Annotated in this window: 60 protein-coding genes, 1 tRNA gene and 1 pseudogene (2 of these 62 cut by a window edge); 41 read left to right on the top strand and 21 right to left on the bottom strand. The window is 55.5% G+C overall.

Features of this window, described 5'->3' with window-relative positions; all coding sequences use genetic code 11:
* A protein-coding gene (locus METLA_RS0111985) for a hypothetical protein (protein ID WP_024298780.1) crosses the window boundary here: on the top strand, positions 1–469 show its 3' portion. 2 nt of this gene lie to the left of the window's left edge; the window shows 469 of its 471 coding nt (coding positions 3–471); only part of the start codon is in view: it crosses the left edge, with 1 base visible at position 1; the stop codon is at positions 467–469.
* Positions 470–541: 72 nt separating this feature from the next.
* Here the strand turns inward: METLA_RS0111985 and METLA_RS0111980 are convergent, their stop codons facing one another.
* The 5 genes from METLA_RS0111980 to METLA_RS0111960 all read right to left on the bottom strand — a co-directional run bounded on the left by METLA_RS0111980 (position 542) and on the right by METLA_RS0111960 (position 4465).
* Positions 542–1303: an HAD family hydrolase gene (locus METLA_RS0111980; protein WP_024298779.1), complete on the bottom strand. Its 762-nt coding sequence runs from the start codon at positions 1301–1303 to the stop codon at positions 542–544.
* A 72-nt stretch (positions 1304–1375) separates the two neighbouring features.
* Entirely contained in the window at positions 1376–1864 is a 489-nt protein-coding gene (locus tag METLA_RS0111975) for a HugZ family pyridoxamine 5'-phosphate oxidase (RefSeq protein WP_024298778.1), read from the bottom strand.
* A 113-nt stretch (positions 1865–1977) separates the two neighbouring features.
* Positions 1978–2616: an endonuclease III gene (gene nth, locus METLA_RS0111970; RefSeq protein WP_024298777.1), complete on the bottom strand. Its 639-nt coding sequence runs from the start codon at positions 2614–2616 to the stop codon at positions 1978–1980.
* A 554-nt stretch (positions 2617–3170) separates the two neighbouring features.
* Positions 3171–3380, bottom strand: a complete 210-nt coding sequence (locus METLA_RS0111965; RefSeq protein WP_024298776.1) for a cold-shock protein — start codon at positions 3378–3380, stop codon at positions 3171–3173.
* 128 nt (positions 3381–3508) lie between these two features.
* Complete coding sequence (locus METLA_RS0111960) at positions 3509–4465, bottom strand: DMT family transporter (protein ID WP_024298775.1); 957 nt, start codon at positions 4463–4465, stop codon at positions 3509–3511.
* A gap of 154 nt (positions 4466–4619) precedes the next feature.
* Between METLA_RS0111960 and METLA_RS0111955 the strand changes: the two genes are divergently transcribed.
* Positions 4620–4982 carry a DUF4870 family protein gene (locus tag METLA_RS0111955; protein WP_024298774.1) on the top strand — a complete coding sequence of 121 codons (363 nt, stop codon included), beginning with the start codon at positions 4620–4622 and terminating at the stop codon, positions 4980–4982.
* Positions 4983–5001: 19 nt separating this feature from the next.
* Here the strand turns inward: METLA_RS0111955 and ampD are convergent, their stop codons facing one another.
* Entirely contained in the window at positions 5002–5556 is a 555-nt protein-coding gene (gene ampD / locus METLA_RS0111950) for a 1,6-anhydro-N-acetylmuramyl-L-alanine amidase AmpD (RefSeq protein ID WP_024298773.1), read from the bottom strand.
* A 362-nt stretch (positions 5557–5918) separates the two neighbouring features.
* On the opposite strand from ampD, the gene METLA_RS0111940 reads away from it, so the two are divergent.
* The 6 genes from METLA_RS0111940 to METLA_RS0111915 all read left to right on the top strand — a co-directional run bounded on the left by METLA_RS0111940 (position 5919) and on the right by METLA_RS0111915 (position 11099).
* On the top strand, positions 5919–6995 hold the full coding sequence (locus METLA_RS0111940; RefSeq protein WP_245598786.1) for a lytic murein transglycosylase: 1077 nt from the start codon (positions 5919–5921) through the stop codon (positions 6993–6995).
* Positions 6996–7140: 145 nt separating this feature from the next.
* On the top strand, positions 7141–7971 hold the full coding sequence (nadC, locus tag METLA_RS0111935; RefSeq protein WP_024298771.1) for a carboxylating nicotinate-nucleotide diphosphorylase: 831 nt from the start codon (positions 7141–7143) through the stop codon (positions 7969–7971).
* On the top strand, positions 7968–8450 hold the full coding sequence (locus tag METLA_RS0111930; RefSeq protein WP_024298770.1) for a flavin reductase family protein: 483 nt from the start codon (positions 7968–7970) through the stop codon (positions 8448–8450). The genes nadC and METLA_RS0111930 overlap by 4 nt, the downstream gene beginning before the upstream one ends.
* Before the next feature lie 104 nt (positions 8451–8554).
* Positions 8555–9151 carry a Uma2 family endonuclease gene (locus METLA_RS0111925; protein WP_024298769.1) on the top strand — a complete coding sequence of 199 codons (597 nt, stop codon included), beginning with the start codon at positions 8555–8557 and terminating at the stop codon, positions 9149–9151.
* A 26-nt stretch (positions 9152–9177) separates the two neighbouring features.
* Positions 9178–9762, top strand: coding sequence for an isochorismatase family protein (locus tag METLA_RS0111920; protein ID WP_024298768.1), 585 nt, complete (start codon positions 9178–9180; stop codon positions 9760–9762).
* A complete protein-coding gene (locus METLA_RS0111915; protein ID WP_024298767.1) occupies positions 9759–11099 on the top strand; it encodes a nicotinate phosphoribosyltransferase in 1341 nt (446 codons plus the stop codon). The genes METLA_RS0111920 and METLA_RS0111915 overlap by 4 nt, the downstream gene beginning before the upstream one ends.
* Before the next feature lie 20 nt (positions 11100–11119).
* Here the strand turns inward: METLA_RS0111915 and METLA_RS0111905 are convergent, their stop codons facing one another.
* Entirely contained in the window at positions 11120–11800 is a 681-nt protein-coding gene (locus METLA_RS0111905; protein WP_024298766.1) for an ERCC4 domain-containing protein, read from the bottom strand.
* Between the two features lie 211 nt (positions 11801–12011).
* Here METLA_RS0111905 and relB point away from each other — a divergent pair, with 211 nt between their 5' ends.
* The 11 genes from relB (at position 12012) to METLA_RS0111845 (ending at position 23693) form a co-directional block, all read left to right on the top strand.
* Positions 12012–12236, top strand: a complete 225-nt coding sequence (gene relB, locus METLA_RS0111895) for a type II toxin-antitoxin system RelB family antitoxin (RefSeq protein WP_024298765.1) — start codon at positions 12012–12014, stop codon at positions 12234–12236.
* Positions 12220–12495 carry a type II toxin-antitoxin system RelE family toxin gene (locus tag METLA_RS0111890; RefSeq protein ID WP_024298764.1) on the top strand — a complete coding sequence of 92 codons (276 nt, stop codon included), beginning with the start codon at positions 12220–12222 and terminating at the stop codon, positions 12493–12495. The genes relB and METLA_RS0111890 overlap by 17 nt, the downstream gene beginning before the upstream one ends.
* A 205-nt stretch (positions 12496–12700) precedes the next feature.
* Complete coding sequence (gyrA, locus tag METLA_RS0111885; RefSeq protein ID WP_024298763.1) at positions 12701–15355, top strand: DNA gyrase subunit A; 2655 nt, start codon at positions 12701–12703, stop codon at positions 15353–15355.
* Positions 15356–15357: 2 nt separating this feature from the next.
* The gene (gene serC / locus METLA_RS0111880) at positions 15358–16437 is read left to right on the top strand and encodes a 3-phosphoserine/phosphohydroxythreonine transaminase (RefSeq protein WP_024298762.1); all 1080 of its coding nucleotides are present in this window, start codon (positions 15358–15360) and stop codon (positions 16435–16437) included.
* 28 nt (positions 16438–16465) lie between these two features.
* Positions 16466–17551, top strand: coding sequence for a prephenate dehydratase (gene pheA, locus METLA_RS0111875; protein ID WP_024298761.1), 1086 nt, complete (start codon positions 16466–16468; stop codon positions 17549–17551).
* A gap of 39 nt (positions 17552–17590) precedes the next feature.
* Positions 17591–18703 (top strand): histidinol-phosphate transaminase, encoded by a 1113-nt coding sequence (hisC, locus tag METLA_RS0111870; protein ID WP_024298760.1) that lies wholly within the window; start codon positions 17591–17593, stop codon positions 18701–18703.
* A gap of 5 nt (positions 18704–18708) precedes the next feature.
* Positions 18709–19584: a prephenate dehydrogenase/arogenate dehydrogenase family protein gene (locus METLA_RS0111865; protein WP_024298759.1), complete on the top strand. Its 876-nt coding sequence runs from the start codon at positions 18709–18711 to the stop codon at positions 19582–19584.
* 1 nt (position 19585) lies between these two features.
* Complete coding sequence (gene aroA, locus METLA_RS0111860; RefSeq protein WP_024298758.1) at positions 19586–20908, top strand: 3-phosphoshikimate 1-carboxyvinyltransferase; 1323 nt, start codon at positions 19586–19588, stop codon at positions 20906–20908.
* Positions 20905–21567 carry a (d)CMP kinase gene (cmk, locus tag METLA_RS0111855; protein WP_024298757.1) on the top strand — a complete coding sequence of 221 codons (663 nt, stop codon included), beginning with the start codon at positions 20905–20907 and terminating at the stop codon, positions 21565–21567. The genes aroA and cmk overlap by 4 nt, the downstream gene beginning before the upstream one ends.
* A 92-nt stretch (positions 21568–21659) precedes the next feature.
* Positions 21660–23318, top strand: a complete 1659-nt coding sequence (gene rpsA, locus METLA_RS0111850) for a 30S ribosomal protein S1 (protein ID WP_024298756.1) — start codon at positions 21660–21662, stop codon at positions 23316–23318.
* Positions 23319–23387: 69 nt separating this feature from the next.
* Complete coding sequence (locus tag METLA_RS0111845; RefSeq protein ID WP_024298755.1) at positions 23388–23693, top strand: integration host factor subunit beta; 306 nt, start codon at positions 23388–23390, stop codon at positions 23691–23693.
* 334 nt (positions 23694–24027) lie between these two features.
* Here METLA_RS0111845 and METLA_RS0111840 read toward each other — a convergent pair whose 3' ends face one another.
* A complete protein-coding gene (locus METLA_RS0111840; RefSeq protein WP_024298754.1) occupies positions 24028–24507 on the bottom strand; it encodes an FKBP-type peptidyl-prolyl cis-trans isomerase in 480 nt (159 codons plus the stop codon).
* A gap of 102 nt (positions 24508–24609) precedes the next feature.
* Entirely contained in the window at positions 24610–26271 is a 1662-nt protein-coding gene (locus METLA_RS0111835; protein WP_024298753.1) for an ATP-binding protein, read from the bottom strand.
* 176 nt (positions 26272–26447) lie between these two features.
* On the opposite strand from METLA_RS0111835, the gene METLA_RS0111830 reads away from it, so the two are divergent.
* Together METLA_RS0111830 and METLA_RS0111820 are read left to right on the top strand one after the other, a co-directional pair.
* Positions 26448–26729 (top strand): type II toxin-antitoxin system TacA family antitoxin, encoded by a 282-nt coding sequence (locus METLA_RS0111830; protein WP_024298752.1) that lies wholly within the window; start codon positions 26448–26450, stop codon positions 26727–26729.
* Positions 26730–27460: 731 nt separating this feature from the next.
* A complete protein-coding gene (locus METLA_RS0111820) occupies positions 27461–28018 on the top strand; it encodes a hypothetical protein (RefSeq protein WP_024298751.1) in 558 nt (185 codons plus the stop codon).
* A gap of 57 nt (positions 28019–28075) precedes the next feature.
* Here the strand turns inward: METLA_RS0111820 and METLA_RS0111815 are convergent, their stop codons facing one another.
* From METLA_RS0111815 to METLA_RS0111805, 3 genes are read right to left on the bottom strand one after another with little or no spacing between them, the layout of a single operon-like run.
* Entirely contained in the window at positions 28076–28303 is a 228-nt protein-coding gene (locus tag METLA_RS0111815) for a FeoC-like transcriptional regulator (RefSeq protein ID WP_024298750.1), read from the bottom strand.
* Entirely contained in the window at positions 28290–30611 is a 2322-nt protein-coding gene (gene feoB, locus METLA_RS0111810; protein ID WP_024298749.1) for a Fe(2+) transporter permease subunit FeoB, read from the bottom strand. The genes METLA_RS0111815 and feoB overlap by 14 nt, the downstream gene beginning before the upstream one ends.
* Positions 30611–30844 carry a FeoA family protein gene (locus tag METLA_RS0111805; protein ID WP_024298748.1) on the bottom strand — a complete coding sequence of 78 codons (234 nt, stop codon included), beginning with the start codon at positions 30842–30844 and terminating at the stop codon, positions 30611–30613. The genes feoB and METLA_RS0111805 overlap by 1 nt, the downstream gene beginning before the upstream one ends.
* A 211-nt stretch (positions 30845–31055) precedes the next feature.
* Between METLA_RS0111805 and METLA_RS0111800 the strand changes: the two genes are divergently transcribed.
* Both METLA_RS0111800 and METLA_RS0111795 read left to right on the top strand, forming a co-directional pair.
* The gene (locus METLA_RS0111800) at positions 31056–32060 is read left to right on the top strand and encodes a class 1 fructose-bisphosphatase (RefSeq protein WP_024298747.1); all 1005 of its coding nucleotides are present in this window, start codon (positions 31056–31058) and stop codon (positions 32058–32060) included.
* 46 nt (positions 32061–32106) lie between these two features.
* Entirely contained in the window at positions 32107–32886 is a 780-nt protein-coding gene (locus METLA_RS0111795; RefSeq protein ID WP_024298746.1) for an ATP-binding protein, read from the top strand.
* A gap of 105 nt (positions 32887–32991) precedes the next feature.
* On the opposite strand, the gene METLA_RS0111790 is transcribed toward METLA_RS0111795, so the two are convergent.
* The gene (locus METLA_RS0111790) at positions 32992–33288 is read right to left on the bottom strand and encodes a DUF3175 domain-containing protein (RefSeq protein ID WP_024298745.1); all 297 of its coding nucleotides are present in this window, start codon (positions 33286–33288) and stop codon (positions 32992–32994) included.
* A gap of 84 nt (positions 33289–33372) precedes the next feature.
* Here METLA_RS0111790 and METLA_RS22960 point away from each other — a divergent pair, with 84 nt between their 5' ends.
* Together METLA_RS22960 and METLA_RS0111780 are read left to right on the top strand one after the other, a co-directional pair.
* Positions 33373–33528 (top strand): hypothetical protein, encoded by a 156-nt coding sequence (locus METLA_RS22960; protein ID WP_161635406.1) that lies wholly within the window; start codon positions 33373–33375, stop codon positions 33526–33528.
* Between the two features lie 373 nt (positions 33529–33901).
* Positions 33902–34486 (top strand): glycoside hydrolase family 19 protein, encoded by a 585-nt coding sequence (locus METLA_RS0111780; protein ID WP_024298744.1) that lies wholly within the window; start codon positions 33902–33904, stop codon positions 34484–34486.
* Positions 34487–34732: 246 nt separating this feature from the next.
* Here METLA_RS0111780 and ftsH read toward each other — a convergent pair whose 3' ends face one another.
* From ftsH to METLA_RS0111765, 3 genes are all read right to left on the bottom strand, one after another.
* Positions 34733–36676, bottom strand: a complete 1944-nt coding sequence (gene ftsH / locus METLA_RS0111775; protein WP_024298743.1) for an ATP-dependent zinc metalloprotease FtsH — start codon at positions 36674–36676, stop codon at positions 34733–34735.
* A 142-nt stretch (positions 36677–36818) separates the two neighbouring features.
* Positions 36819–37493 (bottom strand): hypothetical protein, encoded by a 675-nt coding sequence (locus METLA_RS0111770; RefSeq protein ID WP_024298742.1) that lies wholly within the window; start codon positions 37491–37493, stop codon positions 36819–36821.
* A 47-nt stretch (positions 37494–37540) separates the two neighbouring features.
* A complete protein-coding gene (locus tag METLA_RS0111765) occupies positions 37541–37747 on the bottom strand; it encodes a DUF2934 domain-containing protein (protein WP_024298741.1) in 207 nt (68 codons plus the stop codon).
* Positions 37748–38126: 379 nt separating this feature from the next.
* Here METLA_RS0111765 and METLA_RS0111760 point away from each other — a divergent pair, with 379 nt between their 5' ends.
* Both METLA_RS0111760 and METLA_RS0111755 read left to right on the top strand, forming a co-directional pair.
* On the top strand, positions 38127–39488 hold the full coding sequence (locus METLA_RS0111760) for a two-component system sensor histidine kinase NtrB (protein WP_024298740.1): 1362 nt from the start codon (positions 38127–38129) through the stop codon (positions 39486–39488).
* On the top strand, positions 39478–40098 hold the full coding sequence (locus METLA_RS0111755) for a response regulator transcription factor (protein ID WP_024298739.1): 621 nt from the start codon (positions 39478–39480) through the stop codon (positions 40096–40098). Before METLA_RS0111760 ends, METLA_RS0111755 begins: the two co-directional genes overlap by 11 nt.
* A 37-nt stretch (positions 40099–40135) precedes the next feature.
* Here METLA_RS0111755 and METLA_RS0111750 read toward each other — a convergent pair whose 3' ends face one another.
* Positions 40136–40864, bottom strand: coding sequence for a metallophosphoesterase (locus tag METLA_RS0111750; RefSeq protein ID WP_024298738.1), 729 nt, complete (start codon positions 40862–40864; stop codon positions 40136–40138).
* Between the two features lie 84 nt (positions 40865–40948).
* On the opposite strand from METLA_RS0111750, the gene ispG reads away from it, so the two are divergent.
* The 8 genes from ispG to METLA_RS0111710 all read left to right on the top strand — a co-directional run bounded on the left by ispG (position 40949) and on the right by METLA_RS0111710 (position 49979).
* A complete protein-coding gene (ispG, locus tag METLA_RS0111745) occupies positions 40949–42178 on the top strand; it encodes a flavodoxin-dependent (E)-4-hydroxy-3-methylbut-2-enyl-diphosphate synthase (RefSeq protein WP_024298737.1) in 1230 nt (409 codons plus the stop codon).
* A 111-nt stretch (positions 42179–42289) separates the two neighbouring features.
* Positions 42290–43555 carry a YcjF family protein gene (locus tag METLA_RS0111740; RefSeq protein WP_024298736.1) on the top strand — a complete coding sequence of 422 codons (1266 nt, stop codon included), beginning with the start codon at positions 42290–42292 and terminating at the stop codon, positions 43553–43555.
* A complete protein-coding gene (locus METLA_RS0111735; protein WP_024298735.1) occupies positions 43552–45015 on the top strand; it encodes a GTPase family protein in 1464 nt (487 codons plus the stop codon). The genes METLA_RS0111740 and METLA_RS0111735 overlap by 4 nt, the downstream gene beginning before the upstream one ends.
* A 28-nt stretch (positions 45016–45043) precedes the next feature.
* Positions 45044–45754: a retropepsin-like aspartic protease family protein gene (locus tag METLA_RS0111730; protein WP_024298734.1), complete on the top strand. Its 711-nt coding sequence runs from the start codon at positions 45044–45046 to the stop codon at positions 45752–45754.
* A gap of 144 nt (positions 45755–45898) precedes the next feature.
* Positions 45899–46990, top strand: a complete 1092-nt coding sequence (locus tag METLA_RS0111725) for a DUF2817 domain-containing protein (protein WP_024298733.1) — start codon at positions 45899–45901, stop codon at positions 46988–46990.
* A complete protein-coding gene (locus METLA_RS0111720) occupies positions 46987–48096 on the top strand; it encodes a GNAT family N-acetyltransferase/peptidase C39 family protein (protein WP_024298732.1) in 1110 nt (369 codons plus the stop codon). The genes METLA_RS0111725 and METLA_RS0111720 overlap by 4 nt, the downstream gene beginning before the upstream one ends.
* Positions 48097–48123: 27 nt before the next feature.
* Entirely contained in the window at positions 48124–48849 is a 726-nt protein-coding gene (locus tag METLA_RS0111715) for an SDR family NAD(P)-dependent oxidoreductase (protein WP_024298731.1), read from the top strand.
* Positions 48850–48992: 143 nt separating this feature from the next.
* A complete protein-coding gene (locus METLA_RS0111710) occupies positions 48993–49979 on the top strand; it encodes an alpha/beta hydrolase (protein ID WP_024298730.1) in 987 nt (328 codons plus the stop codon).
* A gap of 68 nt (positions 49980–50047) precedes the next feature.
* Here METLA_RS0111710 and METLA_RS0111705 read toward each other — a convergent pair whose 3' ends face one another.
* Positions 50048–50269: a hypothetical protein gene (locus METLA_RS0111705; RefSeq protein WP_024298729.1), complete on the bottom strand. Its 222-nt coding sequence runs from the start codon at positions 50267–50269 to the stop codon at positions 50048–50050.
* Positions 50270–50711: 442 nt separating this feature from the next.
* On the opposite strand from METLA_RS0111705, the pseudogene METLA_RS23745 reads away from it, so the two are divergent.
* Together METLA_RS23745 and METLA_RS0111695 are read left to right on the top strand one after the other, a co-directional pair.
* A pseudogene (locus METLA_RS23745) lies at positions 50712–50954 on the top strand (contractile injection system protein, VgrG/Pvc8 family); the annotation flags it as partial.
* 49 nt (positions 50955–51003) lie between these two features.
* Positions 51004–51201 (top strand): hypothetical protein, encoded by a 198-nt coding sequence (locus METLA_RS0111695; RefSeq protein ID WP_152539428.1) that lies wholly within the window; start codon positions 51004–51006, stop codon positions 51199–51201.
* 402 nt (positions 51202–51603) lie between these two features.
* Here METLA_RS0111695 and METLA_RS0111685 read toward each other — a convergent pair whose 3' ends face one another.
* Positions 51604–52215, bottom strand: a complete 612-nt coding sequence (locus METLA_RS0111685; RefSeq protein WP_024298726.1) for an SRPBCC family protein — start codon at positions 52213–52215, stop codon at positions 51604–51606.
* A gap of 475 nt (positions 52216–52690) precedes the next feature.
* Between METLA_RS0111685 and METLA_RS22625 the strand changes: the two genes are divergently transcribed.
* Positions 52691–53017 carry a hypothetical protein gene (locus tag METLA_RS22625; RefSeq protein WP_152539427.1) on the top strand — a complete coding sequence of 109 codons (327 nt, stop codon included), beginning with the start codon at positions 52691–52693 and terminating at the stop codon, positions 53015–53017.
* A 251-nt stretch (positions 53018–53268) separates the two neighbouring features.
* Here METLA_RS22625 and METLA_RS0111675 read toward each other — a convergent pair whose 3' ends face one another.
* Positions 53269–53541, bottom strand: coding sequence for an Arm DNA-binding domain-containing protein (locus tag METLA_RS0111675; RefSeq protein WP_024298724.1), 273 nt, complete (start codon positions 53539–53541; stop codon positions 53269–53271).
* Between the two features lie 178 nt (positions 53542–53719).
* Positions 53720–53806: transfer RNA gene (locus METLA_RS0111670), tRNA-Leu, on the bottom strand.
* Between the two features lie 182 nt (positions 53807–53988).
* On the opposite strand from METLA_RS0111670, the gene METLA_RS22620 reads away from it, so the two are divergent.
* The 3 genes in view from METLA_RS22620 to arsS are tightly spaced (at most 48 nt apart) and all read left to right on the top strand, a layout consistent with a single transcriptional unit that may run on beyond the window.
* On the top strand, positions 53989–54189 hold the full coding sequence (locus METLA_RS22620) for a hypothetical protein (RefSeq protein ID WP_152539426.1): 201 nt from the start codon (positions 53989–53991) through the stop codon (positions 54187–54189).
* A 48-nt stretch (positions 54190–54237) separates the two neighbouring features.
* Positions 54238–54900, top strand: coding sequence for a DUF3047 domain-containing protein (locus tag METLA_RS0111665; protein ID WP_024298723.1), 663 nt, complete (start codon positions 54238–54240; stop codon positions 54898–54900).
* A gap of 3 nt (positions 54901–54903) precedes the next feature.
* On the top strand, positions 54904–55822 hold the 5' portion of the coding sequence (gene arsS, locus METLA_RS0111660; RefSeq protein WP_024298722.1) for an arsenosugar biosynthesis radical SAM (seleno)protein ArsS. Its footprint extends 47 nt past the window's final position; the window shows 919 of its 966 coding nt (coding positions 1–919); its start codon is at positions 54904–54906; its stop codon lies off the right edge, out of view.

Below are 55822 nucleotides of genomic sequence, written 5' to 3'. Positions count from 1 at the left end.
GAAAAACTCAACACAGAATAAACCTGCCTGGATGGCCGCCTGCGCCGGCCTGGTGCTTGCCTTCACGCTGACGGCCTGCTCGGACGACGAGGACAAACAAGCACCGAGCGCGAGGGAAGCCGAAAATATACAGACGGCCGGCGATGTGCACAATCCGTTTGATCATACCCATGATGTGCCGGTCACCGATGTGCGGAAACACAAATTCGAACACGATTTTGCGGCGCAATGCGTCGATCGGGAATTGAAAAATTCGACCGACAAGGAAGCCGATAAAGCCCGCTGGGAGAGACCCTGCATGTGTATCGCGACCTTCATGATGAAAAGCCTGACCGCCGAGGAAGCCGAAAAATTTCTCGACGAGCATAAAAATACCCAGTCGCTGGTGATCAAATACGAAAATGCGGCATATCATTGCTTGCAGGCGAAGCAACAGCCTAAAGAGCCGCAGCTATTCGGAAGACCCTAAGGTTTTTAGAGACACAATGCTTCCATCGGAGGGGCTTGGGTATTTTTCAGCCCCTCCGATAAAAGGCTGCTCTTACGATTCCGATTCCAGGAAGTCCTCAAGCCCTTGCAGCATAAATGGCTGCGCCGCCGCGAGCGTTTTATCCTCGGGCGTGTTATAGCCCCATAACGCGAAAATCAGTTTGATGCTATCCAGTTCCGCATGTTTTTGTACGTTCAGCAGCGTCGGCAGGCGGTCTTCGGCGAAATAAAGCGTTTGGGCCGGATGGCTTTGTACCAAGCCCTTCAGCACCTCGGGCTTGCTCAGGTTGCGGTCCAGTCCGAAAATCTTCTCGTCTTCCAGTTCAATCGCATGGGCTTGCAGAATCTGTTTGACGAAACGTTCCTGCTTGGTGGTCACGACATACCAGGTGCTATGCTGGCCGAGTCTTTGCAATTTTTCCGCGATGCCGTCAAACAGCGGATTCATCGCTATCCATTCGGCCTGGTCGGCCGCAATCCAGTGGTCGCGAGTTGCGCCGAACAGCTTTTTCAATTCGTCGGTGCTGATCTGCCGCTCTTGCAGCAGGTTTTGGCTTTTGGCCGCGTAGTCGCTGTAAATGCCGGCAACGGTCTCGCCGAGAAATAACAGCCGCATCGCCAATATCGCCTCGAAGCCGGTCTCGATCAGCGGCCGAACCGCCCGGAAATGGTCGATGAGGATAGTCGGAGCCGCCTTCGGCATATCGTTCCAGATTTTACCGGCGGCTTTCCAGCCGGTCATCGCGGTTTCCACCGCGCTGTCGCAGAGTACGCCGTCAAAATCGAGCGCATAGACAATTGAATCGTCGTTCATTATGGTGTCAAAAATCAAAGGGATGAAATGGCCCGTTTGGGCGGGCATGGATAATAATGCGATGTATCGGCGCTAGCCGCCGAGGTGGCGTAGGGTAGCGGCTTGCAAATCGATGGCATAGGCCTTGCCGAAGCCGGCGACATACTGCCCGCTTTCGGGTGTCAGTTCGAGCAGATGAAAATCGGGCAGGGTGCGCAGCAGCGCCACCACATTGCCGAACTTGTCCTCCAGCGCCAGCAGTTGACGGTCATAGGCAGGCTCGCCCGGCGCAATCGTCCGGGCGCGGCAGTTGAACACGATACGGGCCCGCGCAAACAGATTGCGGCAGCCGGCTTCCGGCTCGATGAAGAGGACCGAAGCCTTCGGATTTTGCAGCAGGTTGCGGGTGTGCTTAGCCAATGCGCTGATGAAGATGTAAAAATGCCCCTGTTCGTCACGCACGAAAGGTGCATAGCTGATGTCCGGCTGCGAATCGGCGGAACAGGTCGACAGCAACAGCGTTTGCTGTGCGTCGAGCAATTGCCGGTAAGCGTCGGCGGCATCGTGCGGGTTTTCGTTCATAAGGGCGGCTGCAGGGATGGGCTGTGCAATTTTGCAATCATAACGGATCGGTCGCTGCTTGCCAATTTGATTCACAAGATGCGGCGAAGCCCTCTGCTTTAGCGTTGTTCGGCTCACAGGCTCGCGGTTTTATCCCGGTATTCGCACAGGTCTTCGATCACGCAGATAGGACATTTCGGTTTGCGGGCCGTGCAGGTATAACGGCCATGCAGAATCAGCAAATGATGCGCATCCTTCTTGTGTTTACCGGGCGTCCATTTATCCAGTTTTTGTTCGACTTCGCGCACGTTCTTGCCGGGCGCAAGGCCGGTCCGGTTCGCGACTCTAAAAATATGCGTGTCGACCGCGATCGTCGCGTGGCCGAAGGCGGTGTTCAGGATCACATTGGCGGTTTTGCGCCCGACGCCGGGCAGCGCTTCCAAGGCTTCGCGCGTGGTTGGCACTTCGCCGTGGTGCAGGTCGAGCAACTGGCGGCACAGCGCGATGATGTTGGCGGCCTTGGTGTTGAACAGGCCGATCGTTTTAATGTAGGCCTTCAGTCCGTCCAAGCCGAGCGCCAGAATGGCCTCTGGCGTGTTCGCAACCGGAAACAGTTTTGCTGTGGCCTTATTGACGCCTTTGTCGGTCGCCTGGGCGGACAGGACGACCGCGACCAATAACTCAAACGGCGTACGGTATTGCAGTTCGGTGGTCGGTTCGGGGATCGCCTCGGCCAGGCGGTCAAAAATCGCCAGTCGTTTGCTTGCATTCATCGGTTTCGATTCTTCCGTTCGCGGGTTTTCCGTGTACAAGGAGAGCCCAAAATGCGGCCATTCTACAACATATCCCAGCGCTTTCTCAGCATCTGCGGCATCGTTTTATGGCGCTGGAATGCGGGAATGCAGGAGGCGTACTAACATGTGGAATTTTCTGTCCATCATGAAATGCATTGGATGATGCATCCGCCGAACGTCTTATTGAGGCCATGCAATGCGCAAATGCGACGCAATCGAGAGGGTTCGTTTTTTCTGGGAAATAGGAATCCACACCGACAGTTTGCGCTGTCGATGAACGCGGGACGGCTATTGCGAAGCGCAATGCCATGGCGGAGGAGGTCGGGCAATCGCTGTTCGCGGAGAGCGCCGTGCCCGAGCCATCATCGTTCGATGACAGGACGATATGCGGGCGTAAAAAATCCTGACGGCATCGGCGGATTGGCCGATGCCGCAGGCGGCTAGCGAATTAGCGGCCTCGGCGCACGCACCGAGGCGGGTCAAACCATAATAAAAAACCCGCCTAAGACGCTCTTGGGCGGGTTTGATCTGGTTTAGACCGGTGTTACATTCTCGGCTTGCGGCCCTTTTTGGCCTTGAGTCACTTTCATCGTGACTTTTTGGCCTTCGCGTAACGTTTTCCGGCCAGTGCCGTTAATCGCGCTGTGGTGAACAAAAACATCCTTGCCACCTTCCTGGGCGATGAAGCCAAAGCCCTTTTCATCATTGAACCATTTAACGGTGCCTGTAACCAGATCTGACATAAAATACTCTTCTGAAAAACCGCCAATTGTTTTGGCGCAAAACATCCGGACGGATAAACCCTCCGGCTCACTCTTTAATAGAGTCTTCATAGTAGCATTAAATTTGGGAATTGGGCAGAACTATTTCACTAACGGTATCTACTAGGCCGCTTGAGCGCAGGCCGGCTGCGGCCGTTAGGGCTTGCGGAAGTCGCAGCGCGTGCCTTCCGGCGGCCTCCGGACGGGCGTTTTCCGGCGTATTCGTGCAGCAGCAGGGCGGAAAATATCGACAGTGCGCCGGCCAGCACGTTTGGCGTGATCGGTTCATCGTTGACCGCATGGCCGAGCAGCAGCGCCAGCACCGGCGAAATCAGCGTGATCAGCGCCACGCGCGTCGCCGCAAGCTGGGTCAGCAAATAATAATACAGCACGAAGCCCGCGGTCGTTGCAATCACGCCCAGGTAAACGATCGAAGCGACGCTGGTCGCTGTGAAATGCCTTGGCCATTCGCCGTCGAAAATGCCCCAGGTCAGCAAATAGGCGGGCAATGCGAAGAGCAGGCCACCGGCGACCTGCGTCAATGCCGGCAGCCCCGCGTCAATCCGTTTGATCCATAGCGCGCTGAACGACTGCAAACAGGCGCCCAAGATGACCGCCCCGATGCCGAGCACGGCGTCCCGGCCCAGCGTCAGGGCCGAGCCGAACATGAGCGCAAGGCCGCCGACGCCGAGCAGATAGCTGAGCAATTTGCTGAAATTCAGTTCGCGCTGCCCAAGCCAGAGGCGGGCCAGCAAGGCGGTGAGCAGCGGCGTCAGGCCGAACAACACCGAAATCCAGCCGGACGGAATGAATTGTGCGGCCCAATACACCACGATCATCGCACCGTATATCTGCACCGCGACCGCCAGATAAGTCTGCCTGGCCTTGCGCTGCCAGATCAGGCGCTGTTTCGTGAGCAGCAATACCATGCCGATGCAGACGATGCCGATCACCATGCGCCCGGTCACGCCGAACAGAAAACCGGGGCCTTCGCCGCTCCATTTGATGGCCAACGGGGTCGTGGCCCATAGTAAAACAACACTGAGGTAGGCGATCGCAATACGCATGACGACTGGATATGATGGACTGAATGGGTGGGTATTATGATGAACGGGAAACTTTTACCGGCATTTTACGACTAACCTAGTGTTGAAAGCACCCTGTTTGGACGTTGCTTCATTGCATGATCGACAGACTTTATCACTGACTCAGGAGTTCACCATGAGCGAATCGACGCAACCAGACGATGCCGAAAAAATGGCGTCCTTAAAAACGCTGACCGGAATCGTCTACCTATGCCAGGTGTTGGCGTTCGGTTTTGCCGGCGTGACCTTGCTGATAGGCATCGTGATCAATTTCATGAAGCGGGACGAGGTCAAGGGTACCTGGCTCGAATCGCATTTCGAATGGCAAATCAATACGGTGTGGATTACTTTGGCAGGATTTGCGGTGGCCGGCTTTTTGATGTTTTCCGGCATCGGCTATTTTCTTTTATTGCCTATTCTCTTGCTGCTGATTTACCGGATCGTGATCGGCTGGATGGCATGGACTGCCGAAAAACCGGTCGAGCATCTCTATAAATAGAGTGCGTTTCCGCCGCGGCTCAGCCGGCAGCCGCGTCCAGCAATTGCCGCAATTTTGCCCAATCAAATGCCGCGCCGGGATCGGTCTTGCGTCCCGGCGCTATATCGCTGTGGCCGGTGATACGCTGCTTCGATAGCTTCGGATAGGCCTTCAATAAGGCGGTTATCGCCGCCGCCAACATGCTATATTGCGCTTCGGTATAAGGCATCTCCTCGGCGCCTTCCAGTTCAATCCCGATCGAAAACTCATTGCAGCGTTCGCGTCCCTGATACGACGAGACCCCGGCGTGCCAGGCGCGTTTGTCGAACGGAACGTATTGCGTGACTTCACCGCCGCGTTTGATCAGCAAATGCGCCGAGACCTGCAAGCGATGAATGCTCTCGAAATACGGATGGGCCGCAGGGTCCAGTCGGTTGCAGAATAATTGGTCAATGTAGGCGTAGCCGAACTCTCCCGGCGGCAGGCTGATGCAATGAATCACGATCAGCGAAATATCGTCCGGGTCAGCTCTGTCATCAAAATTAGGTGATTCAATCCGGACCGCTCCGGTCAGCCAGTGCCGATCTATTCGCATGGGAAAGGAAAAGTGTGAAAAAAGTGAGTCGCCTGACGCAGCCATTGCCGATGGGCTCTTCTATTATTTCTCGAAAACCGTGTCGAAGCCAGTCATAAACAATGCCAAATGAACAAAGATGCTGCGATTTTGGCTTTAGAATCCCTAAAGCACGCAAGGAATAGGTCAAACGGTCTGAAAATAGGTTGTTGGCCGGCAAAAATGATGAAAAAATATCCACAATGATTACCGGCCAATTGGCCGGGAACGGGCTGGCTACGGATGACTATAACTTTGTGCGCTGAGCGAAGCAAGCTGAAAAAGTCAGAGGCTAAGCTTTTCGCTCGCCTACCGGAAAATAATTACACGAATTGAGGCTCAACTTGACTACCCGAATTTTTAAGCATTTCCCTATTGCGGCAATGTCCGCGCTGCTCGCCAGTTGCGCCGGCGAGGGGCCAAGACCGTACGAACAATACGGCTACCAAAGGCCGCAAGCGCCGGCCTCGAGGCCCGTCATGCAGCCGCCCGTCGCGCAATATCCGGGGGGGCATAGTCAGGCGTCGCCCTCTCGTGGCTATTCGTCAGGGGGGCTTGCCGGCACTTACGCCAATTACCCCGCCGTGCGCGGCTTTATTCAAGATATGGTGCGCAAGCACGGGTTTTCGGAAAGCTATCTGAACGGGCTGTTTTCCCGCGCCAACCGTCTCGATTCGGTGATCCGTCTGGAAAGCCCGGAACCTTCGCAGGGGCCTTCCAAGCCCGGCAGTTGGACGCGCTATCGGAACAAGTTTCTGACCGCGCAGCATATCGAAAACGGGGCGAACTTCTGGCTCGAGAATGCGGACGTGTTGCGCAAGGCCAGCGCTTCATACGGCGTCGATCAGGAATACATCGTCGCGATCATCGGCGTCGAAACCTATTTCGGCCGCAATTTCGGAAAAACGAATATCTTCGATTCATTGACGACGCTGTCGTTCGACACCCACCGGCGTTCGCAATTTTTCATGTCCGAACTCGAAAGCTTCTTGCTGATGGCGCGCGAGGAAGATTTCGATCCGCGCGAACCGGAAGGCTCCTGGGCCGGCGCGATGGGCTACGGACAATTCATGCCGAGCAGCTTCCGCCGTCTGGCGATCGATTTCAATCACGATGGAAAGCGCAATCTTTGGCATCCGCATGATGCGATCGGCAGCGTCGCGCATTATTTTTCGAAGAGCGGCTGGCATTATAATGGCCAGGTCGCCAGGCCGAGCAACGGCGAGCGAAATGCTGATGGCGTAATCGAATTGAGCGCCTACGAAGGCAACGAATACTGGCGCATCTTTCCCAATTTCAAGGTGATCAAACGCTATAACAACAGCAACAAATATGCGATGGCCGTGCATCAACTGGCGCAGGCGATCAAGCAGCGCGTGGCGAGTTCGGGGGCTTTGATGCGTGCCTCCAGTGCGAGATAATCACCTTAACCTACTTATGCTTGACGCCACTGCCATTAAGTGAAAGATGGCCAGTCCCTTCTCCCCCCGGGAGAAGGAGAAAGCGGCCTTAACTTAATGGTATTGGTGCGTGGCGTGGGAATGCACTAAATTCTAAAAGCTCTCAATGACATCACTAAAAGCGTTAGATATAAAACCCTATCTCGAAGAAGACATCGGCTCCGGCGACATCACCGCCGCGATCATTCCGGAGACCGTCACCGCCGAAGCGGAGGTTTTGACCCGAGAGGCGATGGTGCTGTGCGGACAGGCCTGGTTCGATACGGTCTTCAAGGAACTGGACCCGCGCGTCCGGATCGATTGGCTGTGCGCGGAAGGCGAGGCGGTCGATGCCGGCGTCACCTTATGCCGGCTCGGAGGTCCGGCCCGCGCGCTGCTGACCGGCGAACGCACCGCGCTGAACCTACTGCAAACTTTGTCGGCGACCGCGACCGTTGCGCGGCGCTATGCCGAGGCGGTGGCCGGAACCGGCTGCAAGGTGCTCGATACCCGTAAAACGATCCCGGGGCTCAGGCAGGCGCAAAAATACGCGGTCGCGGTCGGCGGCTGCCATAATCACCGCATCGGCTTGTACGACGGCGTATTGATCAAGGAAAACCATGTCATGACGGCGGGCTCGATCAGCGCGGCGATCCGGATCGCGCGCGAGCTGACCGCGGTGCCGGTCGAAGTCGAGGTCGAAACCCTGGAGCAATTGCAGGAAGCGCTCGCGGCCAAACCCGACCGCATCATGCTGGATAATTTCAGCCTCGACGACCTGCGCAGCGCGGTCAACATCACGGCCGGCCGGGTCGAGCTCGAAGCCTCCGGCAACATCGGCCTGGATAACATTCGCACGATCGCCGAAACCGGCGTCGATTTCATCTCGATCGGCGCGCTGACCAAGCATGTGAAGGCGGTCGATTTGTCGATGCGGATCAAGCTGGCGCACGGATGATCGACAATCCCGACCAGCTTGCAAAACTGATCAGCCACGGCGTCTATGTGATCGGCGTCAGCGACGGCGAGCGTCAAAACGCCTTCACCGCCGCCTGGGTGATGCAGGTCTCCTTCGATCCTTTTCTGTTGGCGGTCAGCATCAATCCCGAGCATTATTCCTATCAATTGCTCAAGGCCGGCGGCATTTGCACGGTCAACGTGCTGGGGCGGGATCAATATGCCGTCGCGGAGCATTTCGGCCGCTCGGTCAAGGACAAGATGGCCGGTTTCGACTGGCGTACCGGAGTAACCGGCGCGCCTGCACTCAGTTGCGGTCTGGCCTATTTCGATTGTCGGGTCAGTCATTATGCCGAGGCCGGCGATCACCAGATCGCGGTCTGCGAGGTGCTGGCCGGCGCTATGCTGCATGCGGGGCAGCCGCTGCTTTACAACCAGACCGGCGACCTGGACGGCAGCAGCGAGTTTTATAAGACATAATACAGCGCGCTGCCGGTTTAAAGTTCGTCCCGTCAGTATTCTTTCGAGTTAGCCGGAGGATTATAATGGCGGACGCAACTCAGTCGAGCCCAGGAGATCGAGTCATGGCCTTACAGAAGGTACACGAAGAAATTGATCTGACCGAGGAAGAGTATCTCAAATCCGAGCTGACTTCCGACATCAAGCACGAATTCATCGACGGCCAGGTTTATGCGATGGCCGGCGCTGGGTATAACCATAACTGCATTGCCGGCAATGTCTTCCGGAAATTCGGCAACCACCTCGAAGGCAATCCCTGTACGCCTTTCATGGCCGACATGAAGGTCCGGCTCGGCAAGGATTACGTGTACCCGGACGTGGTCGTCGATTGCAGCAAGATGAGCGGTGCCGACACCTATTCAGAAAATCCGCTGCTGATCGTCGAAGTCTTGTCCCGGTCGACCCGCAAGACCGATGCAACCATAAAACTGCTGCGCTATATCAACCTGCCGTCCGTGCAGGAATATGTGATGATTGAATCGGACTTCGTGTCGGTGCAAGTGCTGCGCAGGCATAAACATTGGCTGTCCGAATATTATTTCCTGGGCGATTCGGTAACGTTCGAATCGATCGGACTGACGCTGACGGTCGAAGAAATCTATGACCGCGTGGACAATGCCGATATGAATGAATTCCGGCAGGAAATGCAGTCTAAAGAGTAGATGACATTTCCAACGGTTTTCGCATCATGAAATCAGAAGCTATCGAGACCCGCGATGCCTTGCTGATCATCGATATTCAGAACGACTTCCTGCCCGGCGGCAGCCTTGCGGTATCCGGAAGCGAGCAAATCATTCCTGCCATCAATCGCTGCATCGAGAAATTCAACACGCTCGGCCATCCTATCTTTCTGACGCGCGACTGGCATCCGGTCGATCATTGGTCTTTTGCCGGGCAGGGCGGGCCGTGGCCGCCGCATTGCGTCGCGGAGACATTCGGCGCCGAATTTTCGGCGAGTCTGTTGCAACCGAAGACGGTGCAAGTGATTTCCAAAGGCGTGCGGCGTGAAAGCGAGGGGTACTCGGATTTCGAGGTCCCGGATTTACGGGCGAAACTCGAACGCGCCGGCATAAGTCGGCTCTTCGTCGCCGGTTTGGCGTCCGATTATTGCGTCTTGCGCACCGTGCTCGACGCACTGAAACTGGGCTATCAGGTTTTTTTATTGCAGGATGCTGTGCGCGCGGTCAATGTGAAGCCCGATGACGGCGACAGGGCCTTGCAGACGATGCGGCAAAACGGCGCCCAATTGATCAGCTCGGACCAAATTTCATGATCGCAAGCGGCGCGTTGTTGACCGATCTTTACCAGTTGACGATGCTGCAAGGCTATTATCGGCAGCACATGCAGGACACCGCCGTATTCGAATTGTTCGTGCGGAGGCTTCCGGCCAGCCGTGGATTTTTGGTCGCGGCGGGGCTCGAACAGGCGGTCGATTATCTGCGAAATTTGCGATTTACGTCCGCCGAGTTGGGCTGGCTAGAAAGTACGCGATTTTTCAAAACGGATTTCTTGCGGCATCTCGAACAATTTCGTTTTACCGGCGACGTGCATGCGATGCCGGAAGGCACCATGTTTTTTCCGAACGAGCCGATCCTGCGCATCACCGCGCCGATCGCCGAAGCGCAATTCGTCGAAAGCCGGCTGATCAATATCCTGCATTTCCAGACCCTGATCGCCTCGAAAGCGGCGCGTTCGGTGCTGCTCGCGCCGGATAAAAAGCTGGTCGAATTCGGTTTTCGCCGCGCGCATGGTGGCGAGGCCGGGCTGTTGGCGGCCCGGGCCTCCTATCTGGCCGGTTTCAGCGGCACCGCGACGGTCGCCGGCGGCCGGCATTTCGGCATTCCGGTGGTCGGCACGATGGCGCATTCTTTTATCCAGGCGCATCAAAACGAAAGCGAGGCTTTCGAGCATTTCGCTCTCGCCAATCCCGGCAATGTGGTGCTGCTGATCGATACCTACGATACCGAAGCCGGCGCGCAGAAAGTCGTCGAACTCGCGCCGAAACTGGCGGCCCTGGGCATTCCGATCAAGGGCGTGCGGCTCGACAGCGGCGATCTGGCCGCGCATGCGCGCCATGTGCGCGCCATACTCGATGCGGCCGGTCTCGATGAAACGACCATTTTTGCCAGCGGCAATATCGACGAATACAGTCTTGAACAATTGATCCTGGAACGCGCGCCGATCGACGGCTTCGGCATCGGCACCCATCTCGACACCTCCGAGGATGCGCCGTATCTGGACTGCGCCTACAAACTGCAGGAATATGCAGGCATCCCGCGCCGCAAGCGTTCCGAAGGCAAGGCGACCTGGCCCGGAACCAAACAGGTGTATCGGCGCTTCGATGCTGACGGTAAGTTGGCCGGCGATACGATCACGCTGGCCGATGCGTCTTGCGAGGGGAAACCGTTGCTCAAGGCGATTATGCAGGAAGGCAAACTGGTCGAGCCGCTGCCGGCGCTTGAACAGAGCAGGGCGTATGCGAAAGAGCAATTAAGCCGTTTGCCGGACGGTTTGCGGGTATTGAAAAATGCGCCGGTTTATCCGGTGCATTTTTCCCCGGAACTGCGAGAACTGACCGAGCGCATGGATATGGACACCGAACTTCATTAAAGAAAAAAACAGTGTTGACTTTATACGGGCGGGTTAATTGTGGAATAGTTCGCCAATTGTTCGCCGACAGCCCAGCGAATCGATTTTGCCCGTTTCGCACCAATTCCGGCAACCTCCAACAAGGCTTGCTCGTCGGCCGTGAGAACGGCTTCAATGCTGCCGAATGCTTCCAATAGGTTATAAGCGATGTCCGGACCTATTCCGGGGAGCGATTGGAGTATCCGCAGTTGGGTTTTGCGTTTGCCTTTGGGGCGCTTGCCTTTGAGCAGTCGGGGCGGCGTCTGCCGGGCAATTTGGTCGAACTGGCGGGCAGCGTAAAGCATCAGTCTTGCGCTTTCTTCGGCGTCGGCGGAACGCAGTAAGGGAATGCCGAGAAAAAGGGTGAGACTGATAATCGCTCCTTGTAAGGCCTCGCGCCGCATGCCGCTCTCGGACAGATCATGCGGGCGTCCTTCGAGGATGATGGCCTTATGAAGCGGCGATGCGGCGAGGCGATTACCTTGTTCGAATAATCGGCCGTCCTTCAGGGAAACGGCGAAATCGTGTAGCGTTTTTCGCTCGAACAACAGTCTTTCGTTTAGTAGGTAATCGCCCACGGCCAGACGACGCACCGAAACCTCGGTTCCGTTTTGCCTTCTAAACGCTTCGATGACGCCGGATTGGCTTTCGCGGTCATCGGCGATAATTTGAATCGTTGACATGAGGCTAACTCGATGATTTGCTCGGCGCGGCGGATGGCTTGACTTCATCGACCGATATTATAATGGCGTGAAATCCGAACTCGCATCCGAATTCAAACGCGAATACATCGGCGGCCAGACTCATGCTATGGCCGGCGCGGGATATAGCCACAGCTGCAATTAGTGCGATAATGTTATACTTGTATAACATGTATTGATAGAGGATATGCCCATGTTAGCGATACGACTGCCTGAGGACCTGGAAAAACGTCTGGATTCACTCGCAAAACTGACAGGACGGAGCAAATCGTTTTATGCACGGCAAGCCATCGAGCAGCACTTGGACGATATGGAAGACGTTTATCTGGCCGAACAGCGTTTGACTGAAATTCGCGCCGGGCGAACGCAAACCATTCCGCTCGAAGAGGTGCTGAAACAATATGGTTTGGAAGATTGAGTTCGACCCGGCCGCGGAGCGCGAACTGGCGAAATTGGATAGAACGGTTGCCCGCAGAATTTTAAAGTTTCTCACTGAGCGGCTTGCGCAATCGGATAACCCGCGCAGCTTGGGCGCCCCTTTGACGGGATCAAAGCTTGGCGATTTTTGGAAATACCGCATCGGGAAATATCGCGTTATCGCCCATATCGAAGACGACATTATGACTGTGCTGGTTTTGAAAGTAGATATGCGGAGCGATGTGTATAAGCAACAATAAGCCTCATAACATGGCTAGGCCTGCATCGCCTGGGCGCTTACAAACTTCGACGAACAAAGCGAAATTTGCTACAATGCGCGGGTTAATTACCGATTCAACCTGATCTTTCCGCAGCACATCGCCGGCGTGTCTGGGAAGGAATGTAGGAACCAGCAGGGCCGGTCAGCGCAAACAGCGTGGCGGCTTTGCTTAGAATGAAGTGGCCATGTCAAACTACGCGAAAGAAATCATTCCTGTAAATCTTGAAGACGAGATGCGGCAGTCCTATCTCGATTACGCGATGAGCGTGATCGTCGGGCGCGCCTTGCCGGATGTCAGGGACGGCCTGAAGCCGGTGCACCGCCGCGTGCTGTATGCGATGAGCGAGCTCGGCAATGACTGGAACAAGCCTTATAAAAAATCCGCGCGCGTCGTCGGTGACGTGATCGGTAAATACCACCCCCACGGCGACACCGCGGTCTATGACACGATCGTGCGGATGGCGCAGCCGTTTTCGATGCGTTACATGCTGATCGACGGCCAGGGCAACTTCGGCTCGGTCGATGGCGATTCCCCCGCCGCGATGCGTTATACCGAAGTGCGGATGGCGAAGATTTCGCATGAATTGCTCGCCGATCTGGACAAGGAAACGGTCGATTTCATTCCGAACTACGACGAGTCCGAGTCCGAGCCGAGAGTGCTGCCGACCCGAATTCCGACCTTGCTGATCAACGGCTCTTCCGGCATCGCGGTCGGCATGGCGACCAATATTCCGCCGCATAATCTGAACGAAGTGATCGGCGCCTGTCTGGCGTTGATCGATAATCCCGAAACCACGATCCGCGAACTGATAGAGCACCTGCCGGGGCCGGATTTCCCGACCGCCGGCATCATCAACGGCGCCTCCGGCATTTACAGCGCCTATACGACCGGCCGCGGCAAGATTTATCTGCGCGCGCGCTGCCATTTCGAAGACATCGGCGACAGCAGCCGCCAGGCGATCATAGCGACCGAACTGCCGTATCAGGTCAACAAGGCGAATTTGCAGATCAAGATTGCCGAACTGGTCAAGGAAGGCAAGATCGAAGGCATTTCCGCTATTCGCGACGAGTCCGACAAAGACGGCATGCGCCTGGTGATCGAGCTGCGCCGCGGCGAGATGCCCGAAGTCGTGTTGAACAATCTGTACAAGCAGACCCAGTTCCAGACCGTGTTCGGGATCAACATGGTCGCGCTGCTCGACGGCCGTCCGCACTGCCTGAATCTGAAAGAGATTCTGAGCGCGTTCATCGATCACCGCCGCGAGATCGTCACGCGCCGGACCGTCTACAACCTGCGCAAGGCCAGAGAGCGGGCGCATATTTTGGAAGGTCTCGCGATCGCGCTGGCGAACATCGATGAGATGATCGAACTGATCAAGACCTCGGCGAGTCCTGCGGAGGCGAAGGCCGGCTTGTTGGCCAGAACCTGGAATGCCGGGCTGGTCGCATCCCTGCTCGATCGCGCCGATTCCGACCGTTCGCGTCCGGAAGACTTGCCGCCCGAGTTCGGCATCGTAGGCGGCATGTACCGTCTTTCCGAGGCTCAGGCGCAGGCGATTCTGGAACTGCGTCTGCACCGTCTGACCGGACTCGAACAGGACAAGATCGTCGATGAATACCGGGAATTGCTGAGGCTGATCGACGGCTATCTGGAAATCCTGGGCAGCGACATTCGCTTGATGGAAGTCGTGCGTGAAGAGCTGGTCGAGATTCTGAACAATTACAGCGACGAACGCCGCACCGAAATCATTCAGGACCGCCTGGACTTGTCCGAAGAGGATCTGATCACCGAGGAAGACATGGTGGTCACGATGTCGCACGAGGGTTACGTGAAGGCTCAGCCGCTCACCGACTACAAGGCGCAGCGGCGTGGCGGCCGCGGCAAAATGGCGATCGCGACCAAGCAGGAAGATTTTGTCGATAAACTGATCGTCGCCAACAGCCACGATACGATTCTGTGTTTCTCATCGCTCGGCAAGGCCTACTGGCTTAGGGTGTATCAATTGCCGATCGCCAGCCGCACCTCGCGCGGCAAGCCGTTCGTGAATCTGCTGCCGCTGGAGCAGGGCGAAAAGATCAATGCGATGCTGCCGGTTCAGGAGTTCAGCGAAAATAAGTATATTTTCATGGCGACCTCGCTGGGCACGGTCAAGAAGACGCCGTTGAACGAATTCGAACGCCAGCGTACCGGCGGCAAGATCGCGGTTGATTTGCAGGAAGGCGATCGCTTGGTCGGCGTCGCGATCACCGACGGCAGCCAGAATGTTTTAATGTTCAGCAGCGACGGCAAGGCGGTCTGCTTCAACGAAACCGACGTCAGGCCGATGGGCCGCAACGCGGCCGGCGTGCGCGGCATGCGCCTGGCGGCAGAACAAGAGGTCATTTCGTTGATCATCGGCACCGAAGGCACGGTCTTGAACATCACCGAAAACGGCTACGGCAAGCGCACCCGGCTCGAGGAATTCCCCTGCCATAACCGCGGCGGTCAGGGCGTGATCGCTATTCAAACCTCGGAGCGCAACGGCGCCGTGGTGGGTGCGGTGCTGGTCAACGATCTGGATGAAATCATGCTGATCACCGACGGCGGCATTTTGGTGCGCACTCCGGTCGAAGGCATCTCGGTCGTCGGCCGCAACACGCAGGGCGTCACGATCATTCGTCTGGATAAAAAGGAAAAGGTGATCGGCGTCGATCGGATCGAAGGCCTGGCCGGCGAAGAGGACGATGAAGATGTCGATGTCGATGAAGTCGTCGGCGAACAAGGCAGCAACGAACAAGAGACTGCATCGGATCAGGATGCGGACGATACAGACAGCGAATTGGAATCAGGAGAAGAGTGATCATGTCACGAGTTTTTAATTTTAGCGCCGGCCCCTCGGCATTCCCCGAAGAAGTGTTGGTCCAGGCGCGCGATGAAATGATCGAATGGCGGGACAGCGGCATGTCGGTGATGGAAATGAGCCATCGCGGCAAGTTTTTCTCGATCATCGCCGAAGAGCTGGAACAGGATTTGCGCGAATTGATGGCGATTCCGGAAAATTATAAGGTGCTGTTCCTGCAAGGCGGAGCGACCGCGCAGTTCTCGATGATTCCGCAAAACATTCTGCAAGGCAAGACCAAGGCCTGCTATGTAAACACCGGCGCCTGGTCCGAAAAGGCGATCAAGGATGCGGGCAATTATTGCGAGGTCGTGCTCAGCGCGAATTCCGAAGCGTCCAAGTTTACGACGATTCCGGACGTAGCCGGCTGGGCTATCGATCAGGACGCGGCGTATCTGCACTATACCTCGAACGAAACGATCCACGGCGTCGAATTCCAGTCTATCCCGGACAGCCAAGGGCTGACCCTGGTGTCCGACATGTCGTCGAACATCCTGTCGCGTTCGGTCGATGTAAGCCAATTCGGCATCATCTATGCCGGTACGCAAAAGAACATGGGACCCGCCGGTGTGACGGTCGTGATCGTGCGCGACGATCTGATCGGCCATGCACCGAAAACGACGCCGCAGGTATTCAATTATGCGGATCAGGCCAAGAACGGTTCGATGCTGAATACGCCGGCGACCTACAACTGGTATCTGGTCGGCCTGGTGCTGAAATGGTTGAAGGCGCAGGGCGGCGTGGCCGCGATCGAACAGCGCAATATCGCGAAAAGCGCGCTGTTGTATGATCTGATCGACAAATCATCCCTATATAACAACCCTGTCGATGTGCCTTACCGCTCGCGGATGAACGTGCCGTTCATCCTGAAAGATCAGGCGCTCGACAAGCCTTTCCTGGCGGCGGCGGAAGCGAACGGACTGTTCGAGCTGAAAGGCCACCGTTCGGTCGGCGGCATGCGCGCGAGCATCTACAACGCGATGCCTGAGGCCGGCGTGAAGGCCTTGCGCGAGTTCATGGCCGAGTTCGAAAGAACGCACTAAGCTCAGGTCGAAGCCGGAGGGAGCCCCTATGTCGTCTGTCAGACCTCTTGCGGAAATCAGAACCGAAATCGATGCGATCGATGCGGAAATTCTGCAACTGATCAATCGGCGTGCACAATGCGCGGAGGAGGTTGCGAAGACCAAGATCGCCGAAGGCGAGCAGGGCACGTTTTACCGGCCCGACCGTGAAGCGTTGGTGTTGAGGCGGATTCAAGATTTGAATCAGGGACCGCTGCCGGATCATACCGCGATGCGCTTCTTCCGCGAGTTGATGTCGGCTTGTCTCGCGCTCGAAAAGCCGCTCGAAGTGGCTTTTTTGGGCCCTGAAGGCACTTTTTCCCAGCAGGCGGTGTTCAAGCATTTCGGCTCCTCGGTGAATACGATACCGGTCGCGGCGATCGGCGATGTGTTCAACGCGGTCGAGCTGGGCAAGTGCCATTTCGGCGTGGTGCCGGTCGAAAACTCGACCGAAGGTGTGATCAATCATACGCTGGACCGCTTTCTGATTTCGCCGTTGAAAATCTGCGGCGAGGTCGAAGTGCGCGTGCATCAAAACTTGATGGGGCATGCCGAGTCGCTGGCCGGGATTACCGAGATTTTTTCGCATCAGCAGTCGCTGGCGCAGTGCCGGCTTTGGCTCGATAAGCATCTGCCTCAGGCGAAGGTGACCGCGGTCAGCAGCAATGCGGAGGCCGCGCGTCTGGCGTCGAGCAATAAACACACCGCCGCGATCGCAGGACTGGCGGCGGCCGAGGTTTATCAGTTGCCGGTGCTCGAAAATAATATCGAGGACCAAGAGAACAATACGACCCGCTTCATCGTGATCGGCAAGCAGGATTCCGCTTCGACCGGCAAGGATAAAACTTCATTGGTATTTTCGACCGGCAACCAGCCGGGTGCGCTGTATCGGGCGCTGGAGTCGTTTGCGAAATTCGGCATCGGCATGGTCAATATCGAATCGCGGCCGTCTCGTCAGGGCTTATGGGAATATGTGTTTTTCATCGACATCGACGGCCATAGCGAAGACCCGAAGGTCGCGGAAGCCTTGGCCCTGTTGAAAGCCAATGTGAACATGCTCAAATTGCTCGGCTCCTATCCGAAGGCCGTGCTTTGATTTTTTCGGCTTAGTGCCGCGACCAGACAACGAGACCTTATGACCACAGCGCTATCCATTTCCCAACTTGCCGTTGCCGGCGTCCAACAACTGGTTCCTTATGTGCCCGGCAAACCGATCGAAGAATTGCAGCGCGAGTTAGGGCTTGAGCGCGTGGTTAAGCTCGCATCGAATGAGAATCCGTTGGGGCCGAGCACGAAAGCGTTGGCCGCGATGCGAAAGACATTGTCGGAATTGGCGTTATATCCGGACGGCAGCGGTTTCAGTTTGAAAAATGCCTTGGCGAAGAAGTTCAACGTCGAGCCTGCGCAAATCACGCTCGGCAACGGCTCGAACGAAATTCTGGAACTGGTCGCGCGGGCATTTTTGGCGCCCGGCCTGAATGCGGTTTTTTCCCGGCATGCCTTCGCGGTCTATCCGATCGTGACCCAGGCCGTCGGCGCCAAGTCGGTCGTCGCGCCGGCGGTGAATTACGGACACGATTTGCAGGCGATCCGGGCGCGGGTGAATGCCGAGACCCGCGTGGTGTTCATCGCGAATCCGAACAATCCGACCGGCACGCTGCTGCCGCAGTCGCAACTGGAAGAATTCATCAAATCGCTGCCGGCAAGTTGCATCTGCGTACTCGATGAGGCCTATTACGAATTCGTGCACCGCAAGGGCGAGCAGGATGCGATCGACTGGCTCGGTCAATGCCCGAACCTGGTGGTCGCGCGCACCTTCTCGAAGGCTTACGGCCTGGCCGGACTGCGCATCGGTTACTGTTTATCGAGCCCTGAAATGGCCGATATTCTGAACCGGGTCCGGCAGCCGTTCAATAACAACTCGCTGGCCCTGGCCGCCGCCGAAGCCGCGCTCGACGACAGCGAGCATCTGCAAAATACGATCAAAAACAATACGCTCGGCATGAAGCAGCTGACCGAAGGTTTCAAGAACCTCGGCCTCGGCTGGATTCCGTCGGCCGGCAATTTCGTTTCGGTCGATCTGAGCGAGCCCGCAGCGCCGGTCTATGCGGCCTTGCTCCGCAAGGGCGTGATTGTCCGACCGGTCGCAAATTACGAAATGCCGAATCACCTTCGGATCAGCATCGGCACCCAGGAAGAAAACAACCTGTTCTTGCAGGCGCTGACCGAGTGCTTGAATAATGCCTAAATTTCATGTTTAACCGCCTCTGCATCATCGGCGTCGGCCTGATCGGCGGTTCGATCGCGCGCGCGGCGCGCAGCTGCGGCCTGGCCGCCAGCATCGTCGGTTACGGCCGCGAACAGGAGCGGCAGAACCTCGAAACCGCGAAACGCCTGGGTGTGATCGACGAGTACTTTCTCGATATCGAGTTGGCTCTCGAAGGCACGGATGCAGTCGTGGTCGCGGTGCCGGTCGGCGCGGTCGAATCGGTGTTTGCTCTGCTGAAACCGTATTGGTCGAATGCTTGCGTCTACAGCGATGTCGGCAGCACCAAGAGCAATGTGATCGCGGCCGCCGAGCGTGTGTTCGGCCGCGTTCCGGGCAATCTGGTGCCCGCGCATCCGATCGCGGGCGCCGAAAACAGCGGCGTCGAAGCCGCGCTGCCGGACTTGTTTCTGCGCCGGCGCCTGATCATCACCCCGCTCGATCATACCGAACCTGCCGCACTGAACAAAATTCAAATTTTTTGGGAGCGCATCGGCTCGCTGGTGTCGGTGATGAGCGCGGAGCATCACGACGCGGTATTGGCCGCGACCAGCCATTTGCCGCATCTGCTCGCGTTCGCACTGGTCGACATGCTCGGGCGGCAAGACGAACAGTGCGAAATCTTCAAATACGCGGCCGGCGGTTTTCGCGATTTTACCCGCATCGCCTCGAGCGACCCGACCATGTGGCGGGACATCTGCACGGCGAACAAAGACCAGTTGATCCCGCTGCTGCATCAGCTGAAGACCGAATTGGACAAGATTGAACAACTGCTGGCGGACAACGACGGCCGGCGCCTTTTTGAAACCTTCTCGTATGCCAAAAATGCACGGCAACGCTTTTTAGACCAGTTAGAAAATTAATATGAGCAAATCCATTACTTTCAAAGTCAATCCGGGCGGCAGTTTACAGGGCGAGGCGCGGGTGCCGGGGGATAAATCGGTTTCACACCGATCGATCATGCTGGGCTCCCTGGCCGAGGGCGTCACCCATGTGAAGGGCTTTCTCGAAGCGGAAGATGCGCTGGCGACCCTGCAGGCGTTTCGCGACATGGGCGTCAAGATCGAAGGCCCGGTCAACGGCGAGCTGACGATTTACGGCGTCGGCAAGCATGGTTTAAAAGCGCCGGAAAAAGAATTGTATCTCGGCAATTCCGGCACCTCGATGCGTTTGCTCAGCGGTCTTTTGTCAGGGCAGGCGTTCGATTCGGTGTTGACCGGCGACAAGTCGCTGTCGGGCCGGCCGATGAAGCGGGTCACCGAGCCGTTGAAAGCGATGGGCGCGGAGATCAAAACCACCGAAAAAGGCACGGCGCCGTTATATATCACCGGCAAGGCCGGGCAAATGCAGGGCATCGATTACACGATGCCGATGGCGAGCGCGCAGGTTAAATCCTGCCTGCTGCTGGCCGGCATGTACGCGCAAGGAGACACTTCGGTGACCGAGCCGGCGCCGACGCGCGATCACACCGAACGGATGTTGTCAGGCTTCAACTATCCGGTCAAAAAAGAAGGCAACAAGGTCACGATCAATGCGAACGGCAAGCTGACCGCCTGCGAAATCGACGTGCCGAGCGATATTTCCTCGGCCGCGTTTTTCCTGGTCGGCGCGTCGATTGCGCCGGGTTCCGATCTGCTTTTGAAGCATGTCGGCATCAATCCGACCCGTACCGGCGTGATCGACATCTTGAAATTGATGGGCGCGAAGATCGAAGTTTTGAACGAACGTGTCGTTGGCGGGGAACCTGTCGCCGATTTGCATGTCCAATATAGTCAATTAAAAGGCATCGATATTCCGGAAGCACTGGTGCCTCTGGCGATCGATGAATTTCCGGTGCTGTTTGTCGCGGCGGCCTCTGCGGAAGGGCGAACCCGCCTGACCGGCGCGGAAGAGCTTCGGGTCAAGGAATCGGACCGGATTCAGGTGATGGCCGACGGCCTCAAGATTTTGGGCGTCGATGCCGAGCCGACTCCGGACGGCATGGTAATTCAAGGCGGGAACCCGATCGGCGGCGGCACGGTCGAATCGCACGGCGATCACCGGATTGCGATGGCGTTTTCGATCGCTGGCCTGCGCGCGAACGCTCCGATCACGATCCTGGACTGCCTGAACGTGAATACCTCGTTTCCTGAATTCAAGGACCTGGTTAAACGGCTCGGTCTCGACATCAGCGTCCTGGAGGCATGATGATTCCGGTGCTGACGATCGACGGGCCGAGCGGCGCCGGCAAAGGCACGGTCAGCCGGCTGGCGGCGAAAAGGCTCGGCTGGCATTATCTGGACAGCGGCTCGATTTACCGCGCGCTGGGGCTGGCTGTGACCCAACAAGGTGTGGATCTTGCCGATGCAGCCGCGGTCGCCGGCGTGGCGAAAGCGATGCAATTGGAATTTGAGTGCGACGAGGAGTTAGCCGTTAGACTGGGCGGCATTGATGTGACCGCCGAGATTCCATTGGAAAGCACAGGCAGTATCGCATCGACCGTTGCCGCGATTCCCGACGTTCGCCGGGTGCTGCTGCAAAAGCAGCGCGATTTCAAGCAGTTGCCAGGCTTGGTCGCGGATGGTCGGGACATGGGCACGGTCGTATTTCCGGAAGCCTCTTTCAAGGTGTTTTTGACCGCGAGCGCCTCCGAAAGGGGGTTGCGGCGCTATAAACAGTTGAAAGAAAAAGGAATTGATGCTAACCTAGAACAAATAACCAACGAGATAGAAGAGCGCGATCGCCGCGACAGGGAACGGGCAACGGCCCCTCTCGCGATGGCGAGCGATGCGCTTTATCTCGATTCTTCCGATATGACGATTGACTCAGTCGTCGAGGAAATCCTGAATTTAGTCCGCAAGGGTTAAAAGAACGGCCGCAATCCTGAGATTAGCGGTTTTTTTCAACTTTGACATTAATTATGCCGGCCGTGTTTTTGGGTTGGCGGGATACAAACAAAATGAGCGAAAGCTTTGCTGCGTTACTTGAAGAAAGTTTAAACAAGACCAAAATGTCGCCGGGCGACATGCTGATCGGTACCGTTGTTGATATTGAAAATGACATGATCATTGTCAGCACGCATGCCAAATCGGAAGGCGTGATTCCGAAGTGGCAATTTTTGAACAACGATGGCGAACTGGAAGTCCAGATCGGCGACGAAGTCGAAGTCGCGCTGGATCTGTTCGAAGACGGCTTGGGAGCTACTCTTCTGTCGCGCGACAAAGCGAAGAGAAATAAGGCTTGGGCCGAACTCGAAAACGCCTTCGAAAAAAGCGAGACCGTTGTGGGCCGCATCAACGGCAAAGTCCGTGGTGGTTTCACCGTGGCGGTTGGCGCGTTGCGTGCCTTCTTGCCGGGTTCTTTGGTCGACGTGCGTCCTATCCGCGATACCGCGTTCCTGGAAAATCGCGACCTCGAGTTCAAGGTCATTAAGATCGACCAAAAACGCAATAACGTCGTTCTGTCTCGCCGCGCTGTCGTCGAAAAGGAATACAGCGTCGAAAGAGAAGAATTGCTGAAGACGCTCGAAGAAGGCGCAGTCGTGACCGGTATCGTGAAGAACCTGACCGACTACGGCGCGTTCATCGACCTCGGTGGCATCGACGGCTTGCTGCACATCACCGATATGGCATGGCGCCGTGTCCGTCATCCTTCCGAATGCGTCGAGATCGGCCAGGAAGTCAAGGTCAAGGTTCTGAAATACGACAAAGACAAGAACCGCGTCTCTCTGGGCATGAAGCAAATGGGTGAAGACCCATGGCAAAACATCGGCCGCCGTTATCCTGCCGGCCATCGCGTATTCGGTAAGGTCAACAACCTGACCGATTACGGCTGCTTCGTCGAGATCGAAGAAGGCGTCGAAGGCTTGGTACACGTCTCCGAAATGGACTGGACCAACAAGAACGTCAATCCTTCCAAGATCGTTCAATTGGGCGACGAAGTCGAAGTGATGATCCTCGAAATCGACGAAGAACGCCGCCGTATTTCTCTGGGTATGAAGCAATGCAAAATCAACCCATGGGATGAATTTGCGGCAACTCATAACAAAGGCGACAAGATTTCGGGCAAGATCAAATCGATCACCGATTTTGGTATCTTCATCGGTCTGGATGGCGGCATCGACGGTCTGGTACATATGTCCGACATTTCTTGGGCCGACGACGGCGAAACCGCGGTACGCGACTACAAGAAAGGCGACGAGATCGAAACGGTCATCTTGGCTGTCGATCCAGAGCGTGAACGTATCTCTTTGGGCATCAAGCAACTGGAGCAAGACCCGTTCCAAAACTTCCTGGCGACCCATGAAAAAGGTAGCCTGGTCAGAGGCGTGATTAAGGAAGTCGATGCGAAAGGTGCGGTCGTGACGCTGGCCGACTATGTCGAAGGCTATATCCGTGCTTCCGAAATTCAACGCGACCGCGTCGAAGATGCGCGCACGCTGTTGAAAGAAGGCGAAACGATCGAAGCCAAATTCATCGGTGTGGACAAGAAGAGCAAGTCAATTTCTTTGTCGATCAAAGCGAAGGATCAGGACGAAGAGTCAACCGCCCTTAAGGATTACACACAACAATCGGCTACGCCGACGTTGGGTGACCTGTTCAAGCAAATTGAAAAATAAACACCATCGATCCGGGACGCGCCGTCTGGCGCGTCCCATTCATGTTATTAATTTTTCGCAGGATTGAATGTGACAAAATCCGAGTTAATCGAAGCATTGGCCAGACAGCAGCCGCATCTGGCAATCAAGGATGTCGAACTGGCGGTCAAATGCATCATCGAAAAAATGAACCACGCCCTGTCAACCGGTGACCGGATCGAAATCAGAGGCTTTGGCAGTTTTTCACTGCATATGCGTCCGCCGCGCATGGGGCGTAACCCTAAAACCGGCGAATCGGTTGCTCTGTCTAAGAAATATGTTCCGCATTTCAAACCCGGCAAGGAATTGCGGGATCGTGTGGACAGCTCTGCCGGCGAATTTGAAATTTCCGGCTAACCGTCAGCGGTTTACCAAAATCCCTACCGTTTTTTCAATTCAATCAGACTGTTTCGACGAAGCATCGGCTTTTACAGTCGAATGTGAGTGGTAAGGTAAGCAACGACAGTCTTTGAAGCCTATTGATTCCGGGATGTCTGGAATCATACGTACTTGGGTGCTGGGGTAAGGAGCGAGCGATTCGCTCCTTCTCTCTAGGGGCTATCGAGAGAAGTTTTAAAAGCGGTGTATTTTGCTGGAATCGGGAAACTCAGCCGGCTTCCAGCTATTCAATCGAAGACGCAGGATGCGACAGACTGGGTCGGCGCATCCTGCAAGCTAGCGTTGTTTTCGCTTAATGATCGCAGCTGGCGCCGTGAATATGGCCATGCTCCAGCTCTTCGCGCGTAGCCTCTCTGACATCGACGATTTCGACATCGAAGGTCAACGGCATGCCCGCCAGCGGATGGTTGCCGTCGATCGTGATATCATCGCCGTCGATATCCACGATCGCGACGATGCCGGGGCCCGCGCTGACATCGGCATGAAACTGCATGCCGACTTCGAGTTGGTCGACGCCTTCAAACATCGAACGCGGAATCACCTGCACCCGTTCAGGCATGAATTCGCCGTAAGCGTCTTCGGCAGGAACCCGCACGGTGAATTGTTCGCCGACCTCTTTGCCGGCCAATGCTTGTTCGAGTCCGGAAATGATGTTGCCTTTGCCGTGCAGATAGACCAGAGCGTCGCTACCGATGGAGCTATCGATCACTTCGCCTTCGTCATTGGTCAGCGTATAGTGGATCGAAACCGCCATATTGTTAGCTACTTGCATGTTGTAACCCTATAAAAATAAAAACTTCTATCATATCGGTTTAATCCGCATTTGTCAGAAAAATATTGCGATATATCAGTAAGAAAGGTTTCGTTTTAGGATTTACTTCCGCGTCTGTGTGCGCCACAAATTGACGATGTCTTCCACGTCGAGATCGACTTTGCCTTCGCGCCAGCCGGTGAAGTAATCGACGTCGTTACTCTTCGGTTCCGGGTTGGGCCGGTAAATCTGCACCCGCGTCGGCAGCGGCGCGGCTTCCCCTACGACCAGCGCCTCGCCGCGGCCGAGCGAAGTTAGAATATCGGTCAGGTCGCCTTCCGCTTCCGGCACCAGGCCGCGGATATAAGCCTGGTCGTCCGGGTTAGTGGTGCGCAGGCAAATGAACGAGCTGCACTGGGCCAGCATCGTTTCGGACAGTTCGGTCGGACGCTGGCTGACCACGCCGATCGACACGCCGTATTTCCGCCCTTCCTTGGCGATCCGCTCCATCATTTTCTTGGTGCCTTCAAACTGGCCGCCTTTTTCGCGCGGAATGTAGGCATGCGCTTCTTCGCAGATCAGCGTGATCGGGAATTCGCGCCGGTGCGGATTCCAGTAGTTGAATTCATAGGCGAGGCGGCCGACCTGTGCGGACACCGCCGGCCTGACGTCGGTCGGCACCGAGCTTAAATCGACGACCGTGATATTGCCTTTTTTTTCGCCCAGGCCGACAAACTCGCGCAGCAACTCGGCCATGCTTTCGGAGTTGTTCCGGCGTTTGGGTTTCAGCAGAAAGTCATAGCGCACATCGTTGAAGCGGCTCTGCATCCGGATCAGGAATTCGTCGAACTGGCCGAACAACGCGCCCTGGGTCTTGCCAAAATCCTTTCTTTCCTCGTTCGCGGCCTTGAACTGCATATACATTTCGGCCAGCGAGAAATAGATCGGCGTATCGATCGACACGGCCTGTAGCCCGATCTTCTTGGCCTCCTTGCGTTTGAGCTGCTGCAGGATTTCGCGCATGTATGACATCTGGATCGTCGCGCCGCTGTCGCTGCGGTCGATGAACAGGTCGACCAGTTCGGCATAGGTCATCATCCAGTACGGCATCTCCATTTCCATCGCGTCGATGTAATTGACCATGTCGTCCGGAAATGCCGATTGCACTACGCCGTCTGCGTCCTTCCAGCAATATTCGCCGTGCAGATCGAGCATGATCAGATGGGTTCTCGGCATTGCCCGGATCGTATTCTGGATCAGGCTGGTCACAGTCCAGGACTTGCCGGAGCCGGACTGGCCGAGAATCGCGAAATGGCGGCCGAACAGCGCGCGCGGATCTAAACTCAGATGATAATCCTTGTGCGTCGACAACTGGCCGATGTAAAACTGATATTCGCGGAATTTCGAAAAAATCGCGTTGATTTCGTCGAGTCCGACCGCATAAACCTTCGCGCCGGGCGTCGGATAATGGCGCACGCCGCGCACGAACTGGCCGTTGTCCTGAATCTCGCCGACCGGGATTAGCGAAATGAAACGGTCCGACTGGCGCGCGCCGTCGCCGTTATAGCGGTCTTTTTCCCAAATTTTGAACACCAGCGCCAGTACGCCGATAGTGGCCTGGCGGATCACCACATACGAGCCGATATGGCCGGCCAGAATTTCTTCGTTGCCGATTTTAATGATCGGCAACTCGCTGGCGTGTTCCTCGGCGATGCGGGCGTCCATGCCGTCGCCGCGGACTTCGGATAAATAGCCGATATGGATTGGGGCTTGCTGTTCAGACATTGCTTGACTCATCTTGATGGAAAATCTCCATTAAGACTAGTCCAGTTTGGGAGGAGTTGAAGCAGGGGTTGGCGCAATGAAAGTGATCAGTCCGTAGTCTCGATCGGAATCACTTTGTGTTGCAACCTTCTATACAAAATTGTACATTGAACAGAGATATACCCTGAAATATGACCATGCCACAGAGACAATCCAAAGAAGCCGTTTCCATCAATATCCGCGCCAAGGCTAAGCAACGCGATCTGATCGATCAAGCAGCCAGTCGTCTAGGTCGGAGCCGGTCTGATTTTATGCTTGAAGCCGCCTGCCGTGAAGCGGAAGAGGTCTTGTTAGAGCAAGCTTTTTTCTCGGTCGATACGGACACCTTTGCCAAATTTCAGGCGCTTCTCGACCAACCTCTGCCACCGACCGATAAATTACGCCGGCTGCTGAAGACAAAAGCACCTTGGGATAAATGACTGGATTAAATCTCAAGCCGCCCTCGCCGCTTACGGCCGATCACCAGTCAACCAATTTCGACAGTAGTGGCGAGCCTTCCCTAAACGCGTGGCTTAAAAAGCGAGCATTAAAAAAACAGGCAACTGGCGCTTCACGCTGTTTCGTGGTGTGTTCCGGCACGGACGTCATCGGCTACTACAGTTTATCTGCAGGCGCCATATGCCACGAAGCCGCGCCAAAGGCGATGCGGCGAAACATGCCTGACCCGTTGCCGATCCTTCTGTTGGGCAGGCTCGCCGTCGACAAGCGTTACCACAATACAATAGGGGCATCGGTCAGGCATTGCTGCGCGATGCGATGCTGCGGGCAGTCAACGTCTCCGGCGATGCCGGAGTGTTCGCCATGCTGGTTCACGCCCTAATGACCCAGCCAAACAGTTTTATCTGCCGCGCGGTTTCGTGGAGTCCTCTTTACAGGCGACAACGCTGATGATGACAATTGAAACCATCCGGTTAATTTTGGCAGAGCCTGATTGATAATCAACCCGTAGAGCGGATCTGCCATAGATTTGGGGATTGATGGCTTGCTTGAGCGAAAGTGCTGCATTTTTGACCTGCGCCTGGGAGATCAGAAAGTAGCCTCGATGGAGCCCACCTTTTCACCCGCCTGAGTTTGATCGTTCAAAATATTTTCCATCTTCAGCTTCGGGGTGGCATTTGTCATTAAGTAGCTTACAGCTATGAAAAAAAACATGTCTGAAATTCGTTATGCGATAGAAGCGCGTGCTTACGATATCATGGGGTTAGCCGCGCATGATTTCTGGGTCTTAAGGGATGAAAATGGGAATGTTTTAGGTCAATTGCATGGATTGGCAACGAATTCTGAAAACAAAATAAAACCGATCGGTACTTTTGGCGATAAGCTGAAGTTTTATCACTTTGGGCCGCGCGCCCGCTTATTCGACTCAAACCCGGCATACGATTTGAACTTCATCAGGGACGATCAAAAATTCAAGCGGATGTTTTCCGGAAACCCGGAGGTGATATTAGCCCGATGGGATAATGCCGTAAAAGCTCTTCCGTATCTGAATAGTCTCGAAGTGCCTTACACGCCTTTTGCCATTCTGGGTTTGGCCAACATCAACAGTAACACAGCCTATACCTTGTTAGGCAAGCTCATGGGCATACCCTTGCATAATTTCTCAGGTTACTGGCAGCCGGGATGGGGAAACACCCGTAAAATTCTAACGGCTTCGCAGTTGGCATCCATGCGATACCCGCTAGACTTCTCTGATACCGATTTTGCTTAATGGCCAATAGGCTCAATCTAAAACTGGTTTTTGAATCGATCAGTTCAAGCCAAAGTTTTATACTTTATCAACCCACTCATAAAGCTCGATCGACGCCGGATCGCATTTGCAGCAACCGCCGCCGCAGGCAGTGCCCGAGGGCAGTTTGCGCAGGTTCCCCTTGCTGATCCACTTGCCGAGCATGCCGCGCAGGGCGTCGGCATCGACGTTGAAATGATTGGCCAGATCGATCAGCGCGACGCGGCGCTGTTCCCTGATGTAATTGCGCAGGTCAGACAGGATCAATGGCGGCTCCCTTGTCGATGGTCGGGCCGGATTGTTTGCCGTACCACCACAAGCCGGCGATCACGCCGGCAAACACGACGGTCAGGCCGATGATCCAGGCCAGCGAATCGGCCGGGTGTCCGGCGAACGTCATCGCCTGATAAAAAATCGTTGCGGTCATGTAAGCGAGGCCGGTGGTCCAGAGCAGCACGAACACGGTCCAGCCGCGATTGGTTTCGCGGTAGATCGCGGCGGTCGCGGCGACGCAGGGGGCATACAGCAAGATGAACAGCAGGTAGGCGAAGGCGCCGGCCTCGCCGTCAAAGCTGTGCTGCATCGCGGCATAGGCGCCGGTTTCGACTTCGAGTTCGCTGCTAGCCACCTCGACGTTCAGGCCCAAAGGATCGAGCAGTTTATTCGCAATGCCGGCCAGGTTTTCGGGAATGGTCGAAAGCGCACCCAGTAAGGCACCTTTCAGGTCGAATGCTTCATCTTCTGCAGGCGGGGCAGCCGCGGCTCCCATCTGACTATACAAGGCATTCAGGGTGCCGACGACCGCTTCTTTCGCGAGCACGCCGGTGAAAATGCCGACCGTCGCCGGCCAGTTGTCGCTCTTGATGCCCATTGGTTCAAATGCCGGCGTCAGGCCGCGGCCGATTTCGCTGAGCACCGATTTATCGCTGTTTTCGCGGCCGAAGCTGCCGTCGGTGCCCAAGGCATTCAGAAAATTCAGCACCAGCACCATCGGCACGATCACCTTGCCGGCATTGAACAGGAACGACTGGAGTCGGTCCCAGGTGCGGATCAGCATGCCGCGCAGGGTAGGGAGGTGATAGACCGGCAATTCCATGATGAACGGCGAGGCTTCGCCCTTGAACAGCGTATGGCGCATGATCAGGCCGGTCAGCACCGCGACGCCGATGCCTAAGAGGTACAGGCCGAAGACCAGGTTCTGGCCGTTGACCGGAAAGAACGCGGCCGCGAACAACGCATAAACCGGCAGCCGCGCGCCGCAGGACATGAAGGGATTCATCAGGTTGGTCAGAATCCTATCGCGCGGGTTTTCGAGCGTCCGCGTCGCCATGATCGCGGGCACATTGCAGCCGAAGCCGACGATCATCGGCACGAACGATTTGCCGGGCAGGCCGATCATGCGCATGAAGCGGTCCATCACGAAGGCGGCGCGCGCCATGTAGCCCGAGTCTTCGAGCGCGGACAAGAACAGGAACAAAAAGCCGACGATCGGGATGAAGGTCGCGACGACCTGAATGCCGCCGCCGATGCCCTGGGTGAGCAATACGGTCAGCCAGTCGGGCAGGCCCCAACCGGTCAGCGCCACGCCCAGACCGTCGACGAGCAACGCGGCGGCGGCCTGATCGAAGAAATCGACGAAGGCGCTGCCGATGTTGATCGTGAACATGAACATCGCGTACATGACCAAGAGAAACACCGGAATGCCCAGGAAGCGGTTCAAGACGATGCTGTCGATCTTTTCGGATAGATGCCGGCTGACTTCGTTCTCTTTGAAGATTGCACCCTGGGTCAGTTGATTCACGAAGCCGTAGCGCGCATCGGCGGCCAGGATGTCGATCTCGTCATCGGTTTTCTGTTCGATTCGGCGTTGCAAGGTGTTGACGGTTGCGGTCAGCGTGGGGCCTGCGATCTTTTGGGCCAGTGTATCGTCTTCGAGAAGGCGGACGCAGAGCCAGCGCAAGTCGCAGCGATGCAGCCGCGCGGTCTCCCGCAAGAGGGGGGCGAGATCGGCTATCGCTAACTCCAATGCGGGCGCATAGGCGATGTTCAAATTGGGCGTCGGCTTCGCGGCCGCCGCCTGATTGACCGCTTTTTTGAGCGCGTCGATACCCTGCTTGGTCGAGGCGACGATCGGTACGACAGGGCAACCCAGGCGTTCGGCGAGGTAGGCCATATCGATCTTGATGCCGCGCTGTTTGACCGCGTCCATCATGTTCAGCACCAAGATCATCGGCGTGCGCATCTCGATCAACTGCGAGGTCAGATACAGATGGCGCTCGATACTCGAGGCATCGACGATGTTCACGATCAGATCGGCTTCCCTGGCCGCGACGAAATCGCGGGCGACTTTTTCGTCGAGTGAAACCTGATCGTCGGAGGCTTCGAGCGAATAAGTGCCGGGCAAATCGACCAGTTCGATGGTCTTGCCTTCAAAGGCATATTCGCCTGTTTTTTTTTCGACGGTCACGCCGGGCCAGTTGCCGACGTGCTGCTTGGCGCCGGTCAGCGCATTGAACAGGGTGGTCTTGCCGCAATTCGGATTGCCGACCACGCCGACCGTGAAATCGGCGGCCATCAAATCTTCTCGATTTGGAGTACCGCAGCTTCGTCTTTACGCAAGGTCAGGGAAAAACCGCGCAGGCGGATTTCAACCGGATCGCCCATCGGCGCGAAGCGGGTGACGCTGAATTGGGTGCCGGGGGTCAGGCCCATCGCCAACAGGCGCTTGCGGTAGGCTTTGCCCGTTTTGTCGAAGCCGACGATTTTCGCCAAATCGCCAACGGCAAGTTTTTTCAAGTCAATCAACATAAATCGGCCTTCAAAGTAAACTGGGTACTGAATTGACTAAGTTATCAATAATCATTCTCATTCATGCTGAATATAACATAAAATCGGCGTTTGTAAAACTGGCGCGACAATTTGTCAGCATGAAACCGGGATGCGGGAATTAGGGCGCAATAATGCGTCCTGAATGAGTATAATAATGTAAAAAACGAATCACAACGGAGACCCCTAGTCCATGGCCAATAAAGTCACCATGACCCAATTCCTGATCGAACAGCAGCGTGAATATCCCGGCACGTCAGGAACGTTTACGCTGCTGCTGAACGATATCGTGACCGCCTGCAAGCAGATCTCGCACAAGGTCAACCGAGGCAACCTGATCGGCGTGCTCGGCAGCGCCGAATCCGAAAACGTGCAGGGTGAGGTGCAGAAAAAGCTCGACATCATCACCAACGAGATCATGGTGGGGGCGCTGGACTGGACCGGACACTTGGCCGGCATGGTTTCCGAAGAAGTCGACGAGCCGATCAAAATTCCGGCGCAATATCCGAAGGGTAAATACCTGGTGCTGTTCGATCCTCTGGACGGCTCGTCGAATATCGACATCAACCTGACCGTCGGCACAATCTTTTCGATCCTGCGCTGCCGCGAAGGCGTCGACCCCGAGCCTGAGGATTTTCTGCGCAAGGGCGCGGAACAGGTCTGCGCGGGCTTCGTATTGTACGGCCCTTCGACGATGATGGTGCTGACCACCGGCCACGGCGTGAACGGCTTTACCCTGGATCAGGACATCGGCGAATTCATTCTGACCCATCGCAACATGACGATCCCTGAAGACACCAGCGAATTCGCGATCAACATGTCCAACCAGCGTTTCTGGGAAGAACCGGTCAGACGCTATATCGACGAATGCGTGCAGGGCAAGGACGGTCCCCGTGAAAAAAACTTCAATATGCGCTGGATCGCTTCCTTGGTCGCGGAGGTCTACCGTATCCTGACCCGCGGCGGCATCTTCATGTACCCCTACGATACCCGCGACCCCAAGAAGCCTTGCAAACTGCGCCTGATGTACGAGGCCAACCCGGTCGCCTTCATCGTCGAACAGGCCGGCGGCGCCTGCACGACCGGCCGCGAACGCATGCTCGACGTGAAGCCGCAAGGCCTGCATCAGCGCGTGCCGGTGATATTGGGCTCGAAAAACGAGGTGGATCGAATCGTCCAATATCATTTGGAAAGTTGAGTTAGACAACATTGCCCCGTTAGTAGAATTCCGTTTCGAGGAAATCATGAGCATCGATTGGCACACGACTTACGCCGCAGTCTGGCGGCAGCACAAGGGCTATTTGCGTCCGGTCGCGCGCCTGGACGCGATCCGGCTCGGGGATTTGGTTGGCATCGACAAACAGAAAGCGCAATTGAGCGAGAATACCGAGCGCTTCCTGTCCGGAAAGCCGGCCAATAATGCCTTGCTTTGGGGGGCGAGAGGCACCGGCAAGTCGTCGCTGATCAAGGCGCTCTTGAACGAATATCGGGAGGCGGGTCTTCGCATCATTGAAGTGGATAAACAGGATCTGGTTTATCTGCCGGAGATCGTCGATGAAATCCGCGAGCAGCCGCAGCGCTTCGTTATTTATTGCGACGATCTGTCGTTCGAAACGCAGGACAGTCGCTACAAGTCGCTGAAAAGCGTGCTCGAAGGCTCGATCGAGCTGCCGCCGGAGAATGTGCTGGTTTATGCGACGTCGAATCGCCGGCATTTGCTGCCGGAGCGAATGCGCGACAACCTCGATACCCGTTTGGTGGATGACGAGGTGCATTATTCCGATACGGTCGAGGAACAGATTTCGCTTTCGGACCGTTTCGGGCTATGGCTGGCGTTTTATCCGCATTCGACTCAGAACTACCTGGCTATCGTGGACAGCTATTTCCCGGCTTACGACGGCGACCGTGAGGTTTTGCACCAAAAGGCGATGGATTTCGCGCAACAACGCGCCGCGAAAAGCGGCAGGACGGCCAAGCAATTTTTCAATGTATTTGCAGAATTGGGCGAAGACGAAAAGGAGTAAACGCTTCTTTTGGCCCGGCGAGTCAATTGCCCTATTATTTAGTAGCGATACAAAACTATCGCCATTAAAATAATAAACAAGAAGAAAAGTTTTCTCCGATGCCTGTCAATTTTTTCCGTATAACTTGCGTAGCGCCTGTTTCGCCTGTTCGAGAGTTTGCCGCTGTTCCGTGGCCAGATTGTTGCCGGCGCGGTTGATATAAAAAACCAGCATCGACATCGCCGAGCGGAACGGCTCGGCCTTGCGGCGGAAACTGGCTTCGGCCGAATCCCGCAGCGACTCGGCGATGCGCTGCGGATCTTTCCAGGTGAAGACGCCTTTTTCGAGGCTCAGCGCATTGCTTTCGCGGGTGACCTTGGCGGACCATTTGTTCGGCGCGGACGAATCGGAATTGTCTGTCATGTTGGCTCCAGTGTTGGCTAATCGATAGCTTCGGCAGTTCAGGTTTGGAACCGGGCGTGCGTCTGCCGATTGGACTTGCCAGCGTTGGCTCAAATTCATCCTGTTTGTTTTCAGCGGGGCAGGGAAGCTGTCCGTATCGGCCTATGCCATTCTGCTGACAGGGTGGATTTCTTTCTCGGCATTCGCGGCCGGAAAGCCTTTGCCGAAGCCGGCATGATGAGCACGATCAAGGTCGAATGAGGGGCAATCGGATTTGACTCGGACCTGTTCGTTGCCGGCAACGGCATTTGACGAAATGTCCAGGATTTGGCGTCTGGATTCTGAAAAAGCGAGTGCGGACGTTTATTTTTGTAAACGGGGTGAAAAGGAGTAATATGGAAAACGCTAGATAGTGATCGTTAGGGCGAGTTTTTCAAATCCAGCCAGCAAATGGAGAGAGTGACTTTTGGGGTCATTATTGGAATGCATGGGCTTTCCGATGATTTGATAGTGAAATCAGAGTGACGAGCAGGGGGAATTTTAGAGCCGCCGCTACGGTTTTCAACGCAACCAAATCCGGGACGCAACACCGGCTAAGAAGACAACTGATTTTGCTTTGCTCGAGGAGTTATTTATGGCTTTTATCATTACCGAAGAACACTTGGCCGCCATTGCGGGGAAACCCACGCCTCTGATGGCCGATCTGGCGGCTTGGATCAATAAGATCTGCCCTGATTACGAGATTGATACGCCGAACGAATACGCGCACTTTTTGGCCCAGGCCTGCCACGAAACCGACCATTTTCGAACGCTTGAAGAGTATGCGTCGGGCAATGCCTATGAGGGACGCAAGGATTTGGGCAATACGCACGCAGGCGATGGTCCCAGATTCAAGGGCCGGGGCATCTTTCAAACCACCGGGCGCGCGAATTATTTAGAATTGGGTCTCAAGAAAGGGCAGGATGATTTGTTCATTAATTCCCCCGAATTACTCGAACAGCCGGAATATGCGGTCTGGAGCGCCTGCGAATATTGGACTTCCCGGCATTTGAACGACCCGGCCAATCAAGCCGATAGGGATATTTTGAAGAAAAAATATAAAAAGCAGGTCCATGACGTTTCTCCGGTCGAATTCATCAGTATTACGATTAATGGCGGGTTAAACGGCATCGATGAGCGGAAGAAATTTTATGCGCTGGCGAAGAGTGTTTTGATATGAATCCACGATCACGTTTTGCGGGGAATCATTTTGCCGGATTAAGCGCAATACCCCGTCTCAGATAACGCAAGGTACGCCCGGATGCGGAGGAGCAAATCACACCGCCGCGCTTAAGTCGGTTTTCGGCGTCCATTTGGCTGCATCGCTGACCGCAAACGGCGGTGCGAACGGAACGGAAGTGGAGTAGTTTCGAGAGGACGGCCCAAGGCGCCGTTTGTACGGTGTTTTGGGCCGGGTGAAGAAAAGTTATTTGCCCAGCAGGGCGGTCACTTCTTCTCTGTTGATCACTTCTTTTTCCTGCAGCAAGTTGGCCAGCTTTTCGAGCATCGGCCGGTTCACGGTCAGGATTTCACGCGCCCGGCTTTCGCCTTCCTCGACCAGCATCTTGATTTCGGCATCGATCAGGCTCGCTGTGATGTCGCTGTAGTTGCGGTATTCGGAGATTTCGGTTTCCAAGAACTGCAACTGCTGGCGCTTGCCGTAAACCAAGGGGCCGAGTTTTTTGCTCATGCCGAGGCTGCAGACCATGTTACGCGCGATTTCGGTCGCTTTTTCGAGGTCGTTTTGCGCGCCGGTCGAAATACTGCCCAAAATCGTTTCCTCGGCGATACGGCCGCCGAGCAGGATCGCAATCTGGTCCTTCAGTTCGTCTTCGGTCGATAGGAATTTCTCCTCGACCGGCAGCTGCAGGGTAAAGCCCAAGGCCGACACGCCGCGCGGAATGATCGAAATCTTATGCACCGGCTGGCCGGTCGGCACGATTTCGGCGACCAAGGCGTGTCCGGCTTCGTGGTAGGCGACGCGGCGCTTTTCCTCGGTATTCAACACGCGGTTTTTCTTTTCGGGGCCCGCCAGAATGCGGTCGATCGCGGCTTCGAAGTCCTGCATTTCGACCTGCTTATGGCCGCTGCGGGTCGCCATAATCGCGGCTTCGTTCGCGATATTGGCGAGGTCCGCGCCGACCAAGCCGGGTGTACGCTTGGCGACCACCGAAATATCGATGTCTTTCGCAAGCGGCATCTTCCGAGTGTGCAGCTTCAGGATTTCGATCCGGTCCAGCAAGTCGGGCTTGTCGACGACGATCTGGCGGTCGAAACGGCCCGAGCGCAGCAGTGCCTTGTCGAGGATTTCGGGGCGGTTGGTTGCCGCCATCACGACTACGCCGACCGAAGTATCGAAGCCGTCCAACTCGGTCAACAGTTGGTTCAACGTCTGTTCGCGTTCGTCATGTCCGCCCATCACGGCCGGTCCGCCGCGCGAGCGGCCGATCGCATCAAGTTCGTCGATAAAGATGATGCAGGGTGCCTTGTTGCGCGCCTGCTCGAACAACTCGCGCACGCGCGCCGCACCGACGCCGACGAACAGTTCGATAAATTCGGAAGCGCTGATATTAAAGAATGGCACCCCTGCCTCGCCGGAAACCGCGCGCGCGAGCAAGGTTTTGCCGGTACCGGGCTGGCCGACCAGCAGCACGCCTTTCGGCATGCGTCCGCCGAGCTTCTGAATCTTTTCCGGATTTTTCAGGAAGTCGATCGATTCGCCGAGCTCCTGCTTGGCGCTGTCAGCCCCGGCCACATCCTTGAAGGTGATTTTCGGCTGCGTATCCTGATGGATGCGGGCTTTGTTGCCGATATTCAGAAACGACTGCGGACCGGCAGCGGTCGTGCGGCGGAGCAGCCATGACCAGATGAACATGAAGATGAAGATCGGAATGATCCAGTTGAAAATCAGGTTGGACAGCCAATTGTCGCCGCTTCTGACCACGAAATCGACCTTGTTCTTCGCCAGCATTTCGGCCAGATCGGTTTGCCAGAGCGGCACGGTCATGAACGGTTTGCCTGTGCTTTCCCCGCTTTCGGGCTTGGTCACGCCGCTGATGTAATGCTCGGAGACGACCACTTTGTCGACCTTGCCTTCCTGCACCAGCGTCAGAAACTGACTGAACGGCATTTCGCCCTGGCGGATTTCCTGCAGGTTGTTAAACGCGAGCAGAAGCAGAATGAAGGCGAGTGTAAAAATGATGATTTTTTTTTGCTTCGGGTCAATGTCCGGCGGTTTATGAAGATCGACCGGCGGCTTCTTGTTGGAAAATAAACTCAGTATGCTCGCCAAGAAACTTTTTAATACGTGCAAAAATTGGTTTAGCAGGGTAGTCAATAATTTCACTATAGCATTTTCGGGCTTTTCCATGAGGTTTTCCTGGGGTGGGTTATTTTATCCAGATAGAGCGGCGCCAGTCTTTTATCAATCGGCATCGATGATCGAACAATAGACAGTCATGATGTTGCGTTTTATTTTAATTTTTCGATTTGAAAAACCGAAACAGGAGCTTTCATTTTCCCGCCAAAATGGCCTCGACTTCCTCGTAGCAAATCGTATTTTTTCCGGACGCGAGTATATAGTCCGCAAGTTTGGAGATGGCTCGCCAATTATGGTAATTATTGATGAAATGGAATGCGGTCTGATGTAATTGATGCAGTTTGCGGTCGCGCTCTCGGTGATCGGCGGAATAACTGCGCAAATAGTCCTCAATCAGCGCCAGGTCGAAAGTGCCGCCGTAATTTCCGAGTGCGGGCGGGTCGATCAGTCGGTGCGTAAAGACCTCGCCATCGGTTTCGGCGACATATTTGGCTTCGGCTAAAGGCCCGGCGAACAGATTGATCACATCGGCTTCAAAGGCATTCAGCAAGTCTTCCTGCGTTTGAATCCAATCATGGCCGGTTTCTCTCGGCAGGTGTTGCAGATCGTCCAGAGTCGGCGGCAGCCCATGCAGCAGGAGGCCGCCCTCTACGCAGGCGATATAATTTTCATAAGCGGCGTGGAAGTCCGCGGCGGCATCCGCGTTAGCTTCATTGAATCGGAGGTTGAATAAATGCGGAGGTATTTCGCGTGCCCGGTTGATCAAATAAATTGCGGCGGCGTGGCCGGCTTCATGAAAGGCTATGCAGCGTGTGCGTTTTTCCGGCGTGTAGGCGCCGGCATTGTTGATATGGAGATTACGTTTCATGGTGTGCCCCGTTGCGTTGTTCAGATGGATTGAATAATGTTTTGTAATTAGGATGAGTCGTTATCCGCTAACCAATAGCGGCATTGGTTGCTTATTTCTTGTTCGGCCTCAAGCCAGTCATCCAGTTCATGTCCACTTGCAAAATCTCTCCGTTCCGCTTTAAAGTAGGCCCTTTCCTCGACCATCTCTCTGAATTTGTCCGGAGTCATTTCTCCGCTCGCGTCACAACTCAGGTCGTTAACTTGCGTATTCATCGGAGTCTCCTGAAGTTTCAATGATCAGCTTTTTATGCTATCAACGAAAGTGGATGCCCGACAATTCGTACAAATACCTATATCGCTTTTGAGGTTTTTTCGAATAAACCGCGCCTTGATTTCAAGCAACCAGGATCATGGGCTTATTTCTTATATCATAGTCTAGTTAAAATAATATTTTTGATGTGTCTAGCAATAAGGCTTCATCGATACAATGCCGAGCGAATGGCGCCGCGCATGACGGCTAACGCGCAATCGGGCGCGAAATAAAAAAATGATGGATCTGTTTCGCTAAAACGGGTCGGTTTTGGTAATCTATTGAAAAGTGCGTAAAATTTGCAGACATCTTTTTTGCTAATCATTAACTCGAATTTCGTTCATGAACCCCGAAAGCTGCCAATCAGGCGCCGATGAGCCTTGCGAAACGATCATGGATGATTTTTTGCCGAGTAGCGCCGAGCTGTTCAATCAACTCTCAACTGCGCAAAAAAACTTGCAGGCGTCTGAGGACAAAATTAGGATGCTGGAGCAAAAATTGATCGAGCAGACCAAGGAGTTGACCGAAAGTAACCTCGCGCTGCAGCAGAATATCGACGCGCTCAAGCAATCGAAGCAGCGCTTGCGGGAGCGGGAGGCCCGGCTCAACTCGATTTTCAACGCCGCGGCCGAAGGCATCGTCACGATAGACCGGCACGGGATTGTGGTGACCGCGAATGCGGCGGTCAACGTGATACTCGGCTACACCGAGGAGGAATTGGTCGGGCGCAACGTCAATATGCTGATGCCGTTTGGTCATGCCGTGCAGCACGATCAGTACTTAAAAAATCATATCGAGACCGGTATTTCTAAAATCATTGGCATCGGCCGCGAAGTCGAGGGCTTGCACAAGAACGGCTCGACCGTGCCGCTGGATTTGTCTGTGGCCGAGTTTATGATCGACAGCGAGGTTTTTTTTACCGGTATTCTGCGCGACATCCGGCAACGGAAGCGGCAGGAACGGGAAAACCGCCAGCATCTGGAAGAACTCGCGCACGTGACCCGCTTGGGCTTGATGGGGGAAATGGCGTCGGGTATCGCGCATGAGGTCAATCAGCCACTGACCGCGATCGTCGCCTATACTGAGGTGAGCTTAAGCCTGTTGACGACGCCGACTCCCGATACGGTGAAGCTGGCCGGCATTCTCGCCAAAACGCATCAACAGGCGCTGCGCGCGGGGCAGATCATCCATCGTATGCGCGATTTTGTCCGCACGAAAACCACCACGCGGAAAGCGGCCAGCATCAATCAGCTGATCAAGGATTGCATCGGTATGTGCGGGACCGAGGTCAAACTGCAAAATATCACCCTCGATTTGGAACTGGCGGAGGATTTGCCATTGGTCTATATCAATGAAGTGCAGATAGAGCAGGTGCTGTTGAATTTGCTCAGAAACGCGATCGAAGCGATGCAGGATATGCCGCAGGATCATCCGAGCCGCCTGGTGATACGCACGCAGTTGGACGATCACCACGGTGTCGAAATCAGGGTCAAGGATAACGGGCCGGGTATTTCCAATGCCGATCGCCCGAAGATCATGACGCCTTTTTACACGACCAAAAAAAACGGCATGGGCATGGGGCTGTCGATCAGTCGTTCCCTGGTCGAGGCGCATCAAGGTGCATTACGTTTCAACAGCCAGCCCGGAAAAGGCTGCACCTTTTATGTTACCTTGCCGTCGAAGGAGCAGACCAATGAGTTATGAGCAAAGCAACGCGATCGTGTATCTGGTGGACGATGAATTTGCGATCCGTGATGCCTTGACGCTGTTGATCGAAACTGCCGGCTTCAATATTCAAAGTTTTGAATCCGCGCACGAATTTTTGGACCGTTACGATCACAGCCGGCCGGGCTGTCTGCTGCTGGATGTGCGCATGCCGTCTATGAGCGGTCTTGAACTGCAAGAGGAACTCAGCAAACGCGACATCAATATTCCGATCATTTTCATCAGCGGCCATGCCGAAGTGGCCGATTCCGCGAAAGCCTTCCGGGCCGGCGCCATCGATTTTCTGGAGAAACCTTTCGAAAACAGCGTCTTGCTCGAACGTCTCGAGGAAGGCATCAGCAAGGACATTTATGCCCGCACCGAACGGGCCGTGAGGAGTGACATTCAACACCGCCTGGCGCAGTTGACGCCGCGCGAGATGGAGGTCCTGCAACTGATCATCAGCAGCCATTCGAATAAAGAGTCGGCGAAGATATTGAAGGTCAGCAACCGCACCGTCGATGCGCACCGGGCGCGCATCATGGAAAAACTGCAAGCCGAAAGTCTTGCGGACTTGATGAAGATCGCGATGCATTGTGATTTGTTGTGATCGCGATCTGCTGTGGAGTTTGCCCCCCCGCCAAGCCCTAAATATCCACCGTCTTGTTTAAATCAAACCCCGGCACCGTTCTCAGGCCGGTATAGCCGCGCGGATTGCAAAGAATCCGGGTCCCGGCGATCCGGTAATCGACCAGGCAATGCGTATGGCCGTGGAACCACGCGGCAATTTCGTGTTGATGCATCAACGCTTTCAGATCATTGCAGTAGGCCAGTTTCTTGACCGCGCTCGGCGCTTCGTTCCAACTCCATTCCGACGGCGCATGATGCGTCACCACGACCGTTTTTCCCGAAAACGGCTGCGCCAGTTCGCTTTCCAGCCATGCTTTCGAACGCCGGTAGAACTCGGTATACTGGTCTGCATTCAGCGCCTTGCCGTCGAAGCGGATTCTTTTGAAATCGTTCAGCGACTCGCTGAGGGAATCGGTTTTTTCCTGGCCTTCGGCATAGAGATCGGCCCACAGCGTGCAGCCCAAGAAGCGCACCTGCCCGAAAATGAAACGCCGGTTTTCGAGAAACTGCACATGCGAGCCCTGGCATTGCTCGCGAATTAACAGCAAGGCTTCGCGATATTCATGCGTATAAAACTCATGATTGCCGGCCACATAGATGACCGGTTTGCCTAAGGATTTCAGCCAGGCGACGCCCTGATCGCAAATGCCGATGTCGCCGGCCGCGATGATCAGGTCGGCATCGTTGTCCGGGGCTTCCAGCTTGCCGAATTCCAAATGGATGTCAGAAAAATAATTGATCCGCACGATTTCACTCTGCCCTTGACACGCTCAAGGCGTATAATATAGAACACTTTTTAAATTAGCCATTCCTTATTGAAAGTTTAATCTATGTCCATCAGTCTTAGAAAAATCACGCATCAGGTTTCGGTCGGCGACGTCAAAGTGGGCGGCGGCGCACCGATCGTTGTGCAATCGATGACCAACACCGATACGGCCGATGTTACCTCCACAGTCAACCAGATCATCGAATTGGCCGAGGCGGGTTCCGAAATTGTCCGGGTGACCGTCAATACCGAAGAAGCGGCGAAGGCGGTGGCGGAGATTCGCAATCAGTTGGACAAGAAGGGGTATACGGTGCCGATTGTCGGCGATTTTCATTTCAACGGCCACCGGCTGCTCGAAAAGTACCCTGATTGCGCGGCCGCGCTCGACAAATACCGGATCAATCCCGGCAACGTCGGCCGCGGTAAAAGCCGCGATCCGCAGTTTCAACAAATGGTCGAATTCGCCTGCCAGTACAACAAACCGGTCCGCATCGGTGTGAACGGAGGCAGTCTGGACCCGGCGGTGCTGGCCCGGTTGCTCGACGAGAACCGTGAACTGGCGAATCCCGAGCCCTTGGCAGCGGTGACCCGCAAGGCGATCGTGATGTCCGCGCTCGAAAGCGCCGCCAAAGCCGAGGAAATCGGTCTCGGTAAGGATAAGATTATCCTGTCCTGCAAAATCAGCAACGTACAGGATCTGATCAGCATCTACCAGGATTTGTCGAGCCGCTGCGACTATGCGCTGCATTTGGGGTTGACCGAAGCGGGCATGGGCTCGAAAGGCATCGTCGCCTCGTCCGCGGCGCTGTCGGTGCTGATGCAGCAGGGCATCGGCGACACGATCCGTATTTCCTTAACGCCGGAGCCCGGTGCGTCCAGAACACAGGAAGTGATCGTCGGGCAGGAAATCTTGCAAACGATGGGTTTCCGCTCGTTCACGCCGATGGTGATTTCCTGTCCCGGCTGCGGCCGCACCACCAGCGATTATTTCCAGAAGCTGGCGCTCGAAATCCAGACCTATCTGCGCGACCAGATGCCGATCTGGCGCACCCAATATCCGGGCGTCGAGGCAATGGAAGTCGCGGTGATGGGCTGCGTGGTCAACGGCCCCGGCGAAAGCAAAAATGCGAACATCGGCATCAGCCTGCCGGGCACCGGCGAATCCCCGGTCGCGCCGGTCTATGAAGACGGCGAAAAAACGGTCACGCTGAAAGGCGACCACATCGCCGAGGAATTCCAGGCGCTCGTTGAACGTTATATCGAATCGCACTACGGCGAAAAGGCCGGCGCGTAGTTTGTCGCCCTCGTTCCGATGCGCTGAGCGTCGGAACGAGGGCAACGCACTTGCCGATGTCCTTCGGCCATCTCTCCGGCGGCGTTTCCACTTCCGCTAAGCCTATCTTTTATGTCCAAGCTGACGACCTTGTTTTCCGACTGGAAGTTTTGGAAAAAATGGAATCTTCACGCGAAGCATCCGTTTTCCAATCTACAGGATTACACCGGCAAGATCCTCAATCCGACCGTTGACGCGGAAGCCGAACAGGCAATCAATCACATCCACGTCAGCGTGCCGCCCCCGGTATTCTGGCTGCTGGGCAAGACCCAAAGCGGCAAAAGCGCGATCATCCGGACGCTGACCCATGCCACCGCCGCGGAAGTCGGCAACGGCTTCAAACCCTGCACCAAGACCGCGATGTTTTTCGATTATCCGGATGCGGAGACTGCGTTTCTGCGTTTCCTGGATACGCGCGGCCTGTCGGAAACCGGCTATGACGCCGGCGCCGACATGGCCTGGAGCGAACAGCAAGCGCATCTGCTGATTGTGGTCGTGAAGGCGATGGATCAGCAACTGGAGGCGTTGCTGGCGGCGGTCAAACAGATTCGCAAGGCGCACCCGAACTGGCCGTTGATCGTCGCGCAAACCACCCTGCATGAAGGCTATCCGACCCGGACGATGGAGCATGTGATGCCGTATCCTTTCGCCAATGGGCAGATTGGTCACACGGTGCCGGCCGACCTGCGTTGTTCGCTGCTGAAACAGCGCGAGGTTTTCGCCGGCCTGAACGCCCGTTTCGTGCCGATCGATTTTACCCTGGCCGAGGACGCTTACGAGCCGGCCGATTACGGCATCGACGAACTCTGGAATGCGATCGAAACCGCATTGCCGCTCGGCCTGCGCGAAATGCTCGATGTCAGCCGGATCAACGATGTGTATTCGAAGGCGGCGCATTCGCATATCGTCAGTTACGCGATATTGGCAGGCTGTGCAGCCGCGATTCCGCTGCCGGTCGCGAGCTTGAGCACCGTCGTCATCTTGCAGGGCAAGATGTTTCATAGCATTGCCAGCGTCTACGGCCTGCCGTTGACCCGGCAAAGCGTCGGCGAAATCGTCAGCGCGATCGGCCTGGGTGTACTCTCGGGCATGGGCGGCCGCGAATTATTGAAGCTGGTGCCTTATTACGGGCAAACGCTGGCGGCCGGCATGGCAGGCTTGTACACCGCGGCGGTCAGCTATGGGCTCGGCAAGACCCTGTGCTTTTATTTTGCCGAGACTCGGCAGGGCAAGGCCTTAAGCGCCGAGGCGCTGAATGCGATGTTCAAGCAGGAATTCATGCGCGGCGGCGAATTGCTGCAGGGCGCTGTCAAACGCAAGCAGACACCGGCGCCATGAAAAAGTCGGCGCTGTTGATAGTCCTGCTCGTCCTGGTGTTGTTGCCCTGGCTGGCGCTGTTGCTTCTCGGCGGCATCTGGTTATGGCAGCAGCATTATTTATTGGTCGTCGCGCCCATTTTATTGTCGTTCTACGGCATCGCCTGGATTCTGAGCCAAAAACTGCAACAGGACGAGCCGCTGCCGCTGAACTTGCCGCGCGTCGATCCCGACGACCGCTGGTCGCCGGCGGCCAGGGAGATTTGGGACAAGATCGACGCCTTGGCGGGGGAACTGAATCCCGCCGACTACCTGTTGACCGATCCGGCGCGGCTTGCCGCCCTGGCCAAGCGGGTGATCATCGAAGTCGCGGCGCATTTCAAGCCCGAAGCCGGCCGCGCGGAGCTCGATGTGCCGCTGCGCAACATCCTGTTCATCGTCGAGCAGGTGTGCCGGGATATGCGGGAGCTTCTGGATGATAAAGTCCCGTTCAGCCATCTGATCACGATTCAGGACGGTTTGCAGCTCTGGCGATGGAAGGAGACGTTCAGGCAGGCCAATTATCTGCGCCGCACGCTCGCGATGGCGGCATCGCCTTTTACTGCGATCCCGGCCGAACTCGGCCATTTTTTTACCGGCAAAATTACCTCTTATCCGAAAGGCTTGCTGGAGCGCTGGCTGCTTCAGACGCTGGTCAAAAAGATCGGCTATTATGCGATCGCGCTCTACAGCGGCCATCTTCTGCCGCCATCCCTTGCTGCGAGCGAGCCGGAACCGGAAACAAATGCCCTCGCCAAACGCCCCTTGCGCGTGTTGATCGCCGGCCAGGCCAAGGCCGGCAAATCCAGTCTGATCAATGGGCTGCTCGGCGAATTCAGGGCCACGGTCGATGTGCTGCCGGTCGACGATCAATTGCGGCTTTACAAGCTTCAGCATCCGGGCATGGATGAGGTGTTGCTTTATGACAGTCCGGGTTACAGCGAGAACGACTTCTGGTTTCAAAAAAGCGGCTTGCAACTCGGCGATTTCGATCTGGTGATCGTGGTCTGCTCGGCGCTGCAAGCCGGCCGCAAAGCCGACGGCCGCTTTCTTAGCGAATTGCAGCGCTGGTTCGGCGCCCATCTCGAACGGCGTATGCCGCCGGTGTTGGCGGTCGTCAGCCATATCGATCAATTGCGCCCATTCCGTGAATGGAATCCGCCGTATGACATCGACAATCCGGACAGCGGCAAAGCCCAAAACATCCGCGCTGCGATCGACACTGTCGCAGAGGCTTTGCAACTCGCGCGCACCGATTGCGTGCCGGCCTGCCTGTCAAGCCCTTCGGCCTGCTACAACATCGAAGCGGTCCTGGCGGGCATGGTCAGCAAATTGCCGGACAGTCTACGGGCGCAATACCTCCGCACCTTATCCGAGGGCCGGCGCAAGGAAAAAATCCTGTTATTACTGGGACAGTTCGGGATACGGAGCGGCCAGAAGTGAGTCTACCCAATTTAAGCCAATTATTTCGATGAACAGACACCCTCATTTTCTTTCGCCGAGCAAGCTCGTTTGCGTTTTCTGTGTCGTTGCTGCGCTGAGCGCGCAGGCGCAAGAAGCCGATTATGGCGATGATTTATACGGTCAGATCGAGTCGCTGCAAGACCAGATGCATATCCAGATCGTCGGCCTGGATAACATCGGCGACGAGCCGAAGGTGCGCGCTCGCGGCAGCCTGGAGCAACAACTCGAGAAAGCGTTGGCATCCTACAATCACGTGATCAGCCGGGACCTCAAAGGCAAGATCGAAAAAGTCGTAATTATCGATAGAAAGCAAAAAACCGACAGCGGTCGGATCGTGTTGCCGACCCGCTCCGAAGGCGGGCACCTGCTGGTATCGCTCTCGGTCACGGGCAGCGGCGCCTATTGGGAAAACGTCGAAATGATCATCGATACCGGCGCGGATCTGATCGTGATGCCGGCGTCGATGATCGCGAAGCTCGGGATTGCCGAGGACTCGCTGACCCCGCGGACCATGCAGACCGCGAACGGCAGCGTCGACGCCAAGATCGGCAAATTGCAGGGCGTCAGGATAGAAGCGGAAACGCTCGAAAACGTCGACGCCGCTTTCGTCGACGATGCGCTGCTGAACCATAAAAGCCTGCTCGGGATGAGCGCGCTGGGACGCTATAAACTGGTCATCGATAACGAATCCAGCGTGGTGACGCTGATAAAAAAATAGCCGAAGTGATTCTCGGCAGACGAACGGAGCCTAGAGGCGACTGGACGCTTTTGACGGCATGTCGATCAGGCTTGATGGGTAGGAAGCCGGTGCCGCAACGTGTTACGATAAAGGCTTCCTAAGCGAAGAAGTCTTGCAGGTTTTATGTCTTACCGTTTACCGCTCGTCCCGCTGAATACGGATGTTTTTCCAGACGGCTATGCCGCCGCCAGGCGGCGCTGGCTGTCTCTGGTATCCGGGCTACCCTGCCATACCAACCATCGGTCTTTTTCCTGTTCGGGCGCAGGTCCCGAGGGCGAGCCGTTGTTTACCGACAGCGTCTGGATCGGTCCCGAGGATGCGGAAAGCGTCGTCGTGCTGATCGGCGGCACGCACGGGATCGAAGGTTATGCGGGCAGCGCGATTCAAATCGAGCATTTGTTGATGCTGGCCGAAGGCCATATCCAGTTGCCGGAAGGCGCCGCATTGTTGATCATTCATGCGCTGACGCCGTGGGGCTATGCCTGGCGGCGGCGCTGCGATGCGGACGGGGTCGACCTGAACCGCAATTTCGTCGATTTTTCGGCGCCCTTGCCCCGGAATGACGGCTATACGGAGCTCCGCGACGCGCTGTTCCTGGATGACGCTGAGCAAAGGCAGAGGCTGTTGGCCGATTTTGAACGCCGGCATGGGCGGATTGCGTTCGAGAAAGCGGTCAGCGCCGGCCAATACCATGATCCAAAGGGGGCCTGTTACGGCGGCAGCCAGCCCAGTCATGGGAGGCGGGTGATTGAACAACTGATCGAAAGCTATGCGCTTTGCCAGCGCGATCTGGCGGTGATCGACCTGCATACCGGTCTCGGCGCCTACGGCTACGGCGAGGTCATCTGCGATCACGAACCGGACAGCGCGGGCACGCAGGCGGCGCTCAGCCTCTATGGCGATTCGGTGACGCTGCCGCTGCTCGGTACTTCCAGTTCGGTGCCGAAAACCGGCTTGCTCGACTATGCCTGGCACAAGATCATGAACGAGCGCAGTTGCTACATCACGCTCGAATTCGGCAGCTACAGCACCGACCGGCTGTTCGAGGTGCTGCGGCGCGATCATCAACTCTGGGCCGAGCCCGCATCGATCGAACTTCGACGCCAGCACAGCCTCGCGATGTTGCAGCATTTTTGTCCGGCGGACCGGGCCTGGCGGGAAATGGTGCTGTTCCGGGGCCGGCAGGTGATCGCTCAGGCATTGGCGGGATTATGAACAGCGAAGACATCCTGATTCGGCCGGTCCGTCCGAACGATCTCGAAGGCCTCGTCAAGCTCGAAAACGTCTGCTTCGATACCGACCGCTTAAGCCGGCGCAGTTTCAAACACTGGATCACGACCGAGCATCGGGCCCTCCTGGTCGCCGAATTCGACGGCCGCATCGCCGGCTATATCCTGATCATCTATCATCCGGGCACCCGGTTGGCGCGGATTTATTCGCTGGCGGTCGAGCCGCGGCTCAGAGGTTACGGCATCGCCAAAAACCTGATGGCGGCCGGCGAACAGGCCGCGCACGACAGCGGGCGGTTGTATCTCAGGCTCGAGGTCAGCGTCGATAATACGCCCGCGATCGGGCTTTATGAGGCCTTGGGTTTTCAAAAATTCGGCTTGTACCGCGATTATTACCAGGATCATAAGGATGCGATCCGCTTCCAGAAACTGATTCGCCACTACCAGGACACCTTGCAGCACCGGACCGTGCATTGGCTCAAACAAACGACGCCTTTCACCTGCGGCCCCGCTTCGCTGATGATGGCGATGCACGGGCTGAACGACGCCTACCAGCCTTCGCGCGAGGAAGAGATCAATCTGTGGCGGGAGGCGACCACGATCTTCATGACCTCCGGCCACGGCGGCTGCCATCCGGTCGGCCTGGCGCTGGCGGCGAAGCGGCGCGGCTTCCGGGTCGAGGTCTGGATCAATCAAAGCGAGACCCTCTTCATCGACGGCGTGCGCAGCGAGGACAAAAAACAGATCGTCGAACTGGTCGATAATGCGTTCAAGCGCGAGGCCGAGGCGCAGGCAATTGCGGTGCATTACACCAACATCACCCAGGACGACCTGATCGGCACCTTCAAGGCCGGCGCGATTCCGTTGATCCTGATCAGCACCTATCAACTGGACCGGAAGAAAGCGCCGCACTGGGTCGTGATGAGCGGCTTCGACGATGCCTGCCTGTACATGCACGACCCCGACCCGGAGGAAGATCACAAGAGCGAGCTGGATTGCCAGTTCGTGCCGATCGCGCGCGCCGATTTCGACCGCATGTCCTGTTTCGGCAAGAACCGTCTGCGCACCGCGGTGATTCTCTGGCCGGACTGACGCCGGCGACATGACGAGGAAAATGCGATGAAAACACTATTGATCACCGGCAGCACTTCGGGCATCGGCATGGCCGTGTGCAAAGCCTTGGCCGAACGCGGCGCGGAGCTGGTTTTGCACTACCATGCGAATCAAGAAAAAGCCGACGCGCTTGCCGACTGGCTGGACACGAAAGGCTGCGTGCACAGCTTCTATCAAGCCGATTTGACCCGGCCCGAAAACGCGAAGGCCTTCGTCGATCATGCGCTCGCCCGCTTCGGCCGGATCGACGGCTTGATCAATGTGGTCGGCCCCTACGTTTACAAAAACATTCTGGAAGTCACGCCAGAGGACTGGCTGGCCGACATCGACCTGAACCTGAATTGCTGTTTTCATACCAGTTATTACGCGTTGGAGGCCTTGCGCAACAGCCAGGGCCAGATCGTCAATTTCGCCTTTGCCGGCGTCGAAAACATCAAGCCCTGGCCGATGTCCGCAGGCTACTCGGCCGCGAAGACGGGCGTCGCCGCCTTGACCAAAAGCCTGGCGGTCGCCTTGGCCCCGGACAAGGTGCGGGTCAATGCGATCTGCCCCGGCCTGACCGAGGATGAAGACATCAACGCCGAGGAAAGGCAGGCGATGGCCGCGCAGATTCCGTATGGTCGTCCGGTGCAGCCCGATGAAATCGGCAACACGGTGGCCTGGCTGCTTTACGACAGCCCGGAAATGATGACCGGTTCGTTGCTTACGTTGGCGGGCGGTTGGGAGTATTGATTTCGCAATAAGCCAGAAAGCATTGTTGATGGCTGGCCTTCTGAGTGGCCGTTGATAAAACAAAATGCGGTAAAGTTTGTCTCTATGATGACGAACGATATGAGCTTCATAACACACCCTTGATTGATCAGGAGGAAATGATGATGAACGAAGATTTCATTATGAGTGCCCGCGCGGTCAGAAACGGCAATTTCAACTCGGAGCCGGGCAAGAGCCATTATCTATTAGTGCCGCAGGAATCGGCCGTGCCTTTGCCGGAACATAAGAGAGGCGTAGCGGAATGGATCAAGGCGTTACGCCAGGCCGCCGTTTGGGGCGATGACTCGCGCGATCCCGGCAAAGAACGCGGCGACATCCTGGTTTTTATCCACGGTTACAATAACGATCAGGCCGTTGTGATGAAAAGGCATCGACAGTTAAAGGCGGATCTGCACGCGGCGGGTTATAAGGGGGTGGTGATGTCCTTCGATTGGCCGAGCGCGGCCAGTGCGCTGAGCTACCTGGAAGACCGGCATGATGCGAAGAGGACCGCCATGCAACTGGTCACGGATGGGATTCGGCTGCTGGCCAGAGAGCAAGGGCCGGGGTGCGCGATCAATATCCATTTACTGGGACATTCCACCGGCGCCTACGTGATACGCGAAGCCTTTGATGATGCGGATGACATGCATATGGCCCAGGCGAGTTGGATGGTCAGCCAGATCGCCTTCATCGGCGGGGATATTTCGTCTGCCTCGCTTGCGGAAGGCAATGCTTCGACCGAGGCGATTTATCGCCATTGTACCCGCTTTACCAATTATTCGAATGGCGCCGACTCGGTCCTAAAGTTATCCAATGCGAAAAGGGTGGGCATATCGCCGCGGGCAGGCCGCGTCGGACTGCCGGAAAACATTCCGGTCAAGGCGGTCAACGTCGATTGCACCGATTATTTTACGTTACTGAATGCGGATGTCGCGCTGCAGGGCTTCGATCAACAAGCGCGAATCGGCAGTTTCGATCACTCCTGGCATATCGGAAACCGGGTGTTTACCCGCGATTTGTTCGAGTTGCTCAAAGGGGATCTGGATCGGCACCTGTTTCCGACCCGCGAGGTGGTAGCGGGTTCGATCAGGCTGAAACGGCCGGCTTAGCGGACGCTGGTGTGGTGGGGCATTTGCCTCATGCCCGCGCCGCTGTGTGGCAATGAGGCAAAGCAGGATTATTTTTCAGTTTGCGGAAAATTGTAATCGCCTGTCGGACGGGTAAAGGTGAATTTGTAAGGGTTCACAATGATGAAGTCGGCAAACGTCTTGAAGGTGTCGTGAGGCGGCTGGAGCGAGGTGATCGCGGTGGCGGGGCTCAATGCGACATAAAGGGCGCTGCCCAATATGGTCGCCACGAAACCGGCCGGACGCAAGGCGACATCATACAAGATGTCCACGCCGTTGGGTTTATGGACGGTGGGCGCGGGGTGTCGGCAAAAACGGGCGCCGACACAGCCAATGTCAATGCGATGACGGCGGTTTTAATCAGTTTCATATCATATCTCCCAAGATTAGAATTAACGTTCAACCAAATGAGTTTCCGCCGGACCAACAAGAAATGCCGTGGAAAAATCCTAAAACTACGATGCCTAACAGCAAATGCCAGATATATCACAATTGGCGGAAAGAGTTGCCTGTTAGAGTTTAATTTTCATGTAGATGGCAACATTTCTTATTGTATGCTTAATAATATTGGTCTAAGTTGTTGAAAGTGCTTGTAGTGAGTCGTGAGCCCGTCAAACAGCCGGACCCTGCGCGGAATTAAGTCATTCAGCGTTTTCCTCGTCCCGCTATTTTCACGGCTTAGTCACCGAGTTCAAGCACCAGGGGGCCGCCCAAGACGATCTGTTGTGCTACCGTGCCGTACTGCGCCCCTGGCTGTGGTTTTTGACCCGCACCAGCAACTGCCGGATTTTCCAGGACATGAGCGTCCCGGACATCATCAAACAAGTCTTCTGCCAATTTAAGGCCTCCATTGATGAGTGCCTCGATAAGGTCGGCTCAACCTTCAGCGAGCAGGTCAAAACACTGCTGAACCCTAAATTTCAGCTATTCGAAAATTCCGCAAACTTGACCGCGTAAAGTATATTTGCGGACGCTGCTGATTCACGGCGGGCGCTCGGTTTCGCGGGTGGCACACAAGCACGAGGACAAGCATCATCTCTGGATCAGCGACATCAAGCGTCGACGCGGCGAAAATATTTCCAATGTCGCGGTGGCCAACAAGAATGCCCGCATTGCTGACCAAGAAAGAAAATTATCGGGCGGCAGCATGAGGGCCGTATTACTCTTCAAAAGGGGAGGCTCTTCCTGCCGAGCCAAACAGTGAAACGGGTAAACATCAGCAACGAATTGCGGAGATAACATTCAAGTGATGGCATAAAAGGTAACACCTGCATTCCAAGAGCCTGCTAGGGTCTCGGGCTCATTTGAAGTCGTAGACCTGATGAGGCGGGGATGCGCGAATTCCATCAGGGCCGGAAGTCATTGAGCACTTCATCATAAGCCCGGATATATGGGCGCATTATTTCTTTATGTCACATGTGAATTTTTTCTTGCAATACGGGGCGGACCATATATGACCCCATTATTTCTATTTCTAGACGTCCATCACGACTTCGCCACCATAGGCACAATGGCTTTGTGGATGATAATGTTCGACCCGATCGACTTCGGAGGCATTCAGCAATGTCCGCTCATGCTTGCCATGACCGGCTTGCGCCCCTTTTTCTTAGCAAATTTTGTAGATTGAGTAACAGCCATTCGAGATTGCCATCCTTTCCAGCTCTTGAGCAAACTTAAAAGCGTCCTCGGAAAGTTTTTGTTGCACTAACCACGTACCGAATACTGACGGAATCCAATATTTCGGTGTTAGATCGAGATCGAATAACAACCGAGTGCCACCATCTACTGAAAGCAGGCGCCAACGGCCGTTTCCCTGTCGGAAATCACCCTGGTTCGGTACTATGTTTATAGAAATGTCCCCGTCGGGTCGAAACTGGACATCCTGGATCCAGTCGAAATGCTGGCAGATGGCCAGAATGCAAAATTCCGATCTGACTCCCATTCTAATTTCCCCATCATCAAGGCGTTTCACGAGTTCAACCTGTTTGAAAATCGAGTTGAAGCTAGTAAAGTTTTTATAATCCATGAGAAGAGAGTGGACTTTCGAAACGGGGGCTTGAACAACGGTTTCGATGTGCATCATGTATCGACCGTTCTGTTTTGTCACCGAACTGTGCAGCACGTCAGCACTATGAGCTGCCAATGGAAGGAACAAAAGTCCTACAATTGACATACATACCCTGGCCATTTTTTTTGTGATAGGGTTGATTCTATACATAATCCTACTCCTTGTAATATGAGTTTTCCGCAACCCTAAGGTACATGGCGACTAATGTCTCAGCGTGGATTACGGGAAATGATTATTGTACATTTGTAATATATATATGTCAAAAGTTCAATTATTTAACCTAGGCCCGTAATTTGTATGCACACTGATCGAGTCACTTCAGGAGGAAGGAACGGTTTATGATGCGTGCGGTCGTTCGGAAGCAGGAGTTGACTGGCTCCACAGGGTCGGTTCCTGCCTGCCAATGTCGATTCAAGCGAGGATATTTTTTGAAACCGTCAGATCAAATTCAGAGTTTTTGCATAGTAAGGTCACTTGAAATTTCGCCGAAAGGCAGAAACGACCCAATAGCGAGCGCTCGTTTTTGGCGGACATTGACATGCATGTCCTTGCTATATATGTAATCGTTTAGCCCCTTCGCCACAAAAAGTAGCCATTTAAGCCAAAAGATGTAAATCTATAGGGCATGACGGACAGCGCAACCCATCCGTGCACCGATTCCAGTCAACCCAAGAAAAAAGCCGGGCGGCGCGTGGGCAGCAAAGGCTATAGCCGCAACCTGACGCTGGCAGTAACCCGGATCGTTCCCCATCGTCCCGTTCGCTGCAGCCTGTGTGGTCAAGCGTTTGAAGACATGGTCTATCAGATCTCGATCGCACTGTATGAGCTGGAGCTTGAAGTCGGTCGTGCGGAAACATTGGGTTTTAGTGCACAAAACCATGTTTGGTTCGCGGACGCCACAAGGCAGTCGCGTCATTGCATTGCTGGCGAGCGTGATTTAGCGTATCGCTGAAGAGCCTCTGCAAGCATTGTTTTTGCTTCGGCTAACGGATGGGCTAGGCTTGGAGTTGAAAAGAGACTGCAAGGGTTTACCTTGAGCTGTCAGTTCGCTATTGTATTGCTTGACCCAAGCCGTAGCTTCTTTCTTGCTGGAGAAAGTTTTGGGTACTGCGTGGCAACCTTTGTGTCTGATTTGGACATGTCAGGAGCTTGAAGGAAGTTTGCGTATCGATGCCATTGTCGTGTCTCACTTGTGAATACACGCTAGTTTCTGGCTTCAGAAGACTCGGTTAAAAACCTAAGTCCTTGAATTGGACGGTGCTCGGCTTTGCGCCTTGCGTCCGCCAGACCTGTGACCGGGAAGGTGCCAAGCGATAAGGTTTTACGCTTGCCGTCGATGCTGTAATCAAATCGCCACCATTTCGCGCCGGTGGTCTTAACGAGCAAATAAAGACCGTTGCCGTCATTCAGCCGCTTGTCTTTATCGCCGGGCTTAGCATTGGTGATTGTCGCAGGTTTCAGTAATTCTTTCGCCATGTGCAGTAACCTCGGTGCAGTAACTATTTAGAGAATCTGAAAATTACTGTAAATCTTACTGCTGTTTTTGTCGAATGTTACCGTACTTTGTTGGACTTCGACGGACATAAAAAAACCCGCTAAGCCAGTAAACGTGCGGGTTTTGGAATCTTGTTGAGCGTCTTTCGAACTATAAGTATGGTGCCTCGGGCCGGAGTCGAACCGGCACGGTGTTGCCACCGAGGGATTTTAAGTCCCTTGCGTCTACCAATTTCGCCACCGAGGCATCGGTGCGCTGATAAGCAGCGTATTATATAGTAATCGCAAAAATAAACTAGGGCCGGGCGGGATTTTTTCAAGACAGCGTTTGTCACTGTGAAATCACGTTGATGCCTCGGTTTTTGTTGGGATAGCGGCTAACGGGCCACTGCCATTAAGTTAAGCCGTTCGTGCGGAGCCTGTCGAAGCATGAATGGCATTAACTTAATGCGGTTCGGATTTCTCCGTTCATGGTTCGACAAGCTCACCACGAACGGAGAAATCCTTAAATTAATGCAAGGGGCTAACGGGCCAGGTCAAGTGGATAGAACGCCGCGCGTTCCTCATTTGCCAATGCGACGCGCCTTGCCAATCGCCGCGTTTGGGATTAATGTCCGGGTCATGGATTGATATAGTCCGATCCGTTTTTTCAAGTATCCATTGCCATAGCAAAAAGCCATGCCTATCACATTTTCGCGTCGATCGATTGCGCTGTTGTTGCTTTTGACGCTGGCGGCCAACATCGCCCAGGGCGCTGACACGATCCGCATCGGCGATTTTTCATCCGGATCGCTAAAGGCCTGGGAAACGCAAGCGTTCAAGGGGCAGACGCGCTATCGCCTGGTAGAACAGGAGGGCGCCAAAGTGTTGAAGGCCGACAGCGCGGCGAGCGCCTCGGGGCTGTTCAGGAAACAGCGCATCGATCTGACTAAAACGCCGTTTCTGAACTGGCGCTGGCGGATCGAAAACCGGCTCGGCCAGCTGAATGAGCAGTCGAAGCCTGGGGATGATTATGCGGCGCGGGTGTATGTGGTGATCGACGGCGGGCTGGCGTTCTGGCGCAAGAAGGCGCTCAATTATGTCTGGGCAAGCACCTCGCCGAAGGGTAAAATCTGGCCGAATGCGTTTGCGGGCGAGAACGTGATGATGATCGCGCTGCGCTCATCCGGTGACGGCACGGCGGCCTGGCATCATGAAAAACGCAACATTCTCGATGACCTCCGCAAACAGTTCGGCGAAGCCATCGATCATATCGACGCGGTCGCGATCATGACCGATACCGACAATGCCGGAGGCCGGGCGACCGCCTATTACGGCGACATTTTTTTCAGCGCGAAGTAAACCATGCACGCGACCTTACCGCTCCTCGAACAGACCGACTTTCCACCGATTTTCCGGGACGAACTGGCGGTGTTGCAGGTCAATCTCGGCTATTTGTGCAACCTCAGTTGCATGCACTGCCATGTGAACGCGGGGCCGAAACGGACCGAACTGATGGACAAGGACACGGTCGATCTGGTGCTGGCGTTTATCGAAAAGGAAGCGATCAAAATACTCGATCTGACCGGGGGCGCGCCGGAGATGAATCCCCATTTCCGCGAACTGGTGACGGAAGCTAGGCGGTTGGGCGTGAAGGTGATCGACCGCTGCAATCTGACGATTCTGGAAGAGCCCGGCTACGAGGACCTGGCCGGCTTTCTCGCGGCCCAGCAGGTCGAAATCACCGCCTCCTTGCCGTGTTATCTCGAAGACAATGTCGACCGGCAGCGCGGCAAGGGCGCGTTTCAGCAGAGCATAGCGGCACTGCAAAAATTGAACACATGGGGTTACGGGCGGGGAAACGGCGATCTGCGCCTGCATCTGGTCTTCAATCCGCAAGGGGCGACCCTGCCGCCCGCGCAAGAGCCGCTCGAAAAAGCCTACAAGGCACATCTTAGGGAACATTACGGCATCACCTTCAATCAACTCTTCGCGATGACCAATCTGCCGATCCAGCGCTTCGGCAGCATGCTGGTCAGCAAGGGCATGTTCAATCAGTACCTGCAATTGCTGAAAGACAATCACTGTGCCGAGAATCTCCGGTATGTGATGTGCCTGAATACCTTGAGCATCGACTGGCAGGGATTTGTGTATGACTGCGATTTCAACCAGATGCTGCAATTGCCGCTGGGGGCTTTTGCCGGCCAACAAAAAATTCATTTGCAGCAGCTGTTTGGACGCGCCCTGACCGGCGCGCCGATCAGCGTGCGCCAGCATTGTTACG

Source organism: Methylomicrobium lacus LW14, assembly GCF_000527095.1.
Taxonomy (GTDB): Bacteria; Pseudomonadota; Gammaproteobacteria; order Methylococcales; family Methylomonadaceae; genus Methylomicrobium; species Methylomicrobium lacus.
The sequence above is the reverse complement of the archived record's forward strand: the minus strand, read 5'-3'. Positions and strand labels throughout refer to the sequence as shown.

Excerpts from the sequence above, each read along its gene's own strand:
- METLA_RS0111835 (WP_024298753.1), bottom strand. The coding sequence starts at position 26,271 with ATGTCTGAACAGCAAGCCCCAATCCATATCGGCTATTTATCCGAAGTC.
- METLA_RS0111830 (WP_024298752.1), top strand. The coding sequence starts at position 26,448 with ATGCCACAGAGACAATCCAAAGAAGCCGTTTCCATCAATATCCGCGCC.
- nth (WP_024298777.1), bottom strand. The coding sequence starts at position 2,616 with ATGAATGCAAGCAAACGACTGGCGATTTTTGACCGCCTGGCCGAGGCG.
- METLA_RS0111805 (WP_024298748.1), bottom strand. The coding sequence starts at position 30,844 with ATGTTGATTGACTTGAAAAAACTTGCCGTTGGCGATTTGGCGAAAATC.
- METLA_RS22625 (WP_152539427.1), top strand. The coding sequence starts at position 52,691 with ATGACGGACAGCGCAACCCATCCGTGCACCGATTCCAGTCAACCCAAG.
- METLA_RS0111820 (WP_024298751.1), top strand. The coding sequence starts at position 27,461 with ATGTCTGAAATTCGTTATGCGATAGAAGCGCGTGCTTACGATATCATG.
- METLA_RS0111740 (WP_024298736.1), top strand. The coding sequence starts at position 42,290 with ATGTCCAAGCTGACGACCTTGTTTTCCGACTGGAAGTTTTGGAAAAAA.
- METLA_RS0111685 (WP_024298726.1), bottom strand. The coding sequence starts at position 52,215 with ATGTATAGAATCAACCCTATCACAAAAAAAATGGCCAGGGTATGTATG.
- METLA_RS0111795 (WP_024298746.1), top strand. The coding sequence starts at position 32,107 with ATGAGCATCGATTGGCACACGACTTACGCCGCAGTCTGGCGGCAGCAC.
- ispG (WP_024298737.1), top strand. The coding sequence starts at position 40,949 with ATGTCCATCAGTCTTAGAAAAATCACGCATCAGGTTTCGGTCGGCGAC.
- METLA_RS0111675 (WP_024298724.1), bottom strand. The coding sequence starts at position 53,541 with ATGGCGAAAGAATTACTGAAACCTGCGACAATCACCAATGCTAAGCCC.
- gyrA (WP_024298763.1), top strand. The coding sequence starts at position 12,701 with ATGTCAAACTACGCGAAAGAAATCATTCCTGTAAATCTTGAAGACGAG.
- nadC (WP_024298771.1), top strand. The coding sequence starts at position 7,141 with ATGACATCACTAAAAGCGTTAGATATAAAACCCTATCTCGAAGAAGAC.
- METLA_RS0111890 (WP_024298764.1), top strand. The coding sequence starts at position 12,220 with ATGGTTTGGAAGATTGAGTTCGACCCGGCCGCGGAGCGCGAACTGGCG.
- METLA_RS0111980 (WP_024298779.1), bottom strand. The coding sequence starts at position 1,303 with ATGAACGACGATTCAATTGTCTATGCGCTCGATTTTGACGGCGTACTC.
- METLA_RS0111955 (WP_024298774.1), top strand. The coding sequence starts at position 4,620 with ATGAGCGAATCGACGCAACCAGACGATGCCGAAAAAATGGCGTCCTTA.
- METLA_RS0111730 (WP_024298734.1), top strand. The coding sequence starts at position 45,044 with ATGAACAGACACCCTCATTTTCTTTCGCCGAGCAAGCTCGTTTGCGTT.
- METLA_RS0111800 (WP_024298747.1), top strand. The coding sequence starts at position 31,056 with ATGGCCAATAAAGTCACCATGACCCAATTCCTGATCGAACAGCAGCGT.
- cmk (WP_024298757.1), top strand. The coding sequence starts at position 20,905 with ATGATGATTCCGGTGCTGACGATCGACGGGCCGAGCGGCGCCGGCAAA.
- METLA_RS22620 (WP_152539426.1), top strand. The coding sequence starts at position 53,989 with ATGAATGGCATTAACTTAATGCGGTTCGGATTTCTCCGTTCATGGTTC.
- METLA_RS0111865 (WP_024298759.1), top strand. The coding sequence starts at position 18,709 with ATGTTTAACCGCCTCTGCATCATCGGCGTCGGCCTGATCGGCGGTTCG.
- METLA_RS0111765 (WP_024298741.1), bottom strand. The coding sequence starts at position 37,747 with ATGAATACGCAAGTTAACGACCTGAGTTGTGACGCGAGCGGAGAAATG.
- METLA_RS0111665 (WP_024298723.1), top strand. The coding sequence starts at position 54,238 with ATGCCTATCACATTTTCGCGTCGATCGATTGCGCTGTTGTTGCTTTTG.
- METLA_RS0111720 (WP_024298732.1), top strand. The coding sequence starts at position 46,987 with ATGAACAGCGAAGACATCCTGATTCGGCCGGTCCGTCCGAACGATCTC.
- METLA_RS0111905 (WP_024298766.1), bottom strand. The coding sequence starts at position 11,800 with ATGTCAACGATTCAAATTATCGCCGATGACCGCGAAAGCCAATCCGGC.
- METLA_RS0111920 (WP_024298768.1), top strand. The coding sequence starts at position 9,178 with ATGAAATCAGAAGCTATCGAGACCCGCGATGCCTTGCTGATCATCGAT.
- aroA (WP_024298758.1), top strand. The coding sequence starts at position 19,586 with ATGAGCAAATCCATTACTTTCAAAGTCAATCCGGGCGGCAGTTTACAG.
- METLA_RS0111735 (WP_024298735.1), top strand. The coding sequence starts at position 43,552 with ATGAAAAAGTCGGCGCTGTTGATAGTCCTGCTCGTCCTGGTGTTGTTG.
- hisC (WP_024298760.1), top strand. The coding sequence starts at position 17,591 with ATGACCACAGCGCTATCCATTTCCCAACTTGCCGTTGCCGGCGTCCAA.
- METLA_RS0111710 (WP_024298730.1), top strand. The coding sequence starts at position 48,993 with ATGAACGAAGATTTCATTATGAGTGCCCGCGCGGTCAGAAACGGCAAT.
- METLA_RS0111760 (WP_024298740.1), top strand. The coding sequence starts at position 38,127 with ATGAACCCCGAAAGCTGCCAATCAGGCGCCGATGAGCCTTGCGAAACG.
- METLA_RS0111925 (WP_024298769.1), top strand. The coding sequence starts at position 8,555 with ATGGCCTTACAGAAGGTACACGAAGAAATTGATCTGACCGAGGAAGAG.
- relB (WP_024298765.1), top strand. The coding sequence starts at position 12,012 with ATGTTAGCGATACGACTGCCTGAGGACCTGGAAAAACGTCTGGATTCA.
- pheA (WP_024298761.1), top strand. The coding sequence starts at position 16,466 with ATGTCGTCTGTCAGACCTCTTGCGGAAATCAGAACCGAAATCGATGCG.
- rpsA (WP_024298756.1), top strand. The coding sequence starts at position 21,660 with ATGAGCGAAAGCTTTGCTGCGTTACTTGAAGAAAGTTTAAACAAGACC.
- METLA_RS0111930 (WP_024298770.1), top strand. The coding sequence starts at position 7,968 with ATGATCGACAATCCCGACCAGCTTGCAAAACTGATCAGCCACGGCGTC.
- METLA_RS0111965 (WP_024298776.1), bottom strand. The coding sequence starts at position 3,380 with ATGTCAGATCTGGTTACAGGCACCGTTAAATGGTTCAATGATGAAAAG.
- feoB (WP_024298749.1), bottom strand. The coding sequence starts at position 30,611 with ATGGCCGCCGATTTCACGGTCGGCGTGGTCGGCAATCCGAATTGCGGC.
- ftsH (WP_024298743.1), bottom strand. The coding sequence starts at position 36,676 with ATGGAAAAGCCCGAAAATGCTATAGTGAAATTATTGACTACCCTGCTA.
- METLA_RS0111715 (WP_024298731.1), top strand. The coding sequence starts at position 48,124 with ATGAAAACACTATTGATCACCGGCAGCACTTCGGGCATCGGCATGGCC.
- METLA_RS0111960 (WP_024298775.1), bottom strand. The coding sequence starts at position 4,465 with ATGCGTATTGCGATCGCCTACCTCAGTGTTGTTTTACTATGGGCCACG.
- serC (WP_024298762.1), top strand. The coding sequence starts at position 15,358 with ATGTCACGAGTTTTTAATTTTAGCGCCGGCCCCTCGGCATTCCCCGAA.
- METLA_RS0111755 (WP_024298739.1), top strand. The coding sequence starts at position 39,478 with ATGAGTTATGAGCAAAGCAACGCGATCGTGTATCTGGTGGACGATGAA.
- ampD (WP_024298773.1), bottom strand. The coding sequence starts at position 5,556 with ATGCGAATAGATCGGCACTGGCTGACCGGAGCGGTCCGGATTGAATCA.
- METLA_RS0111770 (WP_024298742.1), bottom strand. The coding sequence starts at position 37,493 with ATGAAACGTAATCTCCATATCAACAATGCCGGCGCCTACACGCCGGAA.
- METLA_RS0111790 (WP_024298745.1), bottom strand. The coding sequence starts at position 33,288 with ATGACAGACAATTCCGATTCGTCCGCGCCGAACAAATGGTCCGCCAAG.
- METLA_RS0111780 (WP_024298744.1), top strand. The coding sequence starts at position 33,902 with ATGGCTTTTATCATTACCGAAGAACACTTGGCCGCCATTGCGGGGAAA.
- METLA_RS0111975 (WP_024298778.1), bottom strand. The coding sequence starts at position 1,864 with ATGAACGAAAACCCGCACGATGCCGCCGACGCTTACCGGCAATTGCTC.
- METLA_RS0111915 (WP_024298767.1), top strand. The coding sequence starts at position 9,759 with ATGATCGCAAGCGGCGCGTTGTTGACCGATCTTTACCAGTTGACGATG.
- METLA_RS0111840 (WP_024298754.1), bottom strand. The coding sequence starts at position 24,507 with ATGCAAGTAGCTAACAATATGGCGGTTTCGATCCACTATACGCTGACC.
- METLA_RS0111725 (WP_024298733.1), top strand. The coding sequence starts at position 45,899 with ATGTCTTACCGTTTACCGCTCGTCCCGCTGAATACGGATGTTTTTCCA.